General features: G+C 70.0%; 58 protein-coding genes (2 of these 58 running past the window's edge). 32 read left to right on the top strand and 26 right to left on the bottom strand.

Going from position 1 to position 54,075, the window contains the following annotated elements; all coding sequences use genetic code 11:
- Positions 1–747, top strand: the 3' portion of a protein-coding gene (locus tag J2W78_RS00985) for a DMT family transporter (protein WP_253367222.1). The gene continues 234 nt to the left of window position 1, outside the view; 747 of the gene's 981 nt are visible here — the last part of the coding sequence; its start codon lies off the left edge, out of view; it ends in the stop codon at positions 745–747.
- Here J2W78_RS00985 and J2W78_RS00980 read toward each other — a convergent pair.
- The 7 genes from J2W78_RS00980 to J2W78_RS00950 all read right to left on the bottom strand — a co-directional run bounded on the left by J2W78_RS00980 (position 708) and on the right by J2W78_RS00950 (position 8,190).
- Positions 708–998 carry a hypothetical protein gene (locus tag J2W78_RS00980; RefSeq protein WP_253367220.1) on the bottom strand — a complete coding sequence of 97 codons (291 nt, stop codon included), beginning with the start codon at positions 996–998 and terminating at the stop codon, positions 708–710. The two genes, J2W78_RS00985 and J2W78_RS00980, sit on opposite strands and share 40 nt — an antisense overlap.
- Positions 999–1,247: 249 nt before the next feature.
- On the bottom strand, positions 1,248–2,303 hold the full coding sequence (locus tag J2W78_RS00975; protein WP_253367218.1) for a hypothetical protein: 1,056 nt from the start codon (positions 2,301–2,303) through the stop codon (positions 1,248–1,250).
- Positions 2,304–2,575: 272 nt separating this feature from the next.
- The gene (gene msrB, locus J2W78_RS00970) at positions 2,576–2,992 is read right to left on the bottom strand and encodes a peptide-methionine (R)-S-oxide reductase MsrB (protein ID WP_253367216.1); all 417 of its coding nucleotides are present in this window, start codon (positions 2,990–2,992) and stop codon (positions 2,576–2,578) included.
- Between the two features lie 103 nt (positions 2,993–3,095).
- Complete coding sequence (locus tag J2W78_RS00965; RefSeq protein WP_253367214.1) at positions 3,096–4,253, bottom strand: YihY/virulence factor BrkB family protein; 1,158 nt, start codon at positions 4,251–4,253, stop codon at positions 3,096–3,098.
- A gap of 132 nt (positions 4,254–4,385) precedes the next feature.
- Positions 4,386–5,852, bottom strand: coding sequence for an HWE histidine kinase domain-containing protein (locus tag J2W78_RS00960; protein WP_253367212.1), 1,467 nt, complete (start codon positions 5,850–5,852; stop codon positions 4,386–4,388).
- A gap of 207 nt (positions 5,853–6,059) precedes the next feature.
- Entirely contained in the window at positions 6,060–7,592 is a 1,533-nt protein-coding gene (locus J2W78_RS00955; RefSeq protein WP_253367211.1) for a malonate--CoA ligase, read from the bottom strand.
- A gap of 157 nt (positions 7,593–7,749) precedes the next feature.
- Positions 7,750–8,190 carry a hypothetical protein gene (locus J2W78_RS00950; RefSeq protein ID WP_253367209.1) on the bottom strand — a complete coding sequence of 147 codons (441 nt, stop codon included), beginning with the start codon at positions 8,188–8,190 and terminating at the stop codon, positions 7,750–7,752.
- 340 nt (positions 8,191–8,530) lie between these two features.
- On the opposite strand from J2W78_RS00950, the gene J2W78_RS00945 reads away from it, so the two are divergent.
- Positions 8,531–9,424 carry a collagen-like protein gene (locus J2W78_RS00945; protein ID WP_253367207.1) on the top strand — a complete coding sequence of 298 codons (894 nt, stop codon included), beginning with the start codon at positions 8,531–8,533 and terminating at the stop codon, positions 9,422–9,424.
- A gap of 1 nt (position 9,425) precedes the next feature.
- Here the strand turns inward: J2W78_RS00945 and J2W78_RS00940 are convergent, their stop codons facing one another.
- Positions 9,426–10,652, bottom strand: a complete 1,227-nt coding sequence (locus J2W78_RS00940) for a TIGR03862 family flavoprotein (RefSeq protein ID WP_253367205.1) — start codon at positions 10,650–10,652, stop codon at positions 9,426–9,428.
- Positions 10,653–10,967: 315 nt separating this feature from the next.
- On the opposite strand from J2W78_RS00940, the gene J2W78_RS00935 reads away from it, so the two are divergent.
- Both J2W78_RS00935 and J2W78_RS00930 read left to right on the top strand, forming a co-directional pair.
- The gene (locus tag J2W78_RS00935) at positions 10,968–11,993 is read left to right on the top strand and encodes a TerC family protein (RefSeq protein ID WP_253367203.1); all 1,026 of its coding nucleotides are present in this window, start codon (positions 10,968–10,970) and stop codon (positions 11,991–11,993) included.
- A 141-nt stretch (positions 11,994–12,134) separates the two neighbouring features.
- A complete protein-coding gene (locus J2W78_RS00930; RefSeq protein WP_253367201.1) occupies positions 12,135–12,434 on the top strand; it encodes a hypothetical protein in 300 nt (99 codons plus the stop codon).
- Positions 12,435–12,509: 75 nt separating this feature from the next.
- Here the strand turns inward: J2W78_RS00930 and J2W78_RS00925 are convergent, their stop codons facing one another.
- Positions 12,510–13,088 carry a type 1 glutamine amidotransferase domain-containing protein gene (locus tag J2W78_RS00925; RefSeq protein WP_253367199.1) on the bottom strand — a complete coding sequence of 193 codons (579 nt, stop codon included), beginning with the start codon at positions 13,086–13,088 and terminating at the stop codon, positions 12,510–12,512.
- A 172-nt stretch (positions 13,089–13,260) separates the two neighbouring features.
- On the opposite strand from J2W78_RS00925, the gene J2W78_RS00920 reads away from it, so the two are divergent.
- Positions 13,261–13,482 carry a hypothetical protein gene (locus J2W78_RS00920; RefSeq protein WP_253367197.1) on the top strand — a complete coding sequence of 74 codons (222 nt, stop codon included), beginning with the start codon at positions 13,261–13,263 and terminating at the stop codon, positions 13,480–13,482.
- Between the two features lie 183 nt (positions 13,483–13,665).
- Entirely contained in the window at positions 13,666–14,097 is a 432-nt protein-coding gene (locus tag J2W78_RS00915; protein ID WP_253367195.1) for a translation initiation factor 2, read from the top strand.
- A 56-nt stretch (positions 14,098–14,153) separates the two neighbouring features.
- Here the strand turns inward: J2W78_RS00915 and J2W78_RS00910 are convergent, their stop codons facing one another.
- Entirely contained in the window at positions 14,154–14,543 is a 390-nt protein-coding gene (locus J2W78_RS00910) for a hypothetical protein (RefSeq protein WP_003598900.1), read from the bottom strand.
- A gap of 345 nt (positions 14,544–14,888) precedes the next feature.
- On the opposite strand from J2W78_RS00910, the gene J2W78_RS00905 reads away from it, so the two are divergent.
- A complete protein-coding gene (locus J2W78_RS00905) occupies positions 14,889–15,098 on the top strand; it encodes a cold-shock protein (RefSeq protein WP_003598898.1) in 210 nt (69 codons plus the stop codon).
- Between the two features lie 206 nt (positions 15,099–15,304).
- A complete protein-coding gene (locus J2W78_RS00900; protein WP_253367193.1) occupies positions 15,305–15,532 on the top strand; it encodes an AsnC family transcriptional regulator in 228 nt (75 codons plus the stop codon).
- Positions 15,533–15,701: 169 nt separating this feature from the next.
- Here the strand turns inward: J2W78_RS00900 and J2W78_RS00895 are convergent, their stop codons facing one another.
- A complete protein-coding gene (locus J2W78_RS00895; RefSeq protein WP_253367191.1) occupies positions 15,702–16,142 on the bottom strand; it encodes a DUF1489 family protein in 441 nt (146 codons plus the stop codon).
- Positions 16,143–16,244: 102 nt separating this feature from the next.
- On the bottom strand, positions 16,245–17,447 hold the full coding sequence (locus tag J2W78_RS00890; RefSeq protein WP_253367189.1) for a hypothetical protein: 1,203 nt from the start codon (positions 17,445–17,447) through the stop codon (positions 16,245–16,247).
- 186 nt (positions 17,448–17,633) lie between these two features.
- Here J2W78_RS00890 and J2W78_RS00885 point away from each other — a divergent pair, with 186 nt between their 5' ends.
- From J2W78_RS00885 to J2W78_RS00865, 5 genes are all read left to right on the top strand, one after another.
- A complete protein-coding gene (locus J2W78_RS00885; RefSeq protein WP_253367187.1) occupies positions 17,634–18,839 on the top strand; it encodes an MFS transporter in 1,206 nt (401 codons plus the stop codon).
- A gap of 171 nt (positions 18,840–19,010) precedes the next feature.
- Positions 19,011–20,159 carry an ABC transporter permease gene (locus tag J2W78_RS00880; RefSeq protein WP_253367185.1) on the top strand — a complete coding sequence of 383 codons (1,149 nt, stop codon included), beginning with the start codon at positions 19,011–19,013 and terminating at the stop codon, positions 20,157–20,159.
- Positions 20,160–20,193: 34 nt separating this feature from the next.
- Positions 20,194–21,030: an ABC transporter ATP-binding protein gene (locus J2W78_RS00875; RefSeq protein ID WP_437178524.1), complete on the top strand. Its 837-nt coding sequence runs from the start codon at positions 20,194–20,196 to the stop codon at positions 21,028–21,030.
- 71 nt (positions 21,031–21,101) lie between these two features.
- Positions 21,102–22,184 carry an MlaD family protein gene (locus tag J2W78_RS00870; RefSeq protein ID WP_253367181.1) on the top strand — a complete coding sequence of 361 codons (1,083 nt, stop codon included), beginning with the start codon at positions 21,102–21,104 and terminating at the stop codon, positions 22,182–22,184.
- Positions 22,185–22,304: 120 nt separating this feature from the next.
- Positions 22,305–22,913, top strand: a complete 609-nt coding sequence (locus J2W78_RS00865; RefSeq protein ID WP_253367179.1) for an ABC-type transport auxiliary lipoprotein family protein — start codon at positions 22,305–22,307, stop codon at positions 22,911–22,913.
- A gap of 153 nt (positions 22,914–23,066) precedes the next feature.
- Here the strand turns inward: J2W78_RS00865 and J2W78_RS00860 are convergent, their stop codons facing one another.
- Positions 23,067–23,885, bottom strand: coding sequence for an inositol monophosphatase family protein (locus tag J2W78_RS00860; RefSeq protein WP_253367177.1), 819 nt, complete (start codon positions 23,883–23,885; stop codon positions 23,067–23,069).
- Positions 23,886–24,240: 355 nt separating this feature from the next.
- Here J2W78_RS00860 and J2W78_RS00855 point away from each other — a divergent pair, with 355 nt between their 5' ends.
- On the top strand, positions 24,241–24,741 hold the full coding sequence (locus J2W78_RS00855; RefSeq protein ID WP_253367175.1) for a DUF6101 family protein: 501 nt from the start codon (positions 24,241–24,243) through the stop codon (positions 24,739–24,741).
- A 53-nt stretch (positions 24,742–24,794) separates the two neighbouring features.
- Here J2W78_RS00855 and ubiA read toward each other — a convergent pair whose 3' ends face one another.
- Together ubiA and J2W78_RS00845 are read right to left on the bottom strand one after the other, a co-directional pair.
- Positions 24,795–25,745: a 4-hydroxybenzoate octaprenyltransferase gene (ubiA, locus tag J2W78_RS00850; protein WP_253367173.1), complete on the bottom strand. Its 951-nt coding sequence runs from the start codon at positions 25,743–25,745 to the stop codon at positions 24,795–24,797.
- Between the two features lie 21 nt (positions 25,746–25,766).
- Positions 25,767–26,378 (bottom strand): hypothetical protein, encoded by a 612-nt coding sequence (locus J2W78_RS00845; protein ID WP_253367171.1) that lies wholly within the window; start codon positions 26,376–26,378, stop codon positions 25,767–25,769.
- A gap of 289 nt (positions 26,379–26,667) precedes the next feature.
- Between J2W78_RS00845 and J2W78_RS00840 the strand changes: the two genes are divergently transcribed.
- On the top strand, positions 26,668–27,420 hold the full coding sequence (locus tag J2W78_RS00840) for a 16S rRNA (uracil(1498)-N(3))-methyltransferase (protein ID WP_253367169.1): 753 nt from the start codon (positions 26,668–26,670) through the stop codon (positions 27,418–27,420).
- 30 nt (positions 27,421–27,450) lie between these two features.
- On the opposite strand, the gene J2W78_RS00835 is transcribed toward J2W78_RS00840, so the two are convergent.
- Positions 27,451–28,080, bottom strand: coding sequence for a hypothetical protein (locus tag J2W78_RS00835; RefSeq protein WP_253367167.1), 630 nt, complete (start codon positions 28,078–28,080; stop codon positions 27,451–27,453).
- Between the two features lie 301 nt (positions 28,081–28,381).
- Between J2W78_RS00835 and J2W78_RS00830 the strand changes: the two genes are divergently transcribed.
- The 7 genes from J2W78_RS00830 to J2W78_RS00805 all read left to right on the top strand — a co-directional run bounded on the left by J2W78_RS00830 (position 28,382) and on the right by J2W78_RS00805 (position 33,237).
- Positions 28,382–29,365: an asparaginase gene (locus J2W78_RS00830; RefSeq protein WP_253367165.1), complete on the top strand. Its 984-nt coding sequence runs from the start codon at positions 28,382–28,384 to the stop codon at positions 29,363–29,365.
- A 186-nt stretch (positions 29,366–29,551) separates the two neighbouring features.
- On the top strand, positions 29,552–30,922 hold the full coding sequence (locus tag J2W78_RS00825; protein WP_253367164.1) for a glutamate--cysteine ligase: 1,371 nt from the start codon (positions 29,552–29,554) through the stop codon (positions 30,920–30,922).
- 111 nt (positions 30,923–31,033) lie between these two features.
- Positions 31,034–31,435 (top strand): hypothetical protein, encoded by a 402-nt coding sequence (locus J2W78_RS00820; RefSeq protein ID WP_253367163.1) that lies wholly within the window; start codon positions 31,034–31,036, stop codon positions 31,433–31,435.
- Between the two features lie 80 nt (positions 31,436–31,515).
- On the top strand, positions 31,516–31,782 hold the full coding sequence (locus tag J2W78_RS00815; RefSeq protein WP_253367162.1) for a sulfurtransferase TusA family protein: 267 nt from the start codon (positions 31,516–31,518) through the stop codon (positions 31,780–31,782).
- Positions 31,783–31,821: 39 nt separating this feature from the next.
- Positions 31,822–32,388, top strand: coding sequence for an NUDIX domain-containing protein (locus tag J2W78_RS00810; RefSeq protein ID WP_253367161.1), 567 nt, complete (start codon positions 31,822–31,824; stop codon positions 32,386–32,388).
- Positions 32,389–32,483: 95 nt separating this feature from the next.
- Positions 32,484–32,618 (top strand): hypothetical protein, encoded by a 135-nt coding sequence (locus J2W78_RS24680; protein WP_301288494.1) that lies wholly within the window; start codon positions 32,484–32,486, stop codon positions 32,616–32,618.
- Between the two features lie 220 nt (positions 32,619–32,838).
- Positions 32,839–33,237: a DUF3775 domain-containing protein gene (locus J2W78_RS00805; protein WP_253367160.1), complete on the top strand. Its 399-nt coding sequence runs from the start codon at positions 32,839–32,841 to the stop codon at positions 33,235–33,237.
- Positions 33,238–33,386: 149 nt separating this feature from the next.
- Here the strand turns inward: J2W78_RS00805 and J2W78_RS00800 are convergent, their stop codons facing one another.
- The 4 genes from J2W78_RS00800 to J2W78_RS00785 form a co-directional block, all read right to left on the bottom strand.
- The gene (locus J2W78_RS00800; RefSeq protein WP_253367159.1) at positions 33,387–33,827 is read right to left on the bottom strand and encodes a hypothetical protein; all 441 of its coding nucleotides are present in this window, start codon (positions 33,825–33,827) and stop codon (positions 33,387–33,389) included.
- Between the two features lie 146 nt (positions 33,828–33,973).
- Positions 33,974–34,717: an outer membrane protein gene (locus tag J2W78_RS00795; protein WP_437178525.1), complete on the bottom strand. Its 744-nt coding sequence runs from the start codon at positions 34,715–34,717 to the stop codon at positions 33,974–33,976.
- 32 nt (positions 34,718–34,749) lie between these two features.
- A complete protein-coding gene (locus J2W78_RS00790) occupies positions 34,750–34,953 on the bottom strand; it encodes a hypothetical protein (protein ID WP_253367158.1) in 204 nt (67 codons plus the stop codon).
- Positions 34,950–35,222: a hypothetical protein gene (locus J2W78_RS00785; RefSeq protein ID WP_253367157.1), complete on the bottom strand. Its 273-nt coding sequence runs from the start codon at positions 35,220–35,222 to the stop codon at positions 34,950–34,952. Before J2W78_RS00785 ends, J2W78_RS00790 begins: the two co-directional genes overlap by 4 nt.
- 155 nt (positions 35,223–35,377) lie before the next feature.
- On the opposite strand from J2W78_RS00785, the gene J2W78_RS00780 reads away from it, so the two are divergent.
- Together J2W78_RS00780 and J2W78_RS24675 are read left to right on the top strand one after the other, a co-directional pair.
- The gene (locus tag J2W78_RS00780) at positions 35,378–36,253 is read left to right on the top strand and encodes a DUF6502 family protein (protein ID WP_253367156.1); all 876 of its coding nucleotides are present in this window, start codon (positions 35,378–35,380) and stop codon (positions 36,251–36,253) included.
- Positions 36,250–37,620, top strand: coding sequence for a DUF5666 domain-containing protein (locus tag J2W78_RS24675; RefSeq protein ID WP_301288493.1), 1,371 nt, complete (start codon positions 36,250–36,252; stop codon positions 37,618–37,620). The genes J2W78_RS00780 and J2W78_RS24675 overlap by 4 nt, the downstream gene beginning before the upstream one ends.
- Positions 37,621–37,626: 6 nt before the next feature.
- Here the strand turns inward: J2W78_RS24675 and J2W78_RS00770 are convergent, their stop codons facing one another.
- Genes J2W78_RS00770 through cobS form a run of 4 tightly spaced genes read right to left on the bottom strand, consistent with a single transcriptional unit; the run spans position 37,627 to position 40,102 of the window.
- Positions 37,627–38,319: a retropepsin-like aspartic protease family protein gene (locus J2W78_RS00770; protein ID WP_253367154.1), complete on the bottom strand. Its 693-nt coding sequence runs from the start codon at positions 38,317–38,319 to the stop codon at positions 37,627–37,629.
- Positions 38,316–38,528 (bottom strand): DUF1289 domain-containing protein, encoded by a 213-nt coding sequence (locus tag J2W78_RS00765; RefSeq protein ID WP_253367153.1) that lies wholly within the window; start codon positions 38,526–38,528, stop codon positions 38,316–38,318. The genes J2W78_RS00770 and J2W78_RS00765 overlap by 4 nt, the downstream gene beginning before the upstream one ends.
- A gap of 54 nt (positions 38,529–38,582) precedes the next feature.
- A complete protein-coding gene (locus tag J2W78_RS00760) occupies positions 38,583–39,260 on the bottom strand; it encodes a DUF6891 domain-containing protein (protein WP_253367152.1) in 678 nt (225 codons plus the stop codon).
- A gap of 14 nt (positions 39,261–39,274) precedes the next feature.
- Positions 39,275–40,102, bottom strand: a complete 828-nt coding sequence (gene cobS, locus J2W78_RS00755; protein WP_253367151.1) for an adenosylcobinamide-GDP ribazoletransferase — start codon at positions 40,100–40,102, stop codon at positions 39,275–39,277.
- Between the two features lie 167 nt (positions 40,103–40,269).
- Between cobS and cobT the strand changes: the two genes are divergently transcribed.
- Complete coding sequence (gene cobT, locus J2W78_RS00750; RefSeq protein WP_253367150.1) at positions 40,270–41,307, top strand: nicotinate-nucleotide--dimethylbenzimidazole phosphoribosyltransferase; 1,038 nt, start codon at positions 40,270–40,272, stop codon at positions 41,305–41,307.
- Positions 41,308–41,333: 26 nt separating this feature from the next.
- Here cobT and J2W78_RS00745 read toward each other — a convergent pair whose 3' ends face one another.
- Entirely contained in the window at positions 41,334–42,875 is a 1,542-nt protein-coding gene (locus J2W78_RS00745; protein ID WP_253367149.1) for a sensor histidine kinase, read from the bottom strand.
- Between the two features lie 340 nt (positions 42,876–43,215).
- On the opposite strand from J2W78_RS00745, the gene J2W78_RS00740 reads away from it, so the two are divergent.
- The 3 genes from J2W78_RS00740 (at position 43,216) to J2W78_RS00730 (ending at position 49,471) form a co-directional block, all read left to right on the top strand.
- Positions 43,216–43,671, top strand: a complete 456-nt coding sequence (locus tag J2W78_RS00740) for a (2Fe-2S)-binding protein (RefSeq protein ID WP_253367148.1) — start codon at positions 43,216–43,218, stop codon at positions 43,669–43,671.
- Between the two features lie 39 nt (positions 43,672–43,710).
- On the top strand, positions 43,711–45,906 hold the full coding sequence (locus J2W78_RS00735) for a xanthine dehydrogenase family protein molybdopterin-binding subunit (protein WP_253367143.1): 2,196 nt from the start codon (positions 43,711–43,713) through the stop codon (positions 45,904–45,906).
- Positions 45,907–46,075: 169 nt separating this feature from the next.
- The gene (locus J2W78_RS00730; RefSeq protein ID WP_253367142.1) at positions 46,076–49,471 is read left to right on the top strand and encodes a GAF domain-containing protein; all 3,396 of its coding nucleotides are present in this window, start codon (positions 46,076–46,078) and stop codon (positions 49,469–49,471) included.
- Positions 49,472–49,684: 213 nt separating this feature from the next.
- Here the strand turns inward: J2W78_RS00730 and J2W78_RS00725 are convergent, their stop codons facing one another.
- A complete protein-coding gene (locus J2W78_RS00725) occupies positions 49,685–50,917 on the bottom strand; it encodes an amidase (RefSeq protein WP_253367141.1) in 1,233 nt (410 codons plus the stop codon).
- 112 nt (positions 50,918–51,029) lie between these two features.
- Between J2W78_RS00725 and J2W78_RS00720 the strand changes: the two genes are divergently transcribed.
- From J2W78_RS00720 to J2W78_RS00705, 4 genes are all read left to right on the top strand, one after another.
- Entirely contained in the window at positions 51,030–52,019 is a 990-nt protein-coding gene (locus J2W78_RS00720; RefSeq protein WP_253367140.1) for an extensin-like domain-containing protein, read from the top strand.
- 179 nt (positions 52,020–52,198) lie between these two features.
- Positions 52,199–52,666, top strand: coding sequence for a hypothetical protein (locus J2W78_RS00715; protein WP_253367139.1), 468 nt, complete (start codon positions 52,199–52,201; stop codon positions 52,664–52,666).
- A gap of 99 nt (positions 52,667–52,765) precedes the next feature.
- Complete coding sequence (locus tag J2W78_RS00710) at positions 52,766–53,437, top strand: ribonuclease T2 (protein WP_253367138.1); 672 nt, start codon at positions 52,766–52,768, stop codon at positions 53,435–53,437.
- A gap of 96 nt (positions 53,438–53,533) precedes the next feature.
- Positions 53,534–54,075: the 5' portion of a 23S rRNA (adenine(2030)-N(6))-methyltransferase RlmJ gene (locus tag J2W78_RS00705; RefSeq protein WP_253367137.1), read on the top strand. It continues 265 nt past the right edge of the window; the window shows 542 of its 807 coding nt (coding positions 1–542); the start codon lies at positions 53,534–53,536; the stop codon falls past the right edge of the window.

The raw sequence follows: 54,075 nt of genomic DNA, 5'->3' as shown, positions 1-54,075 counted from the left end.
CGCCTGCCGCTCCAGATCCTGCGCTCGCTGCTGCTGTTCGGTTCGACCGCCTGCAACTTCCTGGCGCTACGCTCGCTCCAACTCGCCGAGACGATCTCGATTCAGTTCGCCGCGCCGCTGACCGTCGCGCTGCTCGCAGGGCCCATGCTGGGCGAATGGTCGTCGCGGATGCGGCTCGCGGCGGTGGCAACGGGCTTCGTCGGCGTCCTCGTCATCGTGCGGCCGGACGCGCTGGCGGCCAAACCGGCGATCCTGTTCAGCCTCGGCGCGATGCTCTGCTACGCGGTCTACGTGATCGTGACGCGTAAGCTCGCGGCCCATGATTCGACGGCGACGACGGTGTTCTATACCGGGCTCGGCGGGCTCGCGGTGATGAGCCCGCTCCTGCCGTGGATTTGGACGGCTCCGGCCTCGGGCACGGTCTGGGCGCTGCTGGTCGCGGTCGGGCTGTTCGGCACGATCGGGCACTGGCTGCTGGTGCTGGCCCATGCGCGGGCGCCGGCGAGCCTGCTCGCACCCTTCATCTACACGCAGATCCTGTGGTCGGTGCTGCTCGGCTACCTGCTGTTCGGCGACGTGCCGAGCGCCTGGACGATGCTCGGCGCCGGCATCATCGTCGCCTCGGGGCTCGCCCTCCTCGCGGAGGATGCCCTGGTGCGCAGGCGTGCGCGGCGGAGAGAGCCTCCCCCGCACACGACCGCGCTCACTCAGCGGTGGCGGTGGTGGCGCGGATGGTGGCGGCGGTGATGGTAGGCGCGGTTCGAGCGCATCCGGGTGCGGTAGGCGCGCCGGCCGGGATCGATGCCGAGCACGCCGTTGACGCCGCCCACCGCACCGCCGACGGCGCCGCCCACGATACCGCCGATCGGGCCGGCAACGCGATCGCCCTCGGCCGCACCGCGGCGCATGCCGCCCGGAATGCCCTGGGCCTGAGCCTCACCGGCGATCGGCATCAGGCAAAGCATCAACCCTGCGGCAGCAATGGCGAAACGTCTCATGGCGGCGATTCCTCGTTGGGAATGAACACTTGCCGGTGCTTCACCCCAACGGGTTGCAACCGGATGCCAGCCAACGAAGCGTTGCCCTTACCGGTTCCGGCAAACCGCCCCGCCATCCCCAGGATCCGTGACGAACGGGGGCGTTCCCCTCCGCCTCGCAGACGAGCGGCCGCCGTTTGAGACCCGGCAACGAAGAACGCCGGCCCCTGGCGGGAGCCGGCGTTCTGGAAAGTCTGTCGATGGAGCCGGTCAGGTCTGCTGCGTGCGGCGGGGCCGAACCTGCCAGCGCTCGAACGCCTCGGTCACTTCCTCGTCGCGGCCCGGCTCCTGCGGGTTGCGGATCGCGGCGCCGAGCGCCTTCGAGAGGCTCTCGATCACGTCGTCGATGCGCGCATCCGGCGGCAACCGCTCGCCGGACTCGGCCGCAGGCTTCTGAGCCTCGGCGGTCTCGGCCGCAGGCCGAGCCTCCTCGGGCTTGGCGGCCTCGGTCGGCGCGGGCTCCTCGGAAGCGGCCGGCTCGAGCGCTGACGCCTCGGCGGGCGCAGGCTCCTCCGCCTCAGGGGCTTCGGGCGTCGGCTCGGCAGCGGCCGGGAGAGGCTCTTCGGAGGCCTGAGGCTGCTCCTCCGTCTTGGTCTCGGGCGGCGTTGCCGGCTCCGCCACCGCCGCCGCGAGGAGCGCCTCAGGAACCGGCGCGGGTTTCGGCGGCTCGGGCGAACGCGCCGGAACGTCGCGCGGGGGCGACGCGGGCTTCGACGGGGTAAAGGGCGGACGATTGGAGCCAAAGCGCGGCTCGATCAGGTCGAGCACCGCATCGAGGGCAGCGTTGCTCAGGGGGATGTCGCCCGGATTCGGAACGCCGGTGATCGCGATCGACTGGCCATCATAGGCCTTGTCGGTCGTCACCTCGGCACCGAACCAGACCGGCGGCGTGAAGCCCTGGGCGGCGGACGCATCGGTAAAGACGAGGCTGACGATGTCGAGGCCAGACGGACGCACGTAGCGATCGACCAGCGCCTCGACCGAGCCACCGAGCGAGACCGTGGTGCGCTCGTAGACGGCCCGGCCCTGGCAGACGTCGAGGAGGGCGTCACCGTGAGCGCGCGGCACCTCGGTGCGCTCCTCGGCCATCGCCCCCTCGGCACCGGTCATCAGCACGAGGAAGCAGTTGGTGCCCTGCAGCCGCACGAACGACGTCCGCCCGGCCTGCGGCGCGAAGTAACCTTCGGTGACGCGGGCCCCGCCCCGCTCCTTCCGCAGGAGACGGACCAGAGAGGGCGCCACGAGAAACCGGCGAACGACACTCATTCACTTCCCTCCGCGGGTCAGCACGCACCGGTCCGGGACCGCCCCCGGGACGCTCGGCCCTCGGGGCACCGATCCGAAACAGAGTCGGCGGCCGCCCACCGTATTGGACATGGGCGATTGGTCTTGGGCGGCCCGCGAAGACCGGGGCGTTAACCTGTTCTTCACATGGACCTTCATGGCGAAGTGATGAGCCCGAAACAACCACGCGGCAAGCCTTGAGCCCGAAAAGGCGTGGAATTCATCGGGCGAATCCCATGAATTCTCCCATGCATTCAGCCCTCCGGTTCGAAGCCGAGGGCAACGCCGTTCATGCAGTACCGCAGCCCCGTCGGGGCCGGCCCGTCCTCGAAGACGTGGCCGAGATGGCCCTTGCAGCGGGCGCAATGCACCTCGGTGCGGGTCATCCAGTGGCTACGGTCGACCTTCGTCTCCACCGCATCCTCCAGCGGCGCGAAGAAGCTTGGCCAGCCGCTGCCCGACTCGTACTTGGTGTCGCTCTCGAACAGCGGCGCGCCGCAGCCGGCGCAGACGAACGTGCCGGGGCGCTTCTCGGCGTTGAGGCCGCTGGTACCGGCCCGTTCGGTGCCGTGCTCGCGCAGCACGCGGTACTGCTCCGGCGTCAGCGACGCGCGCCATTCCTCTTCCGTGCGGATCTCGGGATCTGTGCCGATGACGTCGGATCCGGCCATGTCGCGTTCCTCCGGTGCTTTTCTCTTTTAGCAAGATGGTGCCGGGCACCGCTTGTCACGAGTGCGACCCTCCCGCGCAAGAACGGATGATGCGTTACTCGCCTCAGGCCGCGGCGCCCACCGTGTCGGCCATGCGCGCGCCGCGCTGCCCCAGGGGCTTATGCGGGCTCATGGTCGAATCGCGGGCGGTCTGGTGCTCGATCTCGGCGTTGATCTCACCGCCGAGCAGCACGATCGTCGCCGAGATCCAGATCCAAGTCATGAAGCCGATCACGGCGCCGAGCGAGCCGTAGGTCTCGTTGTAGTTGCCGAAGTTGGCGACGTACCAGGAGAACAGGATCGACGCGATGAGCCAGAGCAGACCTGCCACGACGCTGCCGGCGCCGACCCAGCGCCAGCGCGCCCGCTCCCGGCTCGGGCCGTAGCGATAGAGCACGGCCAGCCCGCCGAGCAGGACGAGGAGCAGCATCGGCCAGCGCGCCATGGCGATGAGGCGAGCCCCGTCGCCAAGGCCGAGGAAGTTGAACACCACCGGCAGCACGATGATCGAGATCAGCGCCAGGATGATGAAGAGCAACGCGCCCGCGGTGAAGGTGAGCGAGCGGACGTTGAGCCAGAAGAAGTTGCGCTTCTCCTCCTCCTCGTAGACGACGTTGAGCGCATCGAACATCGCCTTCATCGCGGCGTTGGCGCTCCACAGCGACAGCGTCAGGCTGGTGAAGAAGGTAAAGCCCAGCGCACCGCTCCCCTTGGTGGCGATGCGCTTGACCTGTTCGCCGATGATGTCGATGGCGCTCGCCGGCAGCACGCCGTGCAGGGTGGCGAGGTGGACGTTGATGGTGTTCACGTCGGCGACCAGCCCGTAGCAGGTGACGAGCGCGGCGATCGCCGGGAACAGCGAGAGCAGGGTGTAGAAGGTCACGCCCGCCGCGACCGAGAGCACCCGGTCCTTGTTGAATTCCAGGTAGACCCGCGTGAGGATGTCCCACCAGCCGGGCGACGGGATCTCGCCGGGATGGTCGGCGGCGCGCCCGCGATCGGCCTGCGTCGCCGCCACCCAGCGGGCCGAGCGCCCCTCGTGGGAATGGGCGCCGCCGTTGCGCTCCTTCGCCTCCTCAGTCGGCGGCTCGTCGTCCGCGTCGGGCCGGCGCAGCGGTGCGGCGGCGAGCGCGATCAGCGCCGCGCCCATCATCAGGGTCCAGAGCACGGAGGCCGTGCCATCCGCGGGGGGGCGGGGCGGGGTCTGGGGGGAGGACGGCATGGTTCGCAGGGTCGGGCGCAAGCGCCTGGATGAGACGCCGTTCAACCCCGGATCAGGCTTGGCCGTTCCCTCGAACCGCGGCGCATCCCCCGGAAACGTCGAGACAGGAGACGGCTCCGACGCCCGAGACCTTTAGACGGCCTCGCGCTCCGGCAGCGGCGCCTCGAGCGTGAGGACGAGACCGCGGCTGCGGTAGTCGATCCTGGCCTCGCCGCCGAACTCGGCCGCCAGCACCCGCTCGATCATGCGCGTGCCGAAACCGACCCGCGACGGCTTCTCGACCGGCGGACCGTCGAACTCCTCCCAGCGCATCAGCAGGCGCTTGGAGCCCCCCTCCTCGACCTCCCAATTGAGGATGATGCGGCCCGAATTGTTCGAGAGGCCGCCATACTTCACCGCGTTGGTGGCCAACTCGTGCAGCGCCATCACCACGGCCAGCGTCAGGCGGGAGGTGAGGCGCACCTCCGGCCCGCCGAAGCGAATGCGGTTGCGCGGGGTGACCCGGAACGGCTGAAGGGCACTCTCCACCGCCTCGGCGAGGGTCACCCCGGCGGTGGCTTCCGAGGTGAGGATGTCGTGGGCGGTGGCGAGCGAGTTGAGGCGCGCGTCCAGAGTCCGGCGGGCATCGTCGAGCGAAGCGGCGTTGCGCAGGGTCTGGTGGGCGATGGACTGGACCGTGGCGATCGAGTTCTTCACCCGATGCTTCATCTCGGCGGCGAGCAGGGTGCGCTGCTCGTCGGCCCGCTTGCGGTCGGTCACGTCGAGCGAGATGCCGGCCATGGAGAGCGGTGCCCCGTCGGCCCGGTAGTAGGCCCGCCCGCGCAACTGCACCCAGCGGACCTCGCCGCAGGGGGCCGAGACACGGTGCTCGACGTCGTAGTCGCTCCGGCGGTCGATGGCGGCCTGCATCGCGGCCTGCATTCGCTCGCGATCCTCTGGCACCACCGCCTCGACGAGGTCGTCGTAGCTGAAGGGCTCGCCGAGCGGTCGCCCGAAATTCTGCTTGCACAGATCCGAGGCGACGAGCCGACGCTCGGCGAGGTCGAGGGACCAGGCGCCGAGCCGGCCGGCGGCGAGCATGAATTCAAGGCGGTGCTCGCTACGGGTGAGGTCGTCGTTGCGGCGCTCGACCTCCTGCTCCAGGGCGTCGCGGTCGCTCTGGAGGCGGACCAGCCGATCGCGCTCCAGGGTCACGTCGAACTGCGAGGCGAAGAAGTAGGTGAGTTGCCCCTCGTCGTCGAAGACCGGCGAGATCAGGAGGCGATTCCAGAAGATCTCGCCGCTCTTCTTGTGATTGAGCAATTCGAGTTCGACCGGCACACGCCGCTCGACGGCGTCGCGGATTCGCTTCACGTCGCGCGGATCCGTCTCCGGCCCCTGCAGGAAGCGGCAGTTGCGCCCGAGGATCTCCTCGCGGCGGTAGCCGGTGAGCTTGATGAAGGCGTCGTTGACGAAGATGATCGGGTTGTCGGGCCCGTACGGATCGGTGATGAGCATCGGCATCCGCGTCGCCTTCACGGCGGCGGCGAACGGGTCGGAGCTGTCGGAAACGCGGACCAGTTCGGCTTCAATCCGGTCGTGCTCGGCACTCTTAGTCACGTTCGGACGAAACTCCGAGGGTTCAAGACTGGAAACAACGTGGGCTGCCATCGCGCCCGCGCCACGGGGACGAAGGAGGCCCGGAGCATAAGCAGGCTCATAACACCGGTCACCGCCAGCATCGCATCACAGGCTTGAGAGCGCCAGCGCGCCGCGCTCTCGACCGGACTCGGCAAGCGAATCCGACGGCGCAAGCGGGCGACGGCGTCAGCCGCGGTAGAGGTCGGCGTGGGTCTCGCGCAGAAGGTTCTTCTGCACCTTGCCCATGGTATTGCGCGGCAGCTCGGCTGCGAACAACACGCGCTTGGGCCACTTGTACTTGGCCAGCCGCCCCTCCAGCGCGGCAAGGATCGCAGCCTCGTCGGGCGCGTCCTCGCCCGGCACCACCACCGCCGTGACGCCCTCGCCGAAATCGGGATGTGCCAGGCCGATCACCGCGGATTCGACGACGCCGGGCAGCGCGTCGATCTCGGCCTCGATCTCCTTCGGATAGACGTTGTATCCGCCGGTGATGATGAGGTCCTTGCCGCGGCCGACGATGTGGACGTAGCCGTCGCGGTCGATCTTGCCGAGATCGCCGGTGATGAAGAAGCCGTCCACCTTCAGCTCGGCGGCGGTCTTCTCCGGCATGCGCCAGTAGCCCTGGAACACGTTGGGGCCCTTCACCTCGATCATCCCGACCTCCTCGGGCCCGAGCGGCGCGCCGGTCTCGGGATCGACCACGCGCAGGGTCACCCCCGGCAGCGGGAAGCCGACCGTGCCGGCTCGCCGCGCGCCCTCGTAGGGGTTCGAGGTGTTCATGTTGGTCTCGGTCATGCCGTAGCGCTCGAGGATGGCGTGGCCGGTGCGCTGCGCCCATTCCCGGTGAGTCTCGGCCAGCAGCGGCGCGGAGCCCGAGACGAACAGGCGCATATGGGCCGCCGCCTCGCGGGTGAGGCCGGGCTCCTTGAGCAGTCGCGTGTAGAAGGTCGGCACCCCCATCATCGCGGTGGCCCGCGGCATCAGTTCGAGGATCTTCTTCGCGTCGAGGCGCGGCAGAAACAGCATCGTGCCGCCCGTGGCCAGGACGATGTTGGTGGCCACGAACAGCCCGTGGGTGTGGAACACCGGCAGGGCGTGAATCAGAACGTCGCGCTCGGTGAAGTGCCAATACTGCGCCAGCGTGAGCGCGTTGGAGGCGAGGTTGTCATGGCTCAGCATGGCGCCCTTGGAGCGCCCGGTCGTGCCCGACGTGTAGAGGATCGCAGCCAGATCGTCGGCCCCGCGGGGCACGTCCGCGAAGTCGGGGCCCGCCGCGGCGGCGGCCTGCGCCATGCTGCCCTGCCCGGCGTCGTCGAGGGTTCGAATCTGCGGCACGCCGGCCTGGCTCGCGACCGCCGACAGGTCGGCCTCGCGGGCGGGATCGCAGACGAACAGGGCCGGCTCGGCATCGCCGAGGAAATAGGCGATCTCCGGTCCCGTGTAGGCGGTGTTGAGCGGCAGGAAGACAGCGCCGGCCCGCACCGCGCCGAGATAGAGGAAGATCACCTCGGCGCTCTTCTCGACCTGCACCGCGACCCGGTCGCCGCGCTTCACGCCGAGGGCCTGGAGCGCGCTGGCATAGGCGCCGGAGCGGGCCAAGAGGTCGGCATAGGTATAGCGCGCGCCGTCCGAGGTTTCGATGAAGACCTTGGCACCCGGATCGGCCGGACAATGGGTGCGCACGAGGCCGAACAGGTGATTGACGATCGGTTCGGCCATCGCACGCTTCCTCACCAAATGCCCTGTGATCGATTTTTTGCGAGGGATCCTTGCGGCGGATCCTTGTTCTCCGCATTGGCGCGGGTGCGCGCTTCGTTCAAGCGGGAACGATCGGGAAGACGGCCGGGCGGTCTCGACGTCGCGTCGGCTGCGAGCTCTATTCCGTCGGGATGCGCCCGACCGAGCAGAGGGTGCGCAGCGCTCCGGCGCTATCGGTGTAGCAGCTCGCCGACCAGCCGTTCTGCTGAATGAAGGACTTGCGCCCCTCGCGCAAAGCCGTCTGGTAGGCCCGCGTCAGGATCGGCTGCACGGTCGAGGCCGGTTCGCCGACTACGAGTTCGGCCGCGATCGTCAGCTCGCGGAAGTATTCGGCGGAGGGCGAGGGATCGCCCGAGGAAGCCTGCACGATGGGCTGGGCGCGGCAGGTGAGATCGAGCCGGACCCCGCTTGCGGCCCGGACGTCGATGCTGGGACCGACCCGGCGACCGGCCTTCTTCGCCCCCGTCGCCTGAGCGATCCGGGCAGCGAGCGCGTCGCACTCGTCCGCCTGCGCGGCGGTGGACAGAAGGAACAGAACAGCGAGAAGTGGGCGAAGCATGGCGGTGGTTCGGTCTCGAAGGTCGCAAGCCCCGGCCGGCCGCGCCCGTGCGGGCTTACGGCGAACCGGGCACTCTGCCGACCTTCTTAAGGGATCGACCCGCCGATGGCTTCCGGTTTTCCCGGGGAGTCTCCGCACGGCGCGCATCAGCTTTACTTCCGGGTGGCCCGCCTCTGTGGACACAATCTGAAAACAGCCTTCAGACGCAGTCGCTTGGCCTGTGGATGAGACGTGTGGACGGGTGTGGACGACACCGCGGGGTTGACCCTGGCCGGCCGGCAACCGAAACCTTGCCCCCACCGCGCCGGAAGATGCGCGGGACAAGATCGGAGGAGCGAGCATGCCGACGACGCGCGACCTGGGGGCACGAAAGCCGGCGACTTCGCGAGCCGTTTGGCCGACCCTCTCGCCGATGCTGATCGCGCTGGGCCTCGTCCTCGCCGGACCTGCAGCGGCGCAGGGCGAGGCGCAGCCGCGGGCGGCCCGCACCCGCGCCAAGGTACCGAACCCGCCGGTCCAGCCGATCCAGATCTGGGACGCGCGCATCGAGGGCGGCGACCTGCGCATGAGTGGCAGCGTGGGCAAGAGCGGCGTCACCGTGATCCTCGACGACGACATCTCCGTCCTGTCGGACCGGCGCGGGCGCTTCGAGTTTCGGTTGCCCTACCGGCCCGCGACCTGCGTCGCGATGATCAAAGCCGGCGAGAACGAGCGCGAAGCGGTCGTCGCCAATTGCGCGCCGGAGGGGCCGGCCGGCAAGGCCGGCGAACAGGGCACCGCCGGCCTCCAGGGACCACCGGGTGCCGCGGGCCCCAAGGGCGAACCGGGGGCCAAAGGCGAACAGGGCCTCAAGGGCGAGCAGGGCCTCAAGGGCGAGCAGGGCCTCAAGGGCGAAGCAGGTCTGGCCGGGCCGCCGGGCGCGCCGGGGCCGAAAGGGGATCAGGGCCTGAAAGGTGAGCCGGGGCAGAAGGGTGAAGCGGGCCCGAAGGGCGAGCGCGGCCCCAAGGGCGAGCCGGGACCGAAAGGCGAGACCGCCGCGACGGTGGCGGCGCCGTTCCGTGTCGTGCGGGCGCGCGCTTGTACCGATACGAGCTGCACGCTCTCCTGCGACACGGGCGAGGTGCTGGCCTCGGCCACCTGCCAGACCGGCGGCGCGGCGACCCTGGACGGGGACACGAAGGCGTCCTGTTCGGCCGGCAGCAGCGGCATGGTCGGGATCTGCGCCCGGCCGTAAGCTAGGCCTCTCGCGCTTCAAGCCAGCCAAGCATCCCCTTCGCCGCGGCCCGGCCGCTGGCGAAGGCCGCCTGGAGCAGATAGCCGCCAGTCGGCGCCTCCCAATCGAGCATCTCGCCGGCCAGGAAGGTGCCGGGCCGCGCCCGCAGCATGAAGCCTGCGTCGAGCTCCGAGAAGGCGACGCCGCCCGCCGTCGAGATCGCCCGCGCGATCGGAGCCGGCCCGAGGAGCCGCAGGGGAGCGGCCTTGATCGCCGCCGCCAGCGCCTCGGCCTCCGTCGGCAGGGCGTTGGCATGCGCCTCGCGCAGCAGGCCGATGGCGGCGGGGCTCAGCGCGGCGGCCTTGCGCAGGCGGGTTGAGAGACTCTCGCCGGGGCGGCTTCGGGCCAGACGCGCCTGAAGCGCGCCCGCATCGAGATCCGGGCGCAGATCGAGGGTGAGTTCGGCGACGCCGTCGCGCTCCACCGCCTCGCGGATCGGCCGTGAGAGCGCGTAGATCACTCCGCCCTCGATGCCGTCGGATGTCGCGACCGCCTCGCCGCGGGCGCTCGCGTCGCCGATGCGCGCGGCGAGGCGCTTGAGCGGCTCACCCGCGAAGCGCCCCGAGAAATGCGCCGACCACGCGACGCGGAAGCCGACATTGGCGGGCCTGAGGGGTGCGACCGCGACGCCGTGCCCTTCCAGCAGCGGTACCCAGGCCCCGTCCGATCCGAGCCGCGGCCAGCTCGCCCCGCCGAGCGCGAGCAGCGTCGCCCGCGACCGGACGCGGAGCCGGCCCTCCGGGGTCTCGAAGGTCAGCGCCCCCTGTTCCAGGCCGACGAAGCGGTGCCGGGTGCGGATCGTGACGCCCAGGGCATCGAGGCGAGTGAGCCAAGCGCGCAGCAGCGGCGAGGCCTTGAAGCTTTCCGGAAACACCCGGCCGCTCGACCCGACGAAGGTGGTTTGCCCCAGCGCCTCGCACCATGCCCGCAGCGCATCCGGCGGATAGGCCTCAACCGCCGCCGGCAAGCGCGGATCGACGGGGGCGTAACGCGTCAGGAAGTCCGGCAGCGGTTCGGAATGGGTCAGGTTGAGCCCGCCGCGCCCGGCGATGAGCAGCTTGCGGCCGACGGACGGCATGCGCTCGTAGACGGTGACGAGTTGCCCTGCCCCGGCCAGCACCTCCGCCGCCATGAGCCCCGCCGGCCCGCCGCCGACGATGGCGATTCCATGCTCTCGATCCGCGTCCATGGTCCGCGGCAGGCCCCGGAGACACCGCCCCTGTCAAGCGAGGCCGGGCTGAAAAGCGGGGCATGCGCTTAATGGGTGAGGATCAGGGATGAAAATCGCGCTGCCCTTGATTCGACGCGATCGCGCGTCTAACTGCCCGACATCGGCTGCGGGCCCCTCTGGCGGAACGCGCACCGTCCCCCTCGCGATGCTCCCGGAACTCCGGTGAGATCATTCGTCCGCCGGATCGGCGGCTCGTTCGGGAGGGAGACGGAAGACGCTTCCGCGATGTCGGAGCCGATGCTCTCCCAAAAGTGAAGCATCCGGTCCCGCGCGATGATGATGGAATTTTTCACCCACGAGTGGCTCGGCAAGCCCGTCTGGATGTGGCTCGGCTTCCACGCCCTGGTGGCCAGCCTGCTCGCCTTCGATCTCGGCCTGCTCCACCGCGACAAGGACCACGAGATCGGCGTGAAGGAGAGCCTGCTCCTCACTGCCTTCTACTTCACCCTCGGCCTCGCCTTCGGCGGCTGGATCTGGTGGATGCTCGGGTTCGACCCGGCCCAGGAATACGTGACCGGCCTCGTGATCGAGAAGTCGCTGTCGATGGACAACGTCTTCGTGATCGCAGTGATTCTTACCTCGCTCGGCGTGCCGCGGGCGGCGCAGCACCGGGTTCTGGTCTGGGGCATCCTCGCGGCGGTGCTGCTGCGCGGCCTGATGATCGGGCTCGGCTCGGCCCTGGTGAGCCAAGCGCACTGGGTGCTCTCGGTCTTCGCTGCCTTCCTGATCTATGTCGGCATCAAGATGCTCGTCTCGAAGGAGGAGGGCGAGCAGGACATCCAGAACAGCGCCTCCATGCGCCTGCTCAAGAAGTGGGTGCGGGTCACCGACAAGCCGGAGGGCCAGCACTTCATCGTGCGCAAGCCCGATCCGAAAACGGGCAAGACCGTGCGCTGGCTGACACCGCTCGCCGTGGCGCTGGTGCTCGTCAACATCGCGGACGTGATCTTCGCCGTCGACAGCGTGCCGGCGATCTTCGCCATCACCACCGACCCGTTCATCGTCTACACCTCGAACATCTTCGCGATCCTGGGACTGCGCGCGCTCTACTTCGCGCTCGCCGCGATGGTGGACCGGTTCGCCTACCTGAAGACGGCGCTCGCCCTCATCCTGCTGTTCATCGGCACCAAGATCGTGGTCGCCGACACGCTGGAACTCGTCCATCTGCCGCCGTGGGTCTCGCTCGTCGTCACCCTGGTCTTACTCACCCTCGGCGTCGTCTACAGCCTGTGGCGCACCCGCGGCGCGGCGGAGCCTGAGGCCGAGAAGGCACGCGGGGAGGTCGCGCACCGAACCTGACGCAGGCGCGATCCGTGAAGCGCGCATTCCCGATCCGGCACGCTTCGTTGGAACGGGCTCGGAGGGTTCGTTCACGATCTTGCGCGATGCTGGGGACAGGCCGGGGAACCGGCTGCGTTCCCAGCGTTTTCGGGCGTGACCATGCGGCGTTTCCTGACCGGCGGCATCAAGGCGATCCTGGCCATCGCCGCCCTTTCCACCGCCGCCCATTGGGCGATGCGCGTCCAGCGCGAGCCTGCATCACCGGCTCTGCCGGTGGCGGCGCTCGCCGATCCCGTCACCACCGGCTCCATCTCCGGGCGGAAGGCCGAGCGCCCGGCACCGGAGGCGGCCGTGATGCCGGCGAGCCTCGGCAACGTCGACAAGGATCACCTCGCCAAGCTGATGGCCGGTGCCGCCTTGGAGCGGCCGAAGCTCCAGAAGGCCGTCGCCAAGCGCTGACGGCGGCCCGTCATCAGGCATAGATCAGCCGCCGATCCGAGGATCGGCGGCTTTGTCGTGCCGGGAAGACGAGGTTCAGGCGGCGAGCTGACGCGGCTCGTGGCGGCCTTCCTTCACCTCCTCGACGATCTTGGCGCAGAAGGCATCGAGGTCGCCGGGGTTGCGGCTGGTGATGATACCGCCGTCGGTCACCACCTCCTTGTCCTGCCAGTCGCCGCCCGCATTGATCACGTCGGTCTTGATCGAGGCGAACGAGGTCAGGGTGCGCCCCTTCACCGCGCCGGCTTCGATCAGCAGCCAGGGGCCGTGACAGATCGCGGCCACGACCTTGCCGGAGGTGACGAAGTGCCGGACCACCTCGAGTGCCTTCGGCTCGAGGCGCAGCTTGTCCGGATTGATCTGCCCACCCGGCAGAACCAGCGCATCGTAATCGGCGGGGCTCACGCTTTCGAGGTCGAGATCGACAGGCACGTCCTGGCCCCAATCGGTCTTGTCCCAGCCGCGGATGGTCTGCCGGGACTGGCGGGATTGCGGGCTCGCTACAGTCACCGTAGCGCCGGCTTCCTTCAGCTTGGCCTGCGGCACCGTCAGCTCGCTTTCCTCGAAGCCGTCGGTGGCGACGATGAGGATCTTGGCCTCGCGGATATCGGGCATGCATTCGCTCCGTCGATGTCGGGGATTGCCGGGCCAACCGACCGCTCCCGGCGAGGTTCCGAGATCCGTCACCGCGCCGCATCCCGGCGGATCGCGAGACGACGAGAACCGGAACCGGACTCGAAGGGCATGTGTTGGACCGCCATCCCCGAAGCCAGACAGGAGGCGGTTCATGGCCAATCCCGGCGCCCCGACCCCCGAGCCCATCCCCGGTGGACAGATCCCCGGCGATCTTCCCCCGCCGCCGCAGCCCGACGATCTGCCCGATATCGGCCCGACCGGTCCGCGTACGCCCTACCCGGTCGATGACCCCCAAATCGACGAACCGCGCGGACCCGGCTCCGAGCCGGACTATCTGCCCGGCGGTCCGACCGATCCCGGCATCCGCCTCTGATCCGACACCTCCGCCGCGCCCTGCCTCCGAGCGGGGGGCGGCCGACCGACGCTACATTTTTACCACAATTCGTTGACCCTGAGAGCTGTCCCCGCTCTCTCGACGTATACACGCTTGTGTTGAGACGAAACCGTCTCAACAACCGTCCCGCCGCACGCAGAGGCGGCTGGGGGACACCACATCATGTTGAAGCAATCTCTGGCCGCCGCGCTCGTCGCGGTGAGCCTTGCCGCATGCGGAAGCGTCACGCGCGGCACCACCGAATTGATCGCTTTCACCTCCGAGCCGCCCGGCGCCGCCGTCGCCACCACGACGAACCGGTACTGCCCGACCACGCCCTGCTCGCTCGACGTGCCGCGTTCGGAAGAGTTCGACGTCACCTTCACCAAGCCCGGCTTCCAGCCGCAGACGGTGCCGGTGCGCACCAAGCTGGCCGGCGCGGGGGCCGCAGGGTTCGCCGGCAACGTCCTGGCCGGCGGCGTCATCGGCATGGGCGTCGATGCCTATACCGGTGCGGCCATGGACCACACGCCCAACCCCGTCGCCGTCACCCTTGTGCCGGATGCCCTGCCGAGCGCCCAGCGCACGCGCCGCCGCGGCAGGCCGGGCGTCTGACCCAAGCAGGGCAACCGCCGCTCCGCTGAAGCGTGACGCTTCCGCGGAGCATGCCTTCAGTGCCCGCCGTGAGAGGTGCGAACGTCCCGCGGCGCGGCCAGAATCTCGCTGAGGCTGGAGGCGACGTGGCGTGCCTCCTCGTCGGTCAGGCGGAGCTGGAACGGCGGCAACGCACCGGCCTGGAGGGCCACCACCGCCTGACCCTGCTCATCGGTGCCGACCTCGATGGCCGAGGAGGTCACGTCGAGCATGGCGACCTCCTCGTCGCCGTTCTCGTCGGGCAAATCGACCTCGCCGTCGTCATCGATCGCGGTGAGGAGCTGGCCGACGGCGCGCACGAGCGCGCGCGCGGCGCGTGCATCCATGACCACCGCCGTCGATTGGTCGTCCTTCTGGAACGAGAGCTGGATGTTCGCGCCTTCGAGGGAAACCGAGATGCCCGCCATGAACCGCCTGACTGCACTGCCTTGAAGCGGTGCGTAACCGCCTGGATTGGCGACCATATATGCACCCGCCCCGTGCTTTGTCACAGGGTGGCGGAGGCAGTACTCCAGGCTCGATTGGCCTGCCGCGCTTCCATCCCGCGCGCGCAGCTCCAAGGCGGCGGCGTTCCGTCCCGCCTTGTTAAGGCCGCATCGTCGGCCTACATGTAGTGGTGACGGGCGCGGCGGAGCGAATGGCTTCGGTCCATTTGCAACCCGCTTGTCATCCCGCAAAATCGGCGGACGCTGCCAGGTGCTCGCTTCGAGCAGATGCTTGCGCTTGGCGTGTGAAGAACGAAGGAACTATTCGTGGATACTGGGACTGTTAAGTGGTTCAACGAGACCAAGGGCTACGGCTTCATTCAGCCGGATGACGGCGGCAAGGACGTGTTCGTCCATATCTCCGCTGTCGAGCGTGCTGGCCTGCGCAACCTCGTCGAGGGCCAGAAGGTGTCCTATGAGGTCCTGACCGACAAGCGCAGCGGCAAGGACGCGGCCGGCAACCTGCAGGCTGTCTAAGTCGTCTCGGGACCGGCCTTAGCCGGCCCGACCGCGCATTCCTGACTAACGAAGCGGCACCCACCGGACAGAGGCTCTCGGAACGCATTTCCGGGGATGTCTCACGGCGGGCGCCGCGGACGCCAAAATCACCAGACCAAAACAACCAGAAACGACGCCGGCCACGCCGAGAGGGCGCGGGATCCGGTGCGAGAAGAAGAAAAACAATGAATTTCGAGTTCCGGCGCCACGACGGCGCCATTTCGCCCGTGACCAACGCGGCGACATTCCGGGTGGGCAGCTTGGTCGATACGCAGGCACGCAGCCCGCAGGCCGACCTCAGCCACCTCATCGACGCTTCCTACGAGTATCACTCTCCGCGCGAACTGCGCTGGCACCTTGCCGACCGCCTTGGGGTTACCCCGGCCGTCGTCCGGTTGCAGGAAGCCGCCTGACCGACCCGGCCTCGCACCCATTCGGAGCGAGGCCAATCGGCCGCCCTCATGAGGCGGGCGGCCTTGTACCGAATTTGATCGATTCCATCGGAATGGCGGGCTGGCCCTGGGCTGAAGCGCCGCTCAGGTTGAGCGATACGCGCCCCGGTTGGATCGAGCGGAAACCGCCTCAGATCAGACCCAACCCCACCAATTCCCGCCGCAAGCTCTCGGGCATCTCGGCGACTTCCCCGGCACTGGCCCGGTCAAGGTCGCCGGGCGCGTCGCGCGCTTCGAGATAGCGCCAGCCCTGAAACGGGCGGCAGGGGCGCGGCGAGACCGGCGTCACCGCCGGATCGAGCACGAGGCGGCAGCGGTCGATCCCGTCGCTTCCCGTCACCGGCTCGATGGCGCGAATCGCCTGACGGCAGGTCAGCGTTCCCTTCATCACCCAATAGATCGAACCGCCGCCGGCGATGGCGGCTGCGCGCTTGGGGAACATGCGGGTGACGTGGACCGTCTCCGGCTCGTGGCCGAGGCGGACAGCCTCCGCCCGATAATGTGCGATCCGCGCCTCCAGCTCCTCGATGGAGGAGGGACCGACGCACAGCTTCAGAAGATGCAGGGCCATGACCGGGCCCGTATAAGCCATCCGCCGGAAAAAGGGCCGCCGGTTTTCAAGGCAACCGATGCGGCATGAAGAGCCGCATCACCGGGCCCCGGGGCCGCTCCCTCACGCGAAGAGCGCGATCTTTTCCTCGATGCTCAAGGTATCGAGATCGGGGAAGGCCGCTGCGAGATCGTCGGCCGCCACCGGCTCGACCGCCGCCACAACCAGGGGTTCGGCCAGCGGCATGACCGCTTCGGGTTCTGCCGGGATGGTGAGTCCGGCCTCTTCCACCGCGTCGAACGCGTCGATGTCCGACACGACCTCGAATGCGGCCTCGTCCTCTGCCCCGAACGCCTCCTCCCCTTCCGGCTCGGCCGGAGCCGGAACGAGGATGGCCGAAGCGGTCTCCAGTGAAGCGATCTCCGGTTCGGCTGCGGCGTCGATCTCCGGCATTTCCAGGGCGAAGAGATCCACCGGGATTTCATCGGCCGGAACGGCGAGGGGCGTCGCCATCTCGGTCGTGATCGGCTCCGCCGGCTCCTCGTCATGCGCCGGTTCCGGTGTCTCGGGGCTGACCGGCAGGAAGGCGAGGTCGTTGTCGAGCGCCACGGTCGGCAACGGCCGCAGGACCGACATCACCGGCGCGGGCGTCGGCACTTCCATATCGAGGAAACGGTCGACGTCGTTCTGATCGAGGGCGGCGGCCGGTGCGGGCGCGTCCTCACCGAGCGGAGGCACCGCGTCCTCGGGACTGCCCCAGATCCCGATCATCGAAGCGATGCGATTCTCGAGGTAGCGCAGAGTGTGCACCACCCGGCTCGTGCGCTGGGCGGTGAGATCCTGGAACGAGCAGGCCGTGTAGATCTGGGTGGCGTGCCGATCGAGGGCGTCGCACAGCTCGGAATCGATTCCGGTCTCGCGCAGGGTCCAGGCGGCCTCCTGCACCTCCTCGGCGGCGCTGAGGATATCGGAGGTCGCCCGCTCGGTGGCGCGCACGATGGCGTCGAGGGCTTCCGAGGCGACCGTGAGACGGCTCTCGCCTTGCTCGGCGGTCGAGAGGGCGGCCACCTCCGCGCGGGTGCGGGCGATGGCGTCGGCCATTTCCATCAGGTCGCCGCGAAAGCGCCCGACATCGTCCGGCCGGTCCGTCGTGACGACGTTCTCGATGCGCCGGATCGCGTCCAGCAGCACCTCGGTATCGGCATTGCGGTTGCGGCGGGCGTACTCGCTGAGAAACCACCGGCCGCGCTCGGTCTCCCGGACGGCGTCCTCGATGGCATCGTATTGCGACGCATCCAGAGGCGTCAGGGAACGGGAACTCGACATCACACCCCGCAAAGACTCGACACCCTGCAAAGACTCGGGCCCCACCGCGAGGAGTGCCGCGACGATTGACGGTCGGCGTGAGATTGACAGGCGTGCTTTAACAGCGGCTTACGCTTTCCCTCGCTTCGCCCCGCCGCGCGACGTTTTTGACCGATCGAAAGGGGCGGCCCGTTTCGCCGCGATCCCGTGACACGCACAGTCCCGACCGGTGAGCCCGATCCCGTCCGGCTCGGTCTCCTCTACGCCGTGGTCTTCGTGGAGATCGGCATCGCCATGCCGTTCATGCCCGTCTGGCTTGGCGCGCTCGGCCTCGATGCCGGGCTGATCGGCCTGCTGCTCGCCCTGCCGATCGCCACCAAGGTCGTCGCGACGCGGCCGCTGATGGGGCTGATCGATCGCGGCGTGCGCCCGCGCACCCTGCTCGTCGCCGGCAGTCTCACCCTGGCCGTGAGCTACACCCTGATGCCGGCCGCCGCCGCCATCGCCGCCGCCCTGCTCGTCCCGCTGATCGTCGTGAACGCCGTAGCGCAGGCCCCGCTGGTGCCGAGCATCGACTACCTGACGCTCGCCGCCGCCCGCCGCACGACGCGGATCGACTATGCCCGCATCCGTCTGTGCGGCTCGGTCGCCTTCCTTGCTGCGAACCTCGCGGGCGGCGCGCTTCTCGGTCTGCTGGGCGACCGGGTGGCGGTGCCCCTGCTGCTCACCGGTCTCGCGCTCGCCGCGACCCTCGTCGCAGCCTTGGGCCAGGAGGTCGCACGGCCCGTTGAGCCGCCTTCGAAGAGGGGGCCCGCCCCGCCCCTGCCGCGGGTGCTGTGGCTCTCTATCGCCGCGGCGGCGCTGATTCAGGCGAGCCATGCGGCGATCTACGCCTTCGGCAGCCTCGATTGGGCCCGCCACGGCGTCTCGCCGCCCTGGATCGGGGCGCTCTGGGCCGTCGGCGTCGCAGCCGAGATCGCGCTGTTCGCCCTCATCGGCCGCCTTCCCGCGCGCTGGCGCAGCCCGTTCCGCCTGCTCAGCCTTGGGGCGGTCGCAGCTCTGCTGCGGGCTCTGGGACTGAGCCTCGCGGACGGCGACCTCGCCCTGCTCCTGCCGCTTCAGATGCTGCACGGCCTCACCTTCGGCGCGACCCATCTCGGGGTCATGGCGGCGGTCTCCGGCTTCGCGCCGGACGGCGCCCGCGGCCGGGCGCAGGGGACGGTCGGCGCCTCGACCGCCCTCGTCTCGGCGCTGGCGACGCTGGCCTGCGGCGCGATCTACCGCTCGCTCGGCGGGCCTTCGACCTTCCTGATGATGGCGCCGCTGGCGCTCGCCGGCCTCGTCCTCGTCCTGCGGGCGCAACGCATCCATGATTCCCGCCGATTTGGCGGCGGCTCCCCCCATAAGGTATAGCCAGCCCCCAATATCGGGATCCCAAAGGGATCATCCCTTTGGCGGGGCTTCGGGGCAGAGCCCCGAGAAGCGGCCTCGAGCCGCCGGAGCATCGAGCCTGAAGGTTCGGATTCGACGCTTCTTGGTAAGGAATTCGTTTCAAAGTCTCTGGAGCGGAAGCGGGAGCGGCGCGTGCGGATCGCAGACGGCTCGGGCATTTCGGACGCCGCGGGCGCAGACCTCGATGCAGGCGGTGGCCGCGTGATCCTGCGCGGGCGCTGGACGGCCGACCAGGGTCCGGCGGTGGAGAGCGCCTCGGCGCGCATCGCCGCGCAGGGCCGGACCCAGCCCGTGCTGGTGGATCTCAGCGGCTTGGCGCGCCTCGACACTCTCGGCGCCTGGGTCTTGGAGCGGACCCGCGCCGAGATCGAGGCGGCGGGTGGGCGGCTGGCCTATGCCGGAGCGCGGCCCGAGCACCGCATCCTGCTCGGCGAGATGGGTCTGCGCGAGCCCGAGCCGGCGCCACAGGATACCCGCAACCCGGCCCTGCGCTTCCTCGACGCCACCGGTCAGCGCGTCGCACGCGGCGGCAACGAGGTCCTGTCCGGCATCGCCTTCCTCGGCGAAGTGGTCGCCGCCGGCGGCCGGGTCGCGCGCCGCCCGCGGACCTTCCGCATGGCCGCGCTGGTCAACCAGCTCGAACAGGTGGCGCTCCACGGCGTGCCGATCATCGTGCTGATCTCGTTCCTCGTCGGCGGCATCGTCGCGCAGCAGGGCATCTTTCAGCTCCAGCGCTTCGGGGCGCAGAGCTTCGTCGTGAACCTGATCGGCCTGCTGATCCTGCGCGAACTCGGGGTGCTCCTCACCTCGATCATGGTGGCGGGCCGCTCCGGCTCGGCCTTCACCGCCGAGATCGGCTCGATGCGAATGCGCGAGGAGGTCGATGCCCTGCGCGTGATGGGTCTCGACCCGATCGAAATCCTGATCCTGCCGCGCATTCTCGCACTTGTGATCGGACTGCCGATCCTGGCCTTCCTCGGCTCGCTGGCGGCCCTCGCCGGCGGCGGCCTCACCGCCGCGATCTATGGCGGCATGACCACCGATGCCTTCCTGGCGCGGCTCCAGGCGGCGGTGTCATTCCACCATTTCGCGGTCGGCTTGATCAAGGCGCCGTTCATGGCGCTGACGATCGGGATCATCGCGACGATCGAGGGATTCGCGGTCGAGGGCTCGGCGGAGTCGCTCGGGCGCCACGTCACCGCCTCAGTCGTCAAGTCAATCTTTATGGTGATCGTGCTGGATGGCCTGTTCGCGGTCTTCTTCGCTGCGATCAATTTCTAACTTCGTGCGGACAGCCGACGGTCGGACAGCGCCCTTGCCCACCACTCAACTTTCCTTGAACGGGCAAGACCCCGCCCAAGACGACGCGATTATTCGCGTGCGCGATCTCGTGGTCGGCTTCGGCCAGCGCACGGTGATGAAGGGGCTCGACCTCGACATCCGCCGCGGTGAGATCTTGGGGTTCGTCGGTCCCTCGGGCCAGGGCAAGTCGGTGCTGACGCGCACCATCCTCGGCCTCGTGCCGAAGCGCTCCGGCACGATCGAGATCTTCGGCGAGAACGTGGACGGGCTCACGGTAACCCGGCGCCGCCAGCTGGAGCAGCGCTGGGGCGTGCTGTTCCAGCAGGGCGCACTGTTCTCGGGCCTCACCGTCAAGCAGAACATCCAGATGCCGATGCGCGAGCATCTCAAGCTGTCCGAGCGCCTGCTCGACGAGTTCGCCCGTCTCAAGATCGAGATGGTCGGCCTCAAGCCGGATGCCGCCGACAAGTACCCCTCGGAACTCTCGGGCGGCATGATCAAGCGCGCGGCGCTCGCCCGCTCGCTGGCGCTGGACCCCGAGATCCTGTTCCTCGACGAGCCGACCTCGGGCCTCGACCCGATCGGCGCGGGCGAATTCGACGACCTCGTCTCGACCCTGAAGAAGACGCTGGGGCTCACCGTCTTCATGGTGACGCACGACCTCGACAGCCTCTACACCGCCTGCGACCGCATCGCGGCGCTCGGCGACGGCCGGATCATCGCGGCAGGAACGATCGAGGAGATGCTGGCGAGCGACCACCCCTGGCTGCGCTCGTACTTCCACGGCAAGCGCGCCCGCGCCATCGCCACGCCCAATCAGGCCGCACAGCCCGGTTACGCCCATGCGTGAGCGGCGGATGATACTCTCCGGTGCGGTTGCGCACCGCTCCACCCCCTCGGATCGGGATTAGAGCTGAGCCGATGGAGACTCGCGCAAACTACGTCCTGATCGGCGCCTTCACCATCGGCGTCGTCCTGGCCGCCTTCGGCTTCGTGTTCTGGCTCCAGGGCGGATCGCGGGGACAGGCGACCCAGGCGCTCCGTATTGTGTTCTCCGGCTCGGTCGGCGGACTCGCCAAGGGCTCGACCGTCTCGTTCAACGGCATCAAGGTCGGCGAGGCGCTCGACGTGCGCCTGCTGCCGCAGGACCCGCGCCGGGTCGTCGCGGTGGTGCAGGTCGATCCCTCGACCCCCTTACGCGCCGACACCCGCGCGCGGCTGGATTCCGCGATGCTGACCGGCGTCTCGCAGATCGCGCTCTCCGGCGGCAGCGCCGACGCGCCCGCCCTCACGCCGGGCTCGGGCGACAAGATGCCGACGATCTTCGCCGATTCGAGCGACATCCAGGACATGATGGCAGCCGCCAAGCAGATCGCGCAGCGGGCCGACGACGTGCTCCAGCGCCTCGATAAGGTGGTGGCCGGCAACGAGGGCGCAATCAACCGCACGCTCGCCAACGTCGAGTCCTTCTCGAAGACGCTGGCCGAGGCCGGCCCCTCCATCACCGGCCTCGTCAAGGCGGTGGACGGGCAGCGCCTCAACCGGGTGATCGAGAACGCCGACACCTTCTCGACCGCGCTGGCGAATTCGAGCGGGGACATCCAGGCCGGGCTTCACGACGCCCGCAGCTTGGCGGCCAAGCTCAACGCCTCCGCCGACAAGATCGACGGCGTGCTCAAGGGGGCGGAGGGCTTCCTCGGCTCGGCCTCGGGCCAGCAGGGCGCGGGCACCTTCGCGGAGATCCGCGAGGCGGCGATCTCCGTGCGCGACGCAGGCCGGGCCTTCCGCGCGCTGTCGGAGAACCTCGACAAGCGCACCGCCAACATCTCGACGAGCTTCAACCGCTTGTCGGGCACGAGCCGGCGCGAGGTCGAGGCGCTGTCGACCGACGGCCAGCGCACCCTCAACACCCTCAGCCGGGCCGCCCGCAGCCTGGAGCGCGACCCGTCTCAGGTGATCTTCGGCGGCAAGCCGTCGTTGCCGGAATACAACGGTGGCCGCTGAGCTTTTCGGTTTCCGGATGATGTGTCGGCACGCACCGCCCAGCTTGAGCGTTGGCGTATGCTCCCGCGTGCTAGAGGGGGTGTCAGTATCCCCGACAGCGAACGGACGGTGCCCGAGCGTATGACGCGTCTTCCTTTTTCGCCTTCCCTTTCCGGCCGCTTCCTGCGGGCGGGCGCCCTTCTCACCCCGCTGGCGCTCCTCGGCGGCTGCGGCGGCGGCACACCGCTCACCTTCGATCTCGCCGCCCTGCCGGGTCAGGCGCGGGCAGGTGGCGCTGCGCGCTCGATCGTCGTGTCCGAGCCCGTCGGCCTGCAGCCGATGGAGGCCGACCGCATCATCGTGCGCGAGCCCGGCGGGTCCCTGTCCTTCCTCGGCGGCGGCCAGTGGGCCGACCGCCTGCCGCGCCTGATCCAGACGCGGGTGATCCAGAGCCTGGAGAATACCGGCCGCCTGCGCTCGGTCTCGCGGCCCGGCGACAAGGTGCCGTCGGACTACCAGCTCGTCAGCGAGATCCGCGAATTCGACGTCAATTCCGGTACCGGCGAAGCGGTGGTCGATCTCTCAGCCAAGCTGATCGCCGAGGGAACCGGACGGGTCGTCAACGCCCGCGTCTTCACCGCCCGCGTACCGGTGCAGAAGGTCGATCCGCAGAGCGCCGCCGCCGGCCTCGACACGGCTTTGGGTCAAGTTCTCGCCGACCTCGTGCGGTGGGTGAACACGGCGCGATAGAGCATCATCTCGAAAGCTGGTCCCCGGCTTTCGGAAAAAGACGATGCAAAATCAGAAGGCTGGAACATCGTTCTGGATCCGATATCCAGGACGATACTCTAGCGCCGCGGCCACCCTTTAACCCGAACGACCGGGCCCGACCGCTTCCGGCGCTCACGCTTCCAGCGCGGCGAGTGCGGAGCCCCGCAGCGACAGCGGCACGGCGATCAGTTCGCCGTGGCGCGGCTCCGGGCGGTTGTAGACTGCCGGCCGGCCCTGAAGATCACAGACCACGCCGCCCGCCTCGCGGACGATGAGGTCCGCGCCGGCCAGATCCCAATCCCGTGCGTCCCGTGAGACGAGGCCGAGGTCGATCCGGCCCTCGGCCACCCGCGCGAGCCGCAGGGCCAGCGAGGGCACCCGATCGACCACCGTGACCGAGGGGCGCGGCCCGAGCCGCGCCGCGCCGTCGAGCAGGCGATCCTGGAACGGCTTCGGGCCGGTGATGCGCGCGTCCTCCAGCGTGGCCTGCGGCGCGACGCGGATGGGCGCGCCGTTGAGGGTCGCGCCCTCGCCCGCCACGGCCTCGTAGAACTGATCGGTCGCGGGCGCGAAGACGCCGCCGAGCACCGGTTCGCCCCGGGCCAGCAGAGCTACCGCGATCGACCAGTCCGGATGCCCGGACAGGAAGGCACGGGTGCCGTCGATCGGATCGACGATCCAGACGAAGTCGTGGCCGAGCCGCACCGGATCGTCGCTGGTCTCCTCCGAGAGCCAGGCCGCCCGCGGCTCGACCTGCGACAGGCGGATCTTGAGGAAGGTGTCCACGGCGACGTCCGCCTCGGTGACCGGCGAGCCCCCGGCCTTCGACCAGACCCGCGCGCTGGTCTGCTCGCCCTTGCGGAAGAAGGGCAGCGCGAGCGCGGCAGCCTCCCGGATCGCGTCGTGCAGGACGGGCCGCAGCGCCGCGAGAGAGGATGTCGTCTGGGTCATGGATCCGGTCGGAGCCGCTTCTGCGAGGCCGGCCTCCTGCCGTTCGAACGGCGCCGACGCCGCTCCGTTCTAGAGCATCGGCGGAAAAAGTGGCCATCGGATTTCGGAACGCAGTGATGCAGGGCCGGCCGCAGCGGCGGCAACCCGCACCGCAGCCGGCCCCTGCCCCATCCGCACGGTTACCGACATTTGCACCAATCCCGGCAAGGGTCCGTTGAGCATCCGGCAGACTTCGGCTCGATCCACGAACGCTTAACGCTCACTCTTAAGGCGCCTTGGGGGAGACGACCGGCACTGTGCTTGTCAGATCAGCGCGTCCGACAGAGACCGCGACACGGGATAGGGCGTCGAACCGATGATGACTTTCGAGATCATGAATCAGAACTGTCGGCCCGGCGGCGAGGACGAGGTGAGTGCGCCTTCCATCACGGTTCAAGCGACGCCGCTGCCGGTTCTCGGGGGAACCCATGGCCTCTCGCCCGTCGGTGTGGCGCTGGCTTTTGCCGACGATGCGGCCGATGCCTGCGGCGAGGACCGCTTCTCCCTGCTTCTCGTCGACGGCGAGGGCGAGGTGACGATGCGGCTCGGGCCGTTCCCGGAGGAGGATGTCGTGGCGGTGTGGCGCGACATCTCGAACACGGGGGGGCTCGCCCGGATGCTGCTGCGCGAGGACGGCTCCATCGTCCCGGTCTCGCAGCAGCTCGGCCCGGTCGTGCTCGGCAAGGGCCGCCAGCGCCGCCGTCACGCCGCCCTCAGCGGACGCCGCCCCCGCTTCCTGGTGCGGCGCAAGCCCGCCCGCCTCCCGGCCCGACCCTGCATCCATCGGGGCGAGAGCGAGATCATTTCGCGGGGGTAAGACGATTTCCCGCCTAAGCCGTTGTCGGGCGAACGGTCGGCCGGAGCGCCGGATCAGCGCAGCCCCTGCCACAGCGCGTCGGCGGCCAGCCCCGCGAACAGGATGAGACCCGCATCGCGGTTCGAGCGGAACAGCGCCAGGGCCCGAGAACCATCGCGCTCGGAGAGTTGCATCACCTGCCGGGCGAGATGGGCGGCGAACAGCCCGAGCCCGAGCCAGCCCAGGAGGCCGGCCCCGGCGCCGACCAGCGCCGGCACGAACAGGGCGACGGTGCCGGTGTAACAGAGCCCCACCGCGAGCCGCAGGCGCGCGCCGAACAGGCGGGCCGAGGAATGGATGCCGACGATCTCGTCATCCTCGATATCCTGCACCGCGTAGATCGTGTCGTAGCCGACGATCCAGCCGATCGTGCCCGCATAGAGCCACAGGGCCGGCGGATCGAGGCGGCCGAACACGGCGACCCAGCCCATCAGCGCCCCCCAGCCGAAGGCGAGGCCGAGCACCGCCTGCGGCATCGGCATCACCCGCTTCATGAACGGGTAGATCGCCACCGGCGCCAGGGAGAGCATGCCGACGAGAATCGCGGTCGCGTTGAATTGCAGCAGTACCGCGAGGCCGACCAGCGCCTGCGCCACAAGGAAGGCGGCGGCCTGTTTCGTCGTGACCTGCCCCGAGGGCAGCGGGCGCGAGCGGGTGCGCTCGACCTGCGCGTCGAGCTTACGGTCGGCGATGTCGTTGTAGGTCGAGCCGGCGCCGCGCATCGCCACCGCGCCGATCAGGAACAGCACGAGATGACCGGGATTCGGGCCGGGATTCCCGGCGGCGGTCGCGGCGAGCGCCGCCGACCACCAGCACGGCAGCAGCAGCAGCCACCAGCCGATCGGCCGCTCGATCCGGGCGAGCCGCAGATAGGGCCGCGCTCCGGCCGGCGCCAGCCGGTCGGCCCAATGGCCGGCGACCGCGTCGGCGACGCGGCCGGAGCCGGGCTCGGATGGAGAGGCCAACGGTAACGGGGCGCGGAAGACTTACAGCGCGCCCTGGGGCATGCGGAAGGCGCCCGACAGGCCGGGACCGCCGAGCAGGCCGCCGCCACCGCCGTTCTGCGCCTGGGTCTTGGCCTGGGCTTCCATCTTCGAGGCCTGGGCCGCGATGCCGCAGACCTTGGTGCGGATCGCCGCGACCTTGTTGTGATCGGCCTTGAAGCCTTCGGAGAACGAATCCGGGATCGAGCACCACTCCTTGTTGGCGGTGATCCACTTGATGCCGGTGGCGCCGTTGGCCTGAAGCTGGCCGAACAGGGAGCACGCCTCCTGCGGCGTCATCTTCTTCTTCGAGTTCGAGGCGGAGTTGGCCTTGGCCACGAGGTTCTTGCGCTCGATCAGTGTCTTCTGGATCGAGCCGCAATCGGTGCCGGCCTGCTGCGGCACGGACTGGGCCGGCGCGGCCGGGGCCATCGGCGCGGGAACGCTCATCGGCGCGGCAGCCGAAGGCGCGGGCTCGGCCGGCGTATCCATCGACGGCAGCGGCATCCCGCCCATGCCCCCCATGCCCTGGGCCAGAGCCGGCCCGGCCAGAAGGACAAGGCCGACAAGAGCGGCGGCGGCGGTCTTCGTCGGTGCAACAATCCTGGCAGACATTCGGCCCGGTCCTTCTCCCCGCATGCCGCGACGGGTGTACCCCCGATCCCGCAGCGCCCATCCGGCCCGAATCCCTGGCGGCTCGCGCCGCGGGCCCGGCAGAGGGGCTTGAAGTGTTTCGATGCGGATGTCTTCTGCGCACGGGATTGTGGCGCCAATGGTGCGTTCCGCCGCCCAAGGGCCGCGGAGGTGGGAAACGCCCTGAAACATTTGAGGCGTGTTCTTTTTGCATCAGCGATTGACAGGCCGGGGCCGCCACGCGACGAGACCGGCTTGCCCGCGAGAGACCATGGCTGCTTACGACTTCACCGCCCCACGCCTCTTCGTCGAAGCGGATCTGGCGGAGGGGCGCGTCCTGCCACTGGAGCGGGCGCAAGCGAACTACCTGCTCACGGTGCTGCGCCGGGCGGAGGGCGAGCCCGTCCTGTTGTTCAACGGGCGCGACGGCGAGTGGCGCGCCGAGATCGTGCCGCAGGGCCGCAAGAGCGCGGACCTGCGCGTGGTGGCCCGAACCCGGCCGCAGCCGGCGCCGGCCGACCTTCACTACCTGTTCGCGCCGCTGAAGACGGGGCGCATCGACTACATGGCGCAGAAGGCGGTCGAGATGGGCGCGGGGCGCCTCCAGCCGGTCTTCACCCGCTTCACGCAGGGCGAGCGGATCAAGATGGACCGCCTGCAGGCCAACGCGATCGAGGCGGCCGAGCAATGCGGCATCCTTTCCGTGCCGGAGATCGGCGAGCCGGCCCGGCTGCCCGCCTGCCTCGACGCGCTTGAGCCTGAGCGCCTGCTGGTGTTCTGCGACGAGGACGCGCCCGTCACCGACCCGGTAACGGCCCTGCGCGGCGCGGCCGATCCGGCGCGCCCACCGCCGCTCGCCGTGCTGGTCGGCCCCGAGGGCGGGTTCCACGCCGAAGAACGCGCGCTGATCGCCGCCCGCCCCAACACGGTCGCGCTGTCGCTCGGCCCGCGCATCCTGAGGGCGGATACGGCCGCCGTGGCCGTGCTGGCGCTGGTGCAGGCGGTGCTGGGGGATGCGCGTTGAGATCATGGTGACGGGCGGCTGAACTCCCGGTTAGGCGGCAACCACGGACGTTTTGGAACGCCGCCGAAGGAGCAGCCAAGCACCCCAAGGTGCGACGTAAGCGACCAAGATCACTCCGAACATGACAGTCGGACGCGCTCCCCCTATGACGAGAGCGAGCGACATCGCCACAAGAGCGATCCCTAGCCCGCAAAGGCGAAGCAACATCTCCGCGAGCCAAAGCAGCTTCCCGGACAATGTCGGCTTGGGATTATGCAGGCCAACGCTTGAGAAACCCGCGATGAGGCCGAGCGATACGAAGAGACCATAAGCAAGTGGTGACGTCCCGCGCCACTGGCTCCACTCAGCCAGTAACCACTCAACCCATGATGCCGGCCGAACCTTTACCCCCCAAGTGGCTTCCCCATCTTCAATGTCCCAGAGATTGTCCCGCTCGCTGAAAGGCGGGACGTGCGATCCCTTTTGTCCGAAAGTCATCGGGTCAGGTTCAATGATCTCGCCCGAGCTGTGATCGTAGCCGTGGCAGCGAAGCGGTGCATCGCACACGAGTGAGAGTAGCCACGTTTTCGGCCCCCGCGCGATGAGCCGGCTCTCGGCATCAAGAATGATGATGCGCACAGGATCGGCGACGACGATGCCGTCTCCGGCGATGATGCGCATCTCGCCCCTCTGACCGTCCGGCAGAAGGATCGGCTGCGCTTCGGTGAAGTAGGGGCGATGCGCCGAAGCAGGACCGGTTGCGGCGAGCCAAGACAGGAGCGGCAGGATCAGAGCAAGAGTGACGGATCGGAGACGGGAGCGGGGCACGGGCATCTCGGGGCGATCACGCCCTGGTTGTGTGCCGCGTTGTGATCGCCCGATCTCGGTATTGCAATTCTCCCCGCTTCGCTTCCTCGACAATCGACACCGGAATGATACGGGCACCACGTCCGGCCTTGCGGCCGCCGGAGCCTGACGCGCCATGCCCCTCCCCCGCATCCTCCTCCTGTCCCTCGGCGGGACGATCACCATGACCCGGAGCCCTGAGGGCGGGATCGTGCCGACGCTGACGGCTGCCGATCTCGCAGACTCGGTGCCGGGGCTCGCGGCGGTCGCATCCATCGAGACGCTCTCGCCCCTGCGCCGGCCGAGCGCGGGGCTCACCCTCGACGACTTGATCGGCGTGGCGCGCACACTCAACCAGCGCTTGGCGGGCGACCTCGACGGCGCGGTGGTGATCCAGGGCACCGACACGATCGAGGAGACGGCCTTCGTCCTCGACAGCTTGGTCGTTGGCGACAAGCCCGTCGTCGTCACAGGGGCGATGCGCGGGCCGGAAAGTGCGGGGGCCGACGGGCCCGGCAACCTGCTGGCCGCGACCCTCGTCGCGGGAAGCGCGACGGCGCGGAGCATGGGCGTGCTCGCCGTCCTCAACGACGAGATCCACGCCGCCCGGCTCGTGCAGAAGGCCCACACCGCCCTGCCTTCGGCGTTCCGCTCACCGCTCGCCGGCCCAGTCGGGCTCGTGATCGAGGGCGAGGCCCGGATTTTCGTATCGCCGCGCCGGGGCCCCATCGTCGACGGCCCCCTCGCACCGGAGCCGGCCCCGGTGGCGCTCCTGACGATGGGGATCGGCGACGACGGACGGCTGCTCGCCGCCCTGCCCGATCTCGGCTTCGCGGGCGTCGTGATCGAGGGGATGGGCGCGGGCCACGTGCCGGAGGCGCTGGCGGAGATCGTCTCGGCCCTCGTCCCGCGGATTCCGGTGGTGCTCGCCTCCCGCACCGAGACCGGTCCTGTGTTCTCGCGCACATACGGGTATCCCGGCGGCGAGATCGATCTGCTGGCCCGCGGCGCGCGCTCGGCCGGCATCCTGTCGGGCGTGAAGGCGCGGCTGATGCTCCAACTTCTCCTTCGGGCGGGGGTCGATCGAGTAGCCTACGCCCCCTACTTCGCGGATCCGTGATCGGCGGGGCGAACGCCGTGAAGAGAAGCTTGTGTCATGTCTGCCATGCGGTCGGCGGGCGCGTTGTTCACCCTTGCAGCGTCCTCTAAGGACACGACATCCGGTGAGGCCGCTGCCGGCTCCTCCGGTGGCGGATCCTCGGCGCGCCGCTGACCCCTTCGACCGACGTTACCTTCGAGGCAGCGCATGGCGCGCGACACGTCCGACACCACCCCGCTCACGACGCGGGACGAACTGATCGCGTGGTTCGCCGCAGGCGAGAAACCGCGCGCGCGCTTCGCCATCGGCACCGAGCACGAGAAGATCCCGTTCTACACGGCCGACCACGCACCCGTTCCCTACGAGGGCGAGCGCGGCATCCGGGCACTTCTGGAGAACCTCGGCCGCGAGACCGGCTGGGAGCCGATCCTGGATGGCGGCAACATCATCGGTCTGGCGGGGCCTGAGGGCGGCGGCGCGATCTCGATCGAGCCCGGCGGCCAGTTCGAACTCTCAGGCGCGCCGCTGCCCGACATCCACGCGACGGCGACCGAACTCGACGAGCATCTCGCCGCCACGAAGCGCGCGGCGGAGCCGCTCGGCATCGGCTTCCTCGACCTCGGCATGAGTCCGAAATGGACCCGCGAGGCGACGCCGCAGATGCCGAAGAGCCGCTACCGCATCATGCGCAACTACATGCCGAAGGTGGGCAAGCTCGGCCTCGACATGATGCTGCGCACCGCGACCGTCCAGGTGAACGTCGATTTCAGTTCAGAGGCCGACATGGTGCGCAAGATGCGCGTCAGCCTCGCGCTCCAGCCCATCGCCACGGCGCTCTTTGCCAACTCGCCTTTCACCGATGGGCGGCCCAACGGCTTCCTGTCGCGCCGCTCGGAGATCTGGCGCGACACCGACCCCGACCGCACCGGCATGCTGGCCTTCGCCTTCGACGAGGGGTTCGGCTACGAGGCTTACGCCGATTGGCTGCTCGACGTGCCGATGTATTTCGTCAAGCGCGGCGAGACCTATCACGATGTCGCCGGGGCCTCCTTCCGCGACCTGATGGCCGGGCGCCTTGCGCAGTTACCAGGCGAGCGGGCGACCGTCTCGGACTGGGCGAACCACGCCTCCACCGTATTCCCGGAAGTACGGCTCAAGCGTTTCCTCGAGATGCGCGGCGCCGATGTCGGCGGGCCGGCGATGATCGCCGCGCAGTCGGCCTTCTGGGTCGGGCTCCTCTACGACGAGACCGCGCTTTCCGCCGCCTGGGATCTGGTGCGCGGCTGGTCCGCCGGGGAGCGGGAATCGATGCGCGCCGCCGTGCCGCGGCTCGGGCTCCATGCCAGCATCGGCGGGCGCTGCCTCGGCACGGTCGCGGCGGAGGCACTCGCCATCGCCCGCACCGGGCTGCAGGCGCGGGCGCGCCGCGACGGCAACGGCCGCGACGAGGCGGTCTACCTTCAACCGCTGGAGGCAATCGTCGCCGCCGGCCGCAGCCATGCACAGGAGCGGCTCGCCGATTACGAGGGCCCCTGGGAGAAGTCGGTCGATCCGGCCTTCACCGCCTGCACGTTCTGACGATCGGAGCAGCGTCGCGGATTTTGGCCCGCAGCAAGCTTGGCGCTCGGAACGCGTTCGGCGCCGCGTTGTTCCTCTGCGTGTTCCTTATCGCTTAAGGAGTTCGCATCCATGTCCCGCATCACGACCCTGACGCTGGCCGGCATCACCGCAGCGAGCCTGACCGTGACGGCCGTCCCGCCCGCCCAGGCCGCGCCCCTGCCGGCGATGAGCGCCGCGCAGGTCGGCGGCGGCAGCACCGTCGAGACCGTCGGCTGGCGCCGCGGATATTACGGAGGCCATTACGGCCCCCGCTACGGCTACGGCTACGGTTATCGCCGCCGCAATGTCGGCGGTGCGCTGTTCGCGGGCGCGGCGCTCGGCCTGATCGGCGGCGCGATCGCCGCCAGCGCGGCCCCGCGCTACTACGGCTATCCGGCCTATGGCGGTTACTACGGTTACGGTCGACCCGTGGGCTATTACGGCGGCTACGGCTACCCGGCCTATGGCGGCTACGGCCCCTACGGCTGGTAACCCTCTCCTCCACCCGCGAAGACATTGCCCTGCCGTCTGGGTTCAGCCGGCAGGGCGTTTTCGTGTTATGCGCCGCTCCCATGTCCGAGATCTCGCAGGACGGCACGGTCGAACTCGACCTCAGCGGCCTCAAATGCCCCCTCCCCGCGCTCCGCACGCGCAAGGCCCTGCGGGCGCTGGCACCCGGCGCGCGCCTGACGGTGACCGCGACCGATCCGCTGGCCGGGATCGACATCCCGAACGTCGTCCGCGAGGAAGGGGCCGCGCTGGAAGCGCTGGAGCGCCACGGCCCGGTCGCGCGCTTCCTGATCCGCCGCGGCGCCGACCGCTCGAATGCGCAAGCCTGACCCCGACAATCCGACCTGAAGCCTCGAACCGGAGACGCCATGCCCCCCGAGATCCGCGGCACCCGCACCGTCCACGATGGCTGGGCGAGCTTCCTCGTCGCCGAGGTGACGACCCCCGAGGGCGCCGCGGTGACCCGTGAGATCGAGGATCACGGCGAGGCGGTCTGCGTGCTGCCCTACGATCCCGAGCGCAAGGTGGCCCTGCTGATCCGCCAGTTCCGCGCGGCGCCCTTCTTCACCGCGGGCGTGACCGACCTGCTCGAAGTACCCGCAGGCCTGCTCGACGAGGCCGACCCGGCGGAGGGCGTGCGCCGGGAGGCTTTCGAGGAGACCGGCCTGCGGTTGGCGCATCTGGAGCCCGTCTCTACGGTGTGGAGCCTGCCGGGGATCTCCACCGAGCGGATGCACCTGTACCTCGCCCCCTACGCGGAGAGCGACCGGGAAGGGCCCGGCGGCGGACTGGCCGAGGAGCACGAGGCGATCACCGTGGTCGAGATGCCGCTCGCCACCCTCGCCGCCATGAGCGAGGCCGGCGAGATCGCCGATATGAAGACGCTGGTGCTCCTGCTCTCGCTTCGCCTGCGCCGCCCCGAATTGTTCGCCTGACGCGGCGCTTGCGGGCCGGCCGGCAGCGCTTATCATCCTGTCACGCGGAACGGATTCTCTCGAAACAACAGCCGCCGCCGCGGGGAGATGCGCTCATGTCGTTCTTCATCGGGATCGCCGGTCCTTGGCTCGTGGTCTCCGCCCTGCTGCTCATGTGGCACCGTCGGGAGGTGGAACGCCCGGCGCGGAGCGTGGACGCCGAGCCGGGCGGATACCCGCCGCGCGCCTGAGGCTTATCGGGGCGCCCGCCGCCTGCCGCTCCCATCCTCTCCCGAATCCGCATGGCGCTCCGGCCCGGCCGAACCAACGGCCACGCCACGGGTTGTCGAGGCTCTGCGCCCTGTCGCAGCCCGACGGCACCGGTCTGACCGGACGCCCGCGGCGGACACGGCGCGTTCCGTTCGAACCCGACGCGCCGCGCTTGGCGGGCCGTCGATGCTGGAGCCGCTTATGGACATTGCCCTCGACAAGATCACCGAGATCATCCTGCGGCTGCGGGCGGTCGAGGTGAAGGAAGGCGCGACTGATCCGGATTCGGGCTCCAACCCGACCGATGACGGCTCGATCGACATGCTGGTCGGCGGCACAGACGACGCCACCGAGCAGGAGATCCGCAGCATGATCGCCGGGCTCAACGAGGACGAGCGCGCCGATCTCGGGGCCCTGCTCTATATCGGCCGCGGCGACTACGAGGCGGTGGAATGGAAGACGGCGGTCAACTTCGCCAAGGAGCGTGAGGCGGCGGGCGACACGGTGATCCGCGAGTTGCTGGGCACGCCGGATGCGGCCCCGCTCCTCGAAGAAGGCCTCGACGCTTTGGGCATTCCGATGGAGACGCCCGAGGCGTAAGGCGTCCCAGCCGGCGTGAGGTCGCGCAGACGGCCGTGGCAAACCGGACGGGGCACGGCTCTGCGTGCCTCAACCGAAACCCGCATGGTGCAAAATGACATCGGCCCGGAACGAGCGTTCCGGGCCGATGCCGCATCAGGGGTTGGATTTTACGGTTGGCAGGCCAGGGCCTTCGCGCCGACGGCGACGAAACCCGCTGCTGTTCGCAACTCGTCGTCGATCCGCGGCGTCCGGGCCACTTGGCGGGCCTCGCGTGCCAGACGATCGTTGCAGGAGCAGGCGGGCAGCCCCTGACCCACCGGCGGTGAGCAGGCATCGTGGTGCATGCAGGCCCGGTCGAGGGCATCGATCGGGGGGAGGCCGGCACCGCGGCTACCCGGGCCGCAATAGTTGCCGTGAAAGACCAATGCGCCCTGGGGCAGTCCATTGCCGAGGTCCGGCGTGGCTGGCGCCTCGACGGAGGGCGCCTCGACGTCCGGTGCGACTGGCGATTGAGCCGAGACGGCGAGCGGTACGAGGCCGGAGAGGATGACAGAGAGACCGGCAACCAGGGGAAGACGCCGGGCGGCGGGGTAGGCAAGTGTAGGCACGGTTGGAAGACTCCGTTCGAAACGCTCCCCTCACAGCGCTTCGCCGGCCGGGATTTGACCCGCGCCGGGAAGGCTGAGCCGTTCAAACGATTTGTCCGCAGACGTGGTTCACTCGCTCACGCAAGAAACAAGCCATCCCCGCGGCTTTAGAACCTATAGTTCAAGCCGCCGCGCACGACGCCGAAGCCGGATTCCGAACGGCCGGTGCCGTAATAGGCGGGCACCGTCGCATCGTAGACGGTCGTGCCGCTGCCCTGCTTGCCGAGATCGACGTAGAGTCCCTCGACTTTCACCGAAATACGCTCCGTGAGCGCGTATTCGATGCCCGCACCGGCCGCGTAGCCGAGCCGCGTCGTGTCCGGCAGGGTGTAGGGATAGGCGGAGGCATAGGACGACCGGCTCCCACCGCCATAGGCGAAGCCGCCGGTGCCGTAGACGAGCCAGCGGTCGAAGGCGTAGCCGAGCCGGCCGCGCACGGTGCCGAACCAATCCAGGCTCGGGGCGACGCTGTAATAGGGCGTGGAGCCGATGGTGCCGTCGCCGCGGCGGCCGAACCCGGAGCCCTGGAAATCGGCCTCGGCGCCGAGCACCCAGCCCGAACCCGGCGTGAGCTGATAGTTGTAGCCGATCTGGCCGCCGCCGACGAAGCCGCCGCGACCGCCGCTCTCCGTCACGGTGCCGTAGGTCGCATCCGTGTAGCTCGACGAACCGCCGCGAAATCCGTAGCCGGCATTCGCGCCGACATAGAAGCCGGTCCAGGTGAAGACTGGCAGGGCCGGGGGCAGCGGGGGCGCAGCACGCCCCGGCAGGTCTGCGGCGGACGCGCCCCCAGCGAAAAGAAGGCTGACAAGAAGGCTTGAAAGAGCCGGATGCATCGGGTGTCGGGTCATCGTCGTCTCGTGTTGTGGGCGTGGGGAAGGTGTCAGAGCGCGAGCAGCAGCAGGCCGACGACCGCGACGGCCAGGATCAGGCAGAGCGCGAAATCGATGACGGTCTCACCGCCGCAGGGCTCGGGCTGTGGTCGGATGCGGCGGATACGCGCCCGGACGCGGTGCTGACCGGGCGGCCGAAGCCGGCTCGCGGCGAGGCCCGCCGTCGGGAATGCTGTCTGAAGGGCGGGGCTCATCGGGTTGCCTCCCGGACAAGGGCGACCCGCCCCGCGTCCTTGCGCGGCGCAGCCGCACCGGCAACCAGAGCTTCGAGGCGCTCGAATGCGGGGCTCCGGTCGGCAGCGAGCGGCCGCAACTCCGGCAATGCGAGCACGGCGGACAGGATCGCCGCCAGGACAGCACCGCGGATCAGCGGCCGAACCGACGCATCGATCCCCATACGCGGCCGAGCGGTGAGCAGGAGCGGTGCCTCGCCGAGCACGGCGATGGGTCTCAGTTCGATCATGGTGCTGCCTCACCCGAGCCGCGGCTTGACGTGGGAAATTTGACCACGAAAAGTTACGTGTGCAAAAATCCCACGTCAATCGGAAATCTGCAAAGTTGGTGCTGGAGCGCACATTGTGGGATTGTATCCCACACCACTGCCACTAAGCTCAGTTCATGTCTGAGACGACCGAACCCGCTCCATCTCCGGACGGCGCCGCGCTGCACGGGCCGGTGGCCCGCCTGTTGCGACCGCTCGTGCGCCTGATGGTGCAGCGGGGCATCACCTTTCCCGCCCTGACGAACCTGTTGCGCGAACTCTACGTGAACGTCGCCGAGTACGACTTCGCCCTGCCCGGCAAGGAGCAGACCGACAGCCGGGTCAGCCTGCTGACGGGCATCCACCGCAAGGAAGTGCGCCGCCTGCGCGGGGCGGGCGCGCCCGTGAGCCAAGTGCCGGCAACGGTCTCACGCACGAGCCGGATCATCGCCCGCTGGGTCGCCGCACCCGAATTCACCGATGGCCAGGGCCGGCCGCTGCCGCTGCCGCGTTCGACCGACGACGCGGCCCCCTCCTTCGAGAGCCTCGTGGCCGGCGTGACCAAGGACGTGCGGCCCCGCGCCGTGCTCGACGAATGGCTCGACCGGGGCCTCGCCATTCTCGATTCGGAAGGCCGGGTGCAGCTTCTGGAGGCGGCCTACCTGCCCAAAGGGGGGACCGAGCCCCAGCTCTACTATCTCGGTCGCAACCTGCACGACCACATTGCGGCGGCGGCCGAGAACGTCGCGGCGCCCTCCCCTCGCTTCTTCGAGCGCGCCGTGCATTACGACGGCCTCTCCGACGCGCTCGCCGCGCGGCTTGAGGAGCGGGCGCGGGAGATCGCGATGGGGGCGTTGAAGCAGGCCAACGCCGAAGCGCACACGGCTTGCGCGGACGATGAAGGCGGGCGCCACCGCTGGAACTTCGGCATCTACATCTACCGGGAGGAGGTCCCCGCCCGTGATCCCGGCGTGCAGACGGCATCGGAAGATGCGGAGGGCCGCGCGCCTTGAGCTGCCTGACTCCGACCCGCCGCGGGCTGCTGGCGCTGCTGGCCGGCACCATTCTCTGGCGGCCGCACCCGGCTTGGCCGCAAACGGCGGGCGACCCCGCCCAGGACCGCGGCATCGGCGGCACCGGTGCGCGCCCCTCGGAGGAGGAGACGCCCGGCGGCGATCGCGGGATCGGCGGCACCGGTGTGATCGGCACGATCCGCCGGTTCGGCTCGATCGTCGTCAACGACCTGCGCATCACCTATCCGCCGGACGTGCAGGTTCGCATCGACGGCGCGCCCGCCCGTGTCGCCGACCTCAAGGTCGGCCATGTCGTGCGCGTGGTGGCACGCGGGCCGGGGGGCGCGCTTTCGACCCGTGCCATTATGGTGTCGAGCGAAGTCGTCGGCCCCGTCGAGGCCGTGGCTCGAGGCCGCCTGACAGTGCTCGGACAGAGCATCTCGACTGCAAGCCTGAAGACGGCCCGGACGCGATTCGCGGTGGGCGAGCGCGTGGCGGTGAGCGGCCTGCGCCGGGCCGACGGCACCATCGTCGCGAGCCTGATCGAGCCGCGCGCGGACGGGAACGCCCGCGTCGCCGGGCCGGTCCGGCGGGATCGCGACGGCACCCCGCGCATCGGCGGCCTGCGCCTCGCGGGCCTGGAGCCGGGACTGACCGGGCGGCGCGCCCTGGTGGAGGGCGAGGCCGGCCCGGCGGGGCTGACGATCGCCTCGGCCCGCGACGTCAGCCGGCCATTCCCGGCGGGGCTCGCCCGTGCCTCGATCGAGGCCTACGTCGCGCAGGGCGACGGCGGGTTGCGTCTCGGCTCGGGCTTTACCGTCTCGGGCGGGGTCTCCCCCTCGGCGCTGCCGGGATCCGGGCGCCCCGCGGTGATCGAGACCGGCATCGGCCGGGATGGGCGGATGACGGTCGAATCGGTGCGCGGTGATGCGTCGGCACGGGGCCAAGGCCCCGGCGGGCAAGGTGCAGGTGGCCAGGGCTCCGGCGGCCCGGGTCCCGGTGGCCGCGGGCCCGGTGCGGGGCCCGGCGGTGGAGGCTTCGGCGGCCAAGGGCCCGGCGCGCCCGCACGGTCGGGGCCCGGCGGCGAGGCGCCGTTCTCCCGCCCCGGCGGCGGGGCCGGCGGCTTCGAATCCGGCCGAAGCGGGGCCCCCGGAGGAACCGCGATGCCCGGCGGCTACCCGATCGACACACGCCCGGGCACGGGTGGCGGCTCCTTCGGTGCCCCTTCGGGCGGGTTCGGCCGGCCCGGCGACGGTGGACCGGGCGGCTTCGGCGGCGGGGGCGGCCCCGGAGGCTTCGGAGGCGGTCCCGGCGGCTTCGGAGGCGGGGGCGGACCGGGCGGCTTCGGAGGTGGCGGGCGTCGCTGACGCCCGTCAGCGGCTGCGCAGGATCAGCCGGTCGCCACGCACCTCGTAGGAGGGCAGCCGGTCAAGGAAGCTCTGGCCGAGCAGGTTGGTGGTCAGCACGCCGGGCCGGCTCACCATCGCGTTGACGTTGCGCTCGGTGATCGGCCCCACCGTGATCGAGTCGAGCCGGATCGGCGCCGTGAGCGCCGTGCCGTTGGCGGTGGAGACGCGCTGGGTGAAAGCGCTCTCCGGCGGGCGAATGCCGAGACGCTCGGCGGTTTCGGCGGTGAGCACGACGCTGCTCGCCCCGGTATCGAAAACGAAGCGCTGCTCGCTGCCGCCGTTCACCGCCGCCAGCACGGCGAAATCGCCGTCGGAGCGGCGGGTGATCGTCACCTCGCCGCCGGGCCCGACCACAGCGGTGCCGGGGCGTAGCGCCCCGACGAGCCCCGCGCCGACCCGCTGCGCGTCGTCGCGATAGGTGTAGCCAACGACGATCACCGCGCCGATGACGAGCCAGATCAGGATCGAACCCAGGGTCTTGCCCGGCATGACGAGCGCCTGCCGCCAGCGGCCAGCGGCGAGGAGCAGCAGCAGGGCGGTCATCGAGACGACGCCGGCGAGCTGATCGGAATCGAGCCCCATCACCGGGCCGCCGTCATGGTTGGCGATCAGGACGACGAGACCAATCCCGAGAATGGCAAGGCCGGCCCACATCATGGCGCGCCCGCCTCCCGGCCGGGATAGGCCCGGCGCAGCCGCTCGGGCAGCGCGGCCATGACGGCCCGCCGCTGCGCCTCGGAGAGCGAGCCCCACAGCCCGATCTCGTTGCGCGTACGCCCGCAGCCCTCGCACAGGCCGGTCACGGCATCGAGCACGCAGAGCTTGGTGCAGGGTGAGGAGGGTTTGTTCGGGGGAGTCGCCAGCATCGCCCGTGCAGATGGGACGGAGCGGGGCCGTGAATCAAGGTCTCACCGGAAACCTTACGACGCGCGGGGGTCGTCGGACGGGCTGCGCTTCAACCAGTGGATCGGGTGGACGAAGATGCGTGTTCTCACATCCCCCTCCCAATGCGTCCGCAACCCTTGCGCCTCCACGGCCTCCACGATCTCGGCGGCGATGCCGGCCATGGTCTCGTCGCGGTCGTCGAACGCGCCGAAGGCGAGGTAGAGCCCCCGGTCGCCGACGACCGCCTCGACATCCTGCCCGTGGTAGAACACGAACCCGCGCGAGTCGCGTCCCCGCTCCCGGCGCTGGTGATACACCTCGCCCGCATCCGAGATCCCGTCCGAACGGGTATAACCGGCATCGTGCAGCGCGATGATCCCGCTGGCGTCGAGGGCGTCGAAGGCGATGGCGAGGCGGTCGAAATCCGTCTCCAGCGGCCACGTCGCCTCGTCGGCCCGCTTGCGCGCGAAGGCTCGAGCCACCTCCGCCTCGACCCAGCGGCGGTCGTCGGGTGCGACCGCGTCGGGGCCCAGGTACCCGTCCAGGATCGTCTCGAGCGTCGAGGCTTCGGTCTCGAAACCGCCGCGGGCCAGGATCTCGATCTGCTCGGCGGTGTCGGCGCGGTCGAGCGTTTCCGTGGACGCATCGGAGGATGTGCGGCTCTGCGCCGTCGCTGACCGGCCCTGGAAAAGCCGGCGGAGGATTCTCAGCATCACGCCCCTCCCGCCTACGCCGTCGCCGCCACCAGGGCCAGCAGCACCGCGATCTCGCCGACCTGCTGGCAGGCGCCGACCACGTCGCCGGTCTGGCCGCCGATCTTCCGCTCGGCCAGCGCGCTGAGACCGAAGGCCGCAAGCGGGGCCAGGATCAGAGCGAGGCCGAGACCCAGCGGCGGCAGGCCGAGGGCGGCGGCGATCCCGGCGAGGATCAGGCAGATCACCCCCGCAATGCCCAGCGTCGTCCGGGTCGGCCGGCCGACGGCGGCGCCCGCGCCGCCGGGACGGGCGGGGTCGAGGATCGCGAGCGGAACCAGCGCCACCGTCCGCGACAGGGCGGCGGCGAACAGGAGCGACACGGCGGCGAGCCCGCCGGAGCGGTCGAGCAGGGTCGCGAGCATCGCCGCCCGCAGCGCCAGCCCGAGGAACAGCGCAGTGCCGCCATAGGCGCCGATGCGGCTGTCGCGCATGATCTCCAGGCTGCGCTCGCGGCTCTGCCCGCCGCCGAACCCGTCGGCGACGTCGGCCAGGCCGTCCTCGTGCATGGCACCGGTGATGAGGGCCAGCGCCACGAGGGCGAGGGCCGCTGCGACGAACGGCCCGAGCCGGATCTCCCAGGCCAGAACCAGCACCAGCGCGGCGGGCGCGGCGATCAGCAGACCCGCGAGCGGCAGCATCCGCGGCACGGTGCGAAAATCGGGTGCGGCGTAGGGCGCCGGCTCGTCGGGCAGCGGCGGAACCGGCAGGCGGGTGAAGAAGCGAAGGCAGGCGGCAAGATCGTAGACCAGTTCCGCCCCCGGAAAGGGCGGCCCGAGATCGCGGCCACTGCGCTCGATCATTCCGCTACCCTTTCCTCCGGCCGCCTGTACCGCGGGCCCGTCCGCTTCTATAGCGCCGGGAGCCTCCTGCCTGCTACGCGGCGGCGCTGGCTATCCGGTGGCAATTCCCGCACCGATCGGGCGACCTCCTCCGTTTTTCCCGCATCCGACGCGCACGAGCCCTGCCGATGACCGCCAGCCCGACCTCCGACGCCTCGCCCTTCGCCGACATCCGCCGCCTGCTCACGGAGATGCCCGGCCCCGACGGGGACGCGGTCGCCGCGATCCGCGCGCGGGATGCCAGCCTCACCAAGCCGCCGGGCGCGCTCGGGCGCCTCGAAGGGCTCGTGGAATGGCTCGGCGCGTGGCAGGGCAAGGCCAAGCCCACCCTCGACCGGCCGATGGTCTGCGTGTTCGCCGGCAGCCACGGCGTGGTGGAGCGCGGCGTCTCGGCCTTCCCGGCCGCGGTCAACCGGCAGATGCTGGACAACTTCGCCGCCGGGGGTGCCGCAATCAACCAGCTCTGCGCCGCCTACGGCCTCGGCTTCCGGGTGTTCGACCTCGCCGTGGATCTGCCGACCGGCGACATCTGCTCCGGCCCAGCGCTCGACGAGAAAGGGTGCGTCGCCACCATGGCCTTCGGCATGGAAGCGGTGGCGGCGGGCACGGACTGCCTCGCGGTCGGCGAGATGGGCATCGGCAACACCACGGTCGCGGCAGCGATCTACGCCGCGCTCTACGGCGGCGAGGCCGAGCACTGGGTCGGACGCGGCACCGGGCTCGACGCAGCCGGCCTCGCCCGCAAGGCGCAGGCCGTGCGGCTGGCGCTCGACACCCACAAGGATCACCTCGGCGACCCACTGACGATCCTGGCGCGCCTCGGCGGCCGGGAAATCGCGGCGATGGCCGGGGCCATCCTCGCCGCGCGGTTGCAGCGGGTGCCGGTGGTGCTCGACGGCTATGTCGCAACCGCTGCGGCGGCCATTCTGCACGCCGCCGACCCTCACGCCCTCGACCACTGCATCGCCGGCCATCGTTCGGCGGAAGGCGCGCATGGCGAGGTGCTGGACCGGCTCGGACTGAAGCCCGTCCTATCGCTCGACATGCGCCTCGGCGAGGCCTCCGGCGCGGCTCTGGCGCTCGGCCTGCTGAAGGGTGCGCTCGCCTGCCACCGCGACATGGCGACGTTCGAGCAGGCGGGCGTCTCGGGCAAGAGCACCGATTAAGACGCGCCGGCTGACGCCTTCGCCCGTCAGGCCGCCCGCGCACGCCGGGCGGACGCCGCCTCGGCCGGGGCCTTCTCCGCACCGAGTGTCATCGCAGGCAGGGTGTCCATGCCGCGGCTCGCGGGGAAGGTGACGATCACCTCGGTGCCCTCGCGCGGCTTCGACTTGAGCTGGAACCCGCCGCCGTGGAGGTCGATCAGACCCTTCACGATCGGCAGGCCGAGGCCGGAGCCCTGCTCGGCGGTCTTGATCGCCAGCGAGCCGCGCCCGAACGAGGACATCACCGTGCCGAGTTCGTCCTCGGGGATGCCAGGTCCGGAATCCTTGACGCTGAGATATTGCCCGCCCGACGAAGTCCAGCCGACCTTGATCGTGATCTCGCCGCCCGGCGGGGTGAACTTCACCGCGTTCGAGAGCAGGTTGAGCACGATCTGGCGCAGCGCCCGCTCGTCGGCCCAGAGGCGCGGCAGGGAACCGTCGATCAGGCTGGCGAAGGTCTGACCCTTGCTGCGAGCGCGCAGGGTCATCATGTGGCGGCACTCCTCGACCGTATGGGCGAGTTGCACCGCCTCCTCGGTGAGGTCGTAGCGCCCGGCCTCGATGCGCGAGAGGTCGAGGATTTCGTTGATCAGATTGAGCAGGTGCATCCCGCTGTCGTGGATGTCGGTGGCGTATTCCCGGTAGGCCGGGGCGGCGTGGGCGCCGAACACCTCGTTCTTCATCACCTCCGAGAAGCCGAGGATGGCGTTGAGCGGCGTGCGCAGCTCGTGGCTCATGGTGGCGAGGAAGCGGGACTTGGCGAGGTTCGCCTCCTCCGCCCGCCGCCGGGCCTCGTCGGAATTGGCCTTGGCCTGTTCGAGTTCGGCGAAGATTGCGTCTTTCTCCGCCCGCGATTGCAGGGTGCCGACGGCGGAGGCGTAGAGTCGGCGTGCCAAGCCGGCGAAGAAGAGCTGGCTCGCCACCGTCATCGCGACGAGGAGCATCGTGTCCATGTCGCTGGAGAAGATCAGCAGCGAGAGCGCCGCCAGCATCAACGGCACGAGGCCGGCCAGGGCGGCGACCGGCACGGTCGCGGCGAGCATCGTCGTCACCGCCGCGACGATGACGAGGCCGAACAGCGCGAAGGTGCGCGCCTCGGGAACGCCCACGAGCAGCAGCATCGCCCAGGCGGCGCTCTGGGCGAACTCGGCGACGATGAAGGTGCGCCCCCAACGCTTCAGCGACCGGCTTTCCGGCGCCTGCCGCAGGAAGCGGCGGCTCAGCAGCAGCATCAGGGTGGTGGCCGCGATCGCCCCGGTCGCCCAGATCGCCGCGGTCACGGCCGGCACCCAGATCGAGGAGGCACCCGCAACCATGAGCGCCAGGATCAGGAGCGGGATGCCCGCACCGACCCGGTACTGGGCGTAGAGCCGCAGAAGTTCGGTGTCGAAGGCCCGCTCCAGGCCGCTCGTGGAAGTCAGCCGCTCCCGGGCCGAGCGCATCTCGCGCGCGATGCCGCGGCGCTTGGCCACCTCCTGTGAGGAGGGCCCGCGCCCGCGCTGAACCATCTCCGCTGTGAGGTCGGCCATAACAGTCGAGATCGCCAATCGGGATCGGAACGCCGGGCGCCCGGTCGTGGTCTGGCGGCGCACGGGGCGGGGTGGAGAGCTCGCAGGGTGCCGTGCGAACCGTTAAGAAGCGGCTTCGACGATCCGGCGAATTGCGCCGATACAGGTGCGGAAACGTCTCATCCGTGTTGGGGTGCGCTCCCGCACATCAGGGATGGGCGTACAGGATCAAAATCGGAACGATTCCAAGTGACCATTTCAAGTCACGACACCACGTGACGGTCTCGAAGCGCATCTCCCGGCCGGACGGCGGCCCTGAATTCATGCGTTTCGTGCGACAGCTTCCTCTCGGAGTGCGCCCATGCTGACCCTCAACCTGAACGGCGCGCCGCGGGAGGTCGATGCCGACCCCGACATGCCCCTGCTCTGGGTGATCCGCGACCGCCTCGACATGACCGGGACCAAGTACGGCTGCGGCATCGCGCAGTGCGGCGCCTGCACGGTGCACATGGACGGCCAGCCGGTGCGCGCCTGCCAGACCCGTATCGGCGATGTCGGCGAGGCCAAGATCACCACGATCGAGGGCGTCGAGGGCAAGGTGGCCGATGCGGTGAAGGCGGCGTGGCGCGGCCTCGACGTCGTGCAGTGCGGCTACTGCCAATCCGGCCAGATCATGTCGGCCATCGGCCTGCTCACGGAGAACCCGAAGCCCAGCGACGCGGATATCGACGGCGCCATGGACGGCAATGTCTGCCGCTGCGGCACCTACCAGCGCATCCGCGCCGCCATCCACGACGCCGCCCGCTCGCTCGCCTGAGCCGCCCGCCCCGCAGCCTTTCACGATTTGGAGCCCGGCATGCTCAAGCTCGACCTGACTGATACGCCCGTTCCGTCCCGGCGCGCCTTCCTCGGCGGCGCGGCGGCGGGCGCCGTGCTGCTCGCCTTCCGCCTCGACCTGACGGGTGCCCGCGCCGCGGAAGGCTCGGACGCGCTGTCCAAGGGTCCGGCCCAGCCCAACGCCTTCGTGCGGATCGCCGCCGACGACAGCGTCACGGTGATGATCAAGCATCTCGATATGGGCCAGGGCAACACGACCGGGCTCGCCACCATCCTCGCCGACGAACTCGACGCGGATTGGAGCCAGATGCGCGTCGCGTTCGCACCGGCGGATGCCAAGCTCTACGCCAACCTGCTGATGGGCCCGGTCCAGGGCACGGGCGGCTCGACGGCGATCGCCAATTCCTGGTTCCAGCTCCGCAAGGCGGGGGCGGCCGCCCGCGCCATGCTGGTTGCCGCCGCGGCCGAGAAATGGGGCGTGCCGGCGGGCGAGATCACCGTCACGAAGGGCGTCATCGGCCACCGATCCGGCAAGCAGGCCCGCTTCGGCGAATTCGCGGAAGCCGCCGCCGCCAAGCCGGTGCCGCAGGAGCCCCGTCTCAAGACGCCGGCCGAGTGGACGCTGATCGGTCAGCGCGTGCCGCGCATCGATTCCGTGGCGAAGACCGACGGCACCGCGATCTACTCCCTCGACATCCGCCGCCCCGGCCAAGTCACGGCACTCGTCGCCCACCCGCCGCGCTTCGGCGCCACGGTGAAGTCGGTGGATGCGGAGGCCGCGCAGGGCATGCCCGGCGTCGTCGGCATCGTCACGATCCCGACCGGCGTGGCGGTGATCGCCCGCGACACCTGGAGCGCGATGAAGGCCCGCGAAGCCCTCAAGGTTACCTGGGACAATTCCGCTGCCGAGACCCGCTCCTCGGACGCGATCCTCGCCGAGTACCGTGAGACGGCCAAGACCTCCGGCCTCGTCGCCTCGCAGGCGGGCGATGCCGACGGCGCGATCAAGGGATCGGCCAAGGTGCTGGATGCGGAGTTCTCCTTCCCCTACCTCGCGCATGCCGCGATGGAGCCCCTCAACGCCACGATCGAGCGCGCGGCGGACGGCAGCTACGACGTCTATGCCGGCTGCCAGATCCAGACCATCGAGCAGGCGGTGGTGGCGGCGACGCTGGGCGTCACGACCGACCGGGTCCGGCTGCACACCCAGTGGGCCGGCGGCTCGTTCGGCCGGCGGGCGACGCCGGGCGCCGACTACTTCGCCGAGGCCGCCGCGATCGTGAAGGCCTGGGACGGCAAGGCGCCGGTCCACCTCGTCTGGACCCGCGAGGACGACATGGCGGCCGGCTATTACCGCCCGCAGGTCTACCATACGGTCAAGGCGGGCCTGAACGAGAAGGGCCAGATCACCGGCTGGCGCCACACCATGGTCGGCAAGTCGATCATGATCGGCTCGCCCTTCGAGGCGATGCTCGTCAAGAACGGCATCGACTCGACCACCGTCGAGGGCGCTTCCGACACGCCCTACGCGCTCCCGGCCTACCGCTTCGAAGTGCACAACGCCCGCGAGGGCGTGCCGGTGCTGTGGTGGCGCTCGGTCGGCCACACCCACACCGCCCATGTGATGGAGGTGTTCATCGACGAACTGGCCCATGCATCGGGGTCCGATCCGGTCGCCTACCGGCTGTCGCTGCTGAGCCGCGCGCCACGCCTGTCGGGGGTGTTGCGGCTCGCCGCCGAGCAGGCCGGCTGGGGCGCAAAGCCTTCCGAAAAGGGTCGCGGCCTCGGCGTCGCCGTGCACGAATCCTTCGGCTCCTACGTCGCGATGGTGGCCGACGTCACGGCGGGCGAGTCCGGTGTGAAGGTCAACCGGATCGTGGCGGCGGTCGATGTCGGCATCGCCGTGAACCCGGACGTGGTGCGCGCCCAGGTCGAGGGCGCGGTGGGCTTCGCCCTCTCGGCGGTGCTGCGCAACCGCATCACCCTCAAGGACGGCGTCGTGCAGGAGACGAACTTCGACAGCTACCAGCCGACGCGCATCTCCGAGATGCCGCGGGTCGAGGTTCACATCGTGCCCTCCGAGGTCGCCCCCACCGGGATCGGCGAGCCCGGCGTGCCGGTGCTGGCGCCGGCCATCGCCAACGCGGTCTTCGCCGCGACGGGCCAGCGCCTGCGCTCGCTGCCGCTCGACCTGTCGGCCCTTCGCGGGGCGTGAACCGCGGGGCCGGCGCGGGCCGGCCCCCTCTCCGCCGGCTACCGGCGGGGCGGCGGGCCCGGCACCGGACACATCTCGGAGAGGCACGCTTCCCAGAACACCGGCGTACTTTGCAAAACCGGCAATCCGTCGATTAAGTTAGGCCTATCGAGCCGCAACAAGGCGCAGGATGGGCGAAAAAACAGATCCGCCCGGGTGGCCGTCGGATCGCGACGCGACGGCGCGGCGGATCCTTGAGTTCGATTGGGCCGAAGCGGCCCTTCGGGCGAGCGAAGAGAAGTACCGCACCCTGTTCCAGACCATGGGGCAGGGTTTCTGCGAGCTCGAACTCGTGCGCAACGGGCAGGGCCGGGCCGTCGATTTCCTCTACATCGAGCTGAATCCAGCCTTCGAGCGGCTGGTCGGCCTGCCGGCAGTGGACGCCCGCGGGCGGACGGGACGCAATGTGGTGCCCGATCTCGACCCGTGGTGGATCGAGACCTACGAGCGCATCGCCGCCGCGGGCGTGCCGGCGCGGCTCGAGCACACGGACACGCCGATGGGGCGCTGGTTCGAGGTCTCCGTCTACCCACAGGCGAACGACCGGCTGCTGATCCTCTACGACGACGTCACCGAGCGCAAAGTCGCCGAGACGGCCCTGCGCGATCGCGAGGAGCGGCAGGCCTTCCTCCTGGCGTTGAGCGATGCGGTGCGCACGCTTTCCGATCCGGAAGCGATCCAGAGCGCGGCATGCCGGCTCGTGGGTGAGCGGCTGGATGTGGACCGGTGCTACTACGTCGCCATTGACGAAGCCGCCGGAATCGCCCGCATCGCATGGGACCACGCTCGCGGCGACGCATTCTCGATCGCCGGCGAGCACCGGGTCGCGGACTTCGCGTGGTCTGTCGATATTCTTCGCCGAGGCGAGTGCCACGTCGTGGCCGACACGCAGAGTTCGGCCCAGATCCCGGTCGCCGGCCGCGTCGCCCTCGCTGCCCTTAGCATCGCCGCCTGCATGGGCGCACCGCTCATCAAGAACGGCAGCCTCGTCGGCGCGCTCTGCGTCACTCACTCGACTCCGCGGCCGTGGGCGGAGGCCGACGTCGGCTTGCTGCGTGAGGTGGCCGAGCGGATCTGGTCCGCGGTCGAGCGCGGCCGGGCGGAAGCGGACATCCGGCGCAAGAACGCGGTGCTCGAAGGGATCAACCGCATCTTCCGTGAGGCGCTGACCGCCCCCACGGAGGAGGAACTCGGCCGCGTCTGCCTCGCGGTCGCCGAGGATGTGACGCAGAGCGCCTTCAGCTTCATGGGAGAGGTCGACCACGCAAACGACCGGTTCAACGAACTCTCCATCAGCGATCGCGGCTGGCAGCATTTCGCGATGGACGACCCCGCTTTTCCCAAGGGCGTCGGCCCGAAAGGGCTCAAGATCCACGGCCTCTACGGCCGCGTGCTACGCGACGGCAAAAGCCTCATCGCCAACGATCCCGGCTCGCACCCGGACCGGATCGGGACACCGACCGGCCACCCGCGTTTGAGGGCCTTTCTCGGCGTCCCGCTGAAGCGGAACGGACAGACCATCGGAATGATCGGGCTCGGCAACCGCGCGGGCGGATACCGGTCGGAGGATCTCGAAGCCGCCGAGGCCCTCGCCCCGGCCATTCTCCAGGCCCTGCTGAGCAAGCGGACCGCCGACACCCTGCGCGAGAGCGAGGGGCGCTTCCGGACCCTCGCCGAACTCGTACCGAGCCTGCTCTGGAACTGCGATCCCGAGGGCAAGGTCGTCGTCGTGAACCAGCAATGGGGCGACTATACCGGCCAGGCTCAGGAGAAGGTCCAGAACGGCGGTTGGCTGGCCACCATCCCCCCCGACGAGCGGGCGGAGACGAAGCGCATCTTCACCGAAGCCTTCGCCACCGGCCGGCCGGTGGAGCGACAGCAGCGCATCCGCCGCCGCGACGGCCCTTTTCGATGGTTCCTGATCCGCCACGCCCCGGCGCGGGACGCGGAAGGGCGGATCACGCGCTGGATCGGCGCCGCCACGGACATCCACGACCAGCATCTTGCCGCCGAGAACCTACGGGCGGAGGAGGCACGGCAGGCCTTCCTTCTCGACCTCGCCGACCGGCTTCAGGACCAGACCGACCCGCAGGCCGCCCTTCACACCGTGGTCGAGGCGCTGGGGCGCCATCTGGGCGTCGGACGGGTCGGCTACGCGCGCCTCTCCGCGGACGGTGAGCGGGTCGAGCGGCAGGTCGGCTATCACGCCCCGACCGAGGCCCGGCTCGGCCCCCTGCCCATCACGGCCTTCGGCCGGGTGGTTCTCGAGCGGCTCCGGAGCGGCGAGACGGTCATCGTGGACGATGCCGCGGCCGTTGCGGCGCCCGGCGTTTGGCGAAAGGGCGCCGTCGGCAGCTTCGTGGCGGTGCCGCTGGTCCGCGACGACCAAATCCGCACCGTCCTCTACCTGACCCATCCCGAGCCCCGCACCTGGACGCGCTCCGAGACGACCCTGATCGAGGAGGTGGCCGCGCGGACCTGGGAGGCGGCCGAGCGGGCGCAGGCCGAAACGGAGCTGCGCACGAGCGAAGCCCGGCAGCGCGCTCTGGTCGAAGGCATTCCCCAACTCGTCTGGCGAGCGGGCGACGGCGGCGCGTGGAGCTGGGCGAGCCCGCAATGGTGCCGCTATACCGGCCAGAGCGAGGCCGAGAGCCACAGCTTCGGGTGGCTCGACGCGGTCCACCCCGAGGATCGCGACCGGGCTCAAGGTGCCTGGAGCGGAGCCGCAGCGGCCGAGGTGCTGGCCGTCGATTACCGAATCCGTCACGCCCCCGAGGGCCGCTACCGCTGGTTCCAGTCGCGCGCCCTGCCGCTGCGCGAGGGAAACGACATCATCGAGTGGCTGGGCACCTCCACCGACATCGACGACCTGCGGCAGCTGCAGGAGCAGCAGGGCGTGATGGTGGCCGAGTTGCAGCACCGCACGCGTAACCTCATCACGGTGGTGCGCTCGCTGGCCGAGCAGACCATGGCCCGAAGCGACTCCATGACGACGTTCCGCGCGCGGTTCTACGACCGGCTCGCGGTGCTCTCGCGGGTACAGGGCCTTCTCTCCCGCTCCACCATCGAGCCGATCACCCTGCACGCGCTCATCGTCACGGAACTCGACGCCCTCGGCGCCTGGGAGGCGTCCGACCGCATCTATCTCGACGGCCCATCCGTGCGGCTGCGCAAGGCGACGGTGCAGACCTTCGCGCTGGCCCTTCACGAACTCGCCACCAACGCCCGTAAATACGGCGCGCTCGCCGGAGACACGGGGTGGCTGAGCGTGACGTGGCGCACCTATACCGAGGACGACCGGATGCGGCTTGCCCTGCATTGGAGCGAGACGGAGGTCGAGCGACTGCAGGACGAGGGCGCCGCGCAACGGCGTGGCTACGGGCGCGAGCTGATCGAGAAAGCGCTGCCCTACGCCCTCGACGCGCGCACACGCTACGAACTGAGTGAGACCGGTCTACACTGCTCCATCGACCTGCCGCTCACGGAACGGCGCAAGGCGACGCGGCGTGGGACCGAGTCCGGGTAGGGCGCGTCGCGACGAAGTGGCTGCTCGGCGAAAGAATGCGCGTGACAACAACGACCGAGAGACGCCGGCCCGATGCAATGGGATCGGATACGGCCCTAGAGCATCGTCCCGAACGGTGGCCGCCGGCTTTCGGAAAAAGATGATGCTCTAGCGAGGCCCTGCTTTCCGTTCAGTCTTGAGCGCAGCAGAACAAAGCCCCTGGGGCGCGATGCTCTATGCCCGCGCCAGCGCCCCTTCGATCATCCGCGCGATGGCGAGCGCCCGTCCGTCGTCGCCGAAGCGGGCGATCACCTGCACGCCGAGCGGCAGGCCGTCGCCCGGCACCGGAACGGTCACGCAGGGCACGCCCATCAGCGTCCAGAGGCGGTTGAAGCGCGCATCCCCGGTCGAGCTGAGCCCCTTCGGGGCGCGGCCGACGCTGGACACCGTCAGGATCGCATCGACATCCGAAAACAGCTCCTTGAGTTGGCGGCGCGCCCGATGCGCCTCGCGGCGGGCGGCGTCGTAATCGGCAGCACTCAGGTCCTGCGCCCGGTCGAGTTGGCCGCGCAGCACCGGCGGCAGGGCGTCCCGATGCTCGGCATATTCCCAGGCGAGCGCTTGGCGCGCCTCGTAATCCTGCACCGTCGGGTGCGCGGCCCAGGCGCGCGCGAAGGGTTCCGGCAGGACGAGGTCGTGCACAACCGCGCCGGCCCGTTCGGCGGCGCGGGCCGCACGATCGAGCGCCGCAAGCGCGTCGGCGTCGGCGCTCCCCGCGAAATCCTGGAGGCAGAGGGCGAGGCGCGGGCGCTCGGGTGCGGATGCCTCGATGCCCGGCCGGTCCGCGATCAGCGCGAGCGCGTGGGCGATGTCGGCGACGGAGGCGCCGAACAGGCCGACCGTGTCGAGCGCCCAGGAGAAGGTCTTAACGCCCACCGTCGGCAGCAGCCGGAACGAGGGCTTGATCGCCGCGATCCCACAGAAGGCCGCCGGACGGATCACCGAGCCGCCGGTCTGGGTGCCGAGCGCCAGGGGCAGCATCCCGGCGGCGACCGCCGCGGCCGAGCCCGAAGAGGAGCCGCCGGGTGTATGGCCGGGATCGCGTGGGTTCACGGTGGCGGCGGGGTCGAGGCCGGCAAAGGCCGTGGTCGCGGTCTTGGCGAGCGGCACGGCGCCGAGTGCGCGCAGCCGCGAGACGATCGCCGCGTCGGCCCGCGGCCGCCAGCCGGCATAGATCTCCGAACCGGACTCGGTCGCCATGTCGGCGGTGTCGATGATGTCCTTGATCCCCACCGCGATGCCGGCGAGCGGCCCGCTCTCACGCACCGTTGCCTCGGGGGCGGTGCGGAGCACGGCGCCGATGGCGGGGTCGCGTTCGGCGATCCGCTCGCGCGCCGTTCGGATCGCGTCCGCCGCCGAGAGGGCGCCGGCGGCGACACGGGCGCGGATGTCGAGAAGCGAAATCATGCCATCCGAGTCGGGGGCTGGGTCGAATCTGTCAACACCGCTCCACATGGGAGCGGATCCGATCGCGCATCGTTAGCGGCTCGTTTACGGGACGCTGCGCATCGTCGCGTCCATGTGGCGTAAAGCGTTAGCGTTCTCGGCCCTGGTGCTGTTCGGCGCGGGGCTCACGGGCTGTGCGATCAACCGGTTCGAGCGCCGGGAGGCATGGCGTGACCAAGCCGAACAGATGTGCATCGCGCGCAAGCTCGTGCAGCCGACGGCCTATGTCTCGCTGGCCAAGGAGATCGACGGCCCCGGCCCCTGCGGCATGCAGCAGCCATTCAAGGTCACCCGGCTCGGCGGCGGCACGGTGGCGCTCAAGCAGCGGATGACGCTGGCCTGCCCGGCGCTCGCCGAGGCCGAGGCGTGGCTCGCCGACACGATCCAGCCCGCCGCCAACCTGTATTTCGGGGTGGCCGTCGCCGAGATCAACGCCGGCACCTATTCCTGCCGCGGCCGCAACAACCAAGCCGGTGCCAAGCTCTCGGAGCATTCCTTCGGCAACGCCCTCGACATCATGTCCTTCACCCTCGCCGACGGGCACGTCATCACCGTCAAGGGCGGCTGGCGCGGCACCGAGGCCGAGCAGGCGTTTCTGCGCGAAGTCTTCGTCGGAGCCTGCGCCCGATTCTCGACCGTCCTGGCGCCGGGTTCCAACGTGTTCCACTACGACCACATCCACGTCGATCTGGCGATGCACGATCCGCGCGGCCTGAAGCGCATCTGCAAGCCGCTGCTCAAGTTCGAGTCGCAGCTCAACCTCGCCGACGGCTCGCCCCGGCCCTTGGCCTCGCCGCGCCCGCCCGCGCGGCAGACCGCCCCGAGCCAGGCCCCGATCGACGTCGAGGAGGACGATCCCTACGGCGTCGCGCCGACCTCTTCGCGCACGACCGGCACGCGCGTCGCCCGCGCGCCGGCCGCCCCGGCGCCCACGGCCTATGCCGCAGCGCCCGCTCCGAGCCGGCCCCGCTCCCCGGTTCCGGCGCATGACGCGGCCTATGCGCCGCTGTCGCTGGCTGCGCCCCACGCCTCGGATCACGCCTCGGACGAGCCGATCTATTAATCCGTCCGGGGTGTGCCCGGCGCACCCCAGCCCGGACCAAAAGCGGCGCCCGCGCCCGGTCGAAGCTTGACTTGAGCCGAGCGCGGCGCATCGTCTTTCGCCCATCCGGTGCCCGCTGCGCCAAGCCCTTAAGGGCCTGCGTCGCGCCGCGGCACCCTCAACTGGCGGATCTGAGCGGCATGCGCCCGAACCTTCCCCTCGCCGTCCTGGCGCTCGGCCTCGTCACGGCCTCGTCCGTGCTGCCGGCGCTCGCCCGCTCCGGCCGCGAGGAGATCTCGCCGGCCGAGGAGCAGACCTTCCCCTACGATGCCGACATTCCCGGCTGCCAGGACGCCGACGTTCTGGAGAAGGTCTCGACCCAGTTCGCCGAGAAGGAGGCGAAGTTCTGGAACTCGTCGCTGACGATCCTCTCCTACGAGCGGATCGAGCGCACCGCGTGGCGCCCCTACGGCGTCGACTTCATCCCGCGCCGCTACTGCTCGGCGCTTGCCACCACCTCGGACGGGGTGCGACGCAAGGTCGATTACTCGGTGCGCGAGAGCCTCGGCATCATCGGCTCGACCTGGGGTATCGATTTCTGCGTCCATGGCCTCGACCGCAACAACGCCTATGCTTACGCCACCGCCTGCCGGATGGCGCGGCCCTGATAGGGACGGGACAGCGATCCCCGCGCGCGGATGCAAGCTTGACTTGCAGGCCGCGCCCGGCATCGTCCTGAGGCGTCCCGCCGCCTGCGAGTCCCGTCCATGCCTCTCCGCCGCCTCGCTGCCCTGGCCCTCGGGCTGACCCTGGCCTCCGGTGCGGGCGCGCAGGATTTCGGCGGGTTTCGCCGCGGGGCTGAGCCCGGCCGCTTCGACTTCTACGTGCTGTCGCTGTCGTGGTCGCCGACCTATTGCGACGGCGAGGGTGCGCGCCGTGACCGCAACGGGCAATGCGCGCCAGGCCGCGGACTCGGCTTCGTGGTGCACGGGCTGTGGCCGCAATTCGAGCGTGGCTATCCCTCGAACTGCTCGGCCGTGGAGCGGCCGTTGACCCGCAACGCGGTCGAGGCTGCGGGCGAGATCATGCCGAGCGAGGGGCTGGCCCGTCATGAGTGGCGCACCCACGGCACCTGCTCCGGCCTCGATCCGCTCGCCTACTTCAAGGCGGTCAAGACAGCCCGCGAGGCGGTGACGATCCCCGAGACCTTCACGAAGCCGGAGGCGAGCCTGCGGGCCGCCCCGATCGAGATCGCCCGGCAATTCGTGACGGCCAACAAGGGTCTGCGCCCGGACATGATGTCGGTGACCTGCCGCCGCGGGCAGTTGCAGGAGGTGCGGATCTGCTTCTCGAAGGATCTGCGCGGTTTCACCCCCTGCCCCGAAGTGGCGCGCCAGAACTGCCGGGCGGGCGAGGTATCGGTCGACGCGGCGCGGTGACGCGCGCACGGCTTTCCTGGTAAGCGCCAAGCCTCACGCAGTGGGGACCATGCCCTGAACTACCGTCACGCCTTCCACGCCGGCAATTTCGCGGATGTGCTCAAGCACCTCGTGCTGACCCGCGTGCTCGTCCATCTCGGCGCCAAGGACAAACCGTTTCGCGCGATCGATACCCATGCGGGCCTCGGCGTCTACGATCTCACGGCGGAGGAAGCTGGGCGCACGGGCGAGTGGCACGATGGCTTCGGCCGGCTCGACGTGCCGTTCGCCCCCGAAGTCGAGGCCCTGCTCGCGCCCTACCGGGAGGCGGTGGCTGCCGTGCGGGCGCGCTTCGGGGCCACCACCTATCCCGGCTCACCCGCAATCATCCGCGAAGCCCTGCGGGCCGGCGACAAGGGCGTGTTCGTCGAGCTGCACCCGGCCGACGCGCAGACGCTGGCGCAGCGCTACGCCAGCGATTCCCGCACCAAGGTGATGCATCTCGACGGCTGGACCGCGCTCAACGCCCTGATCCCGCCGCCGGAGCGCCGGGGCCTCGTACTGATCGACCCGCCCTACGAGGAGCGCGGCGAGATCGACCGGCTGGGCGCTCACTTGCTGAAGGCCGCGCGGAAGTGGCCGACCGGGATCTACATCGG

Origin of the sequence: Methylorubrum extorquens, from assembly GCF_024169925.1 — a bacterium.
Lineage (GTDB): Bacteria > Pseudomonadota > Alphaproteobacteria > Rhizobiales > Beijerinckiaceae > Methylobacterium > Methylobacterium extorquens_A.
The sequence above is the reverse complement of the archived record's forward strand: the minus strand, read 5'-3'. Positions and strand labels throughout refer to the sequence as shown.

Coding starts and splice junctions, on each gene's coding strand:
- J2W78_RS00835 (WP_253367167.1), bottom strand. CDS start 28,080: ATGCGCATCATCGCCGGAGACGGCATCGTCGTCGCCGATCCTGTGCGC.
- J2W78_RS00805 (WP_253367160.1), top strand. CDS start 32,839: ATGGACATTGCCCTCGACAAGATCACCGAGATCATCCTGCGGCTGCGG.
- J2W78_RS00745 (WP_253367149.1), bottom strand. CDS start 42,875: ATGGCCGACCTCACAGCGGAGATGGTTCAGCGCGGGCGCGGGCCCTCC.
- J2W78_RS00720 (WP_253367140.1), top strand. CDS start 51,030: ATGTGGCGTAAAGCGTTAGCGTTCTCGGCCCTGGTGCTGTTCGGCGCG.
- J2W78_RS00820 (WP_253367163.1), top strand. CDS start 31,034: ATGTCCCGCATCACGACCCTGACGCTGGCCGGCATCACCGCAGCGAGC.
- cobS (WP_253367151.1), bottom strand. CDS start 40,102: ATGATCGAGCGCAGTGGCCGCGATCTCGGGCCGCCCTTTCCGGGGGCG.
- J2W78_RS00810 (WP_253367161.1), top strand. CDS start 31,822: ATGCCCCCCGAGATCCGCGGCACCCGCACCGTCCACGATGGCTGGGCG.
- J2W78_RS00710 (WP_253367138.1), top strand. CDS start 52,766: ATGCCTCTCCGCCGCCTCGCTGCCCTGGCCCTCGGGCTGACCCTGGCC.
- J2W78_RS00785 (WP_253367157.1), bottom strand. CDS start 35,222: ATGATCGAACTGAGACCCATCGCCGTGCTCGGCGAGGCACCGCTCCTG.
- J2W78_RS00930 (WP_253367201.1), top strand. CDS start 12,135: ATGCGGCGTTTCCTGACCGGCGGCATCAAGGCGATCCTGGCCATCGCC.
- J2W78_RS00780 (WP_253367156.1), top strand. CDS start 35,378: ATGTCTGAGACGACCGAACCCGCTCCATCTCCGGACGGCGCCGCGCTG.
- J2W78_RS00770 (WP_253367154.1), bottom strand. CDS start 38,319: ATGATGTGGGCCGGCCTTGCCATTCTCGGGATTGGTCTCGTCGTCCTG.
- J2W78_RS00840 (WP_253367169.1), top strand. CDS start 26,668: ATGGCTGCTTACGACTTCACCGCCCCACGCCTCTTCGTCGAAGCGGAT.
- J2W78_RS00945 (WP_253367207.1), top strand. CDS start 8,531: ATGCCGACGACGCGCGACCTGGGGGCACGAAAGCCGGCGACTTCGCGA.
- J2W78_RS00910 (WP_003598900.1), bottom strand. CDS start 14,543: ATGGCGGGCATCTCGGTTTCCCTCGAAGGCGCGAACATCCAGCTCTCG.
- J2W78_RS00965 (WP_253367214.1), bottom strand. CDS start 4,253: ATGCCGTCCTCCCCCCAGACCCCGCCCCGCCCCCCCGCGGATGGCACG.
- J2W78_RS00865 (WP_253367179.1), top strand. CDS start 22,305: ATGACGCGTCTTCCTTTTTCGCCTTCCCTTTCCGGCCGCTTCCTGCGG.
- J2W78_RS00915 (WP_253367195.1), top strand. CDS start 13,666: ATGTTGAAGCAATCTCTGGCCGCCGCGCTCGTCGCGGTGAGCCTTGCC.
- J2W78_RS00980 (WP_253367220.1), bottom strand. CDS start 998: ATGAGACGTTTCGCCATTGCTGCCGCAGGGTTGATGCTTTGCCTGATG.
- J2W78_RS00715 (WP_253367139.1), top strand. CDS start 52,199: ATGCGCCCGAACCTTCCCCTCGCCGTCCTGGCGCTCGGCCTCGTCACG.
- J2W78_RS00860 (WP_253367177.1), bottom strand. CDS start 23,885: ATGACCCAGACGACATCCTCTCTCGCGGCGCTGCGGCCCGTCCTGCAC.
- J2W78_RS00725 (WP_253367141.1), bottom strand. CDS start 50,917: ATGATTTCGCTTCTCGACATCCGCGCCCGTGTCGCCGCCGGCGCCCTC.
- J2W78_RS00825 (WP_253367164.1), top strand. CDS start 29,552: ATGGCGCGCGACACGTCCGACACCACCCCGCTCACGACGCGGGACGAA.
- J2W78_RS00975 (WP_253367218.1), bottom strand. CDS start 2,303: ATGAGTGTCGTTCGCCGGTTTCTCGTGGCGCCCTCTCTGGTCCGTCTC.
- cobT (WP_253367150.1), top strand. CDS start 40,270: ATGACCGCCAGCCCGACCTCCGACGCCTCGCCCTTCGCCGACATCCGC.
- J2W78_RS00740 (WP_253367148.1), top strand. CDS start 43,216: ATGCTGACCCTCAACCTGAACGGCGCGCCGCGGGAGGTCGATGCCGAC.
- J2W78_RS00890 (WP_253367189.1), bottom strand. CDS start 17,447: ATGTCGAGTTCCCGTTCCCTGACGCCTCTGGATGCGTCGCAATACGAT.
- J2W78_RS00925 (WP_253367199.1), bottom strand. CDS start 13,088: ATGCCCGATATCCGCGAGGCCAAGATCCTCATCGTCGCCACCGACGGC.
- J2W78_RS00795 (WP_437178525.1), bottom strand. CDS start 34,717: ATGACCCGACACCCGATGCATCCGGCTCTTTCAAGCCTTCTTGTCAGC.
- J2W78_RS00870 (WP_253367181.1), top strand. CDS start 21,102: ATGGAGACTCGCGCAAACTACGTCCTGATCGGCGCCTTCACCATCGGC.
- J2W78_RS00845 (WP_253367171.1), bottom strand. CDS start 26,378: ATGTCTGCCAGGATTGTTGCACCGACGAAGACCGCCGCCGCCGCTCTT.
- J2W78_RS24680 (WP_301288494.1), top strand. CDS start 32,484: ATGTCGTTCTTCATCGGGATCGCCGGTCCTTGGCTCGTGGTCTCCGCC.
- J2W78_RS00830 (WP_253367165.1), top strand. CDS start 28,382: ATGCCCCTCCCCCGCATCCTCCTCCTGTCCCTCGGCGGGACGATCACC.
- J2W78_RS00900 (WP_253367193.1), top strand. CDS start 15,305: ATGAATTTCGAGTTCCGGCGCCACGACGGCGCCATTTCGCCCGTGACC.
- J2W78_RS00790 (WP_253367158.1), bottom strand. CDS start 34,953: ATGAGCCCCGCCCTTCAGACAGCATTCCCGACGGCGGGCCTCGCCGCG.
- J2W78_RS00895 (WP_253367191.1), bottom strand. CDS start 16,142: ATGGCCCTGCATCTTCTGAAGCTGTGCGTCGGTCCCTCCTCCATCGAG.
- J2W78_RS00935 (WP_253367203.1), top strand. CDS start 10,968: ATGATGATGGAATTTTTCACCCACGAGTGGCTCGGCAAGCCCGTCTGG.
- J2W78_RS00950 (WP_253367209.1), bottom strand. CDS start 8,190: ATGCTTCGCCCACTTCTCGCTGTTCTGTTCCTTCTGTCCACCGCCGCG.
- J2W78_RS00735 (WP_253367143.1), top strand. CDS start 43,711: ATGCTCAAGCTCGACCTGACTGATACGCCCGTTCCGTCCCGGCGCGCC.
- J2W78_RS00855 (WP_253367175.1), top strand. CDS start 24,241: ATGATGACTTTCGAGATCATGAATCAGAACTGTCGGCCCGGCGGCGAG.
- J2W78_RS00815 (WP_253367162.1), top strand. CDS start 31,516: ATGTCCGAGATCTCGCAGGACGGCACGGTCGAACTCGACCTCAGCGGC.
- J2W78_RS00955 (WP_253367211.1), bottom strand. CDS start 7,592: ATGGCCGAACCGATCGTCAATCACCTGTTCGGCCTCGTGCGCACCCAT.
- J2W78_RS00760 (WP_253367152.1), bottom strand. CDS start 39,260: ATGCTGAGAATCCTCCGCCGGCTTTTCCAGGGCCGGTCAGCGACGGCG.
- J2W78_RS00730 (WP_253367142.1), top strand. CDS start 46,076: ATGGGCGAAAAAACAGATCCGCCCGGGTGGCCGTCGGATCGCGACGCG.
- J2W78_RS00920 (WP_253367197.1), top strand. CDS start 13,261: ATGGCCAATCCCGGCGCCCCGACCCCCGAGCCCATCCCCGGTGGACAG.
- J2W78_RS00940 (WP_253367205.1), bottom strand. CDS start 10,652: ATGGACGCGGATCGAGAGCATGGAATCGCCATCGTCGGCGGCGGGCCG.
- msrB (WP_253367216.1), bottom strand. CDS start 2,992: ATGGCCGGATCCGACGTCATCGGCACAGATCCCGAGATCCGCACGGAA.
- J2W78_RS00765 (WP_253367153.1), bottom strand. CDS start 38,528: ATGCTGGCGACTCCCCCGAACAAACCCTCCTCACCCTGCACCAAGCTC.